At 46.7% G+C, this 56,514-nt stretch carries 59 protein-coding genes (1 of these 59 only partly in view); 37 read left to right on the plus strand and 22 right to left on the minus strand.

Going from position 1 to position 56,514, the window contains the following annotated elements:
* Positions 1-169: 169 nt before the first annotated feature.
* A complete protein-coding gene (locus tag ICN21_RS08850; protein WP_215296378.1) occupies positions 170-517 on the minus strand; it encodes an FKBP-type peptidyl-prolyl cis-trans isomerase in 348 nt (115 codons plus the stop codon).
* 85 nt (positions 518-602) lie between these two features.
* On the opposite strand from ICN21_RS08850, the gene ICN21_RS08855 reads away from it, so the two are divergent.
* On the plus strand, positions 603-1,619 hold the full coding sequence (locus tag ICN21_RS08855) for a DUF6352 family protein (protein WP_216178161.1): 1,017 nt from the start codon (positions 603-605) through the stop codon (positions 1,617-1,619).
* On the opposite strand, the gene ICN21_RS08860 is transcribed toward ICN21_RS08855, so the two are convergent.
* Complete coding sequence (locus tag ICN21_RS08860; RefSeq protein WP_216178277.1) at positions 1,616-2,788, minus strand: MFS transporter; 1,173 nt, start codon at positions 2,786-2,788, stop codon at positions 1,616-1,618. The genes ICN21_RS08855 and ICN21_RS08860 overlap by 4 nt on opposite strands.
* 256 nt (positions 2,789-3,044) lie before the next feature.
* Here ICN21_RS08860 and ICN21_RS08865 point away from each other — a divergent pair, with 256 nt between their 5' ends.
* Entirely contained in the window at positions 3,045-5,279 is a 2,235-nt protein-coding gene (locus ICN21_RS08865; RefSeq protein ID WP_216178162.1) for an NADP-dependent isocitrate dehydrogenase, read from the plus strand.
* A gap of 129 nt (positions 5,280-5,408) precedes the next feature.
* Positions 5,409-6,371: a protein-methionine-sulfoxide reductase catalytic subunit MsrP gene (gene msrP / locus ICN21_RS08870; RefSeq protein ID WP_216178163.1), complete on the plus strand. Its 963-nt coding sequence runs from the start codon at positions 5,409-5,411 to the stop codon at positions 6,369-6,371.
* Between the two features lie 28 nt (positions 6,372-6,399).
* Here the strand turns inward: msrP and ICN21_RS08875 are convergent, their stop codons facing one another.
* A complete protein-coding gene (locus ICN21_RS08875; RefSeq protein WP_216178164.1) occupies positions 6,400-7,989 on the minus strand; it encodes a 4-hydroxyphenylacetate 3-hydroxylase family protein in 1,590 nt (529 codons plus the stop codon).
* 91 nt (positions 7,990-8,080) lie between these two features.
* Here ICN21_RS08875 and ICN21_RS08880 point away from each other — a divergent pair, with 91 nt between their 5' ends.
* From ICN21_RS08880 to ICN21_RS08890, 3 genes are all read left to right on the plus strand, one after another.
* Positions 8,081-8,734, plus strand: coding sequence for a TetR/AcrR family transcriptional regulator (locus ICN21_RS08880; protein ID WP_216178165.1), 654 nt, complete (start codon positions 8,081-8,083; stop codon positions 8,732-8,734).
* Between the two features lie 13 nt (positions 8,735-8,747).
* Entirely contained in the window at positions 8,748-9,293 is a 546-nt protein-coding gene (locus ICN21_RS08885) for an isochorismatase family protein (protein WP_216178166.1), read from the plus strand.
* Between the two features lie 62 nt (positions 9,294-9,355).
* Positions 9,356-10,126, plus strand: a complete 771-nt coding sequence (locus ICN21_RS08890; protein ID WP_216178167.1) for an SDR family NAD(P)-dependent oxidoreductase — start codon at positions 9,356-9,358, stop codon at positions 10,124-10,126.
* Positions 10,127-10,129: 3 nt separating this feature from the next.
* Here ICN21_RS08890 and ICN21_RS08895 read toward each other — a convergent pair whose 3' ends face one another.
* On the minus strand, positions 10,130-10,678 hold the full coding sequence (locus tag ICN21_RS08895; RefSeq protein ID WP_216178168.1) for a DUF2889 domain-containing protein: 549 nt from the start codon (positions 10,676-10,678) through the stop codon (positions 10,130-10,132).
* A gap of 97 nt (positions 10,679-10,775) precedes the next feature.
* Between ICN21_RS08895 and ICN21_RS08900 the strand changes: the two genes are divergently transcribed.
* Positions 10,776-11,504 carry a pseudouridine synthase gene (locus tag ICN21_RS08900; RefSeq protein WP_215319715.1) on the plus strand — a complete coding sequence of 243 codons (729 nt, stop codon included), beginning with the start codon at positions 10,776-10,778 and terminating at the stop codon, positions 11,502-11,504.
* A complete protein-coding gene (locus ICN21_RS08905; protein WP_215296388.1) occupies positions 11,501-11,800 on the plus strand; it encodes a 4a-hydroxytetrahydrobiopterin dehydratase in 300 nt (99 codons plus the stop codon). The genes ICN21_RS08900 and ICN21_RS08905 overlap by 4 nt, the downstream gene beginning before the upstream one ends.
* Before the next feature lie 3 nt (positions 11,801-11,803).
* Here ICN21_RS08905 and ICN21_RS08910 read toward each other — a convergent pair whose 3' ends face one another.
* On the minus strand, positions 11,804-12,019 hold the full coding sequence (locus tag ICN21_RS08910; protein ID WP_215296389.1) for a hypothetical protein: 216 nt from the start codon (positions 12,017-12,019) through the stop codon (positions 11,804-11,806).
* 122 nt (positions 12,020-12,141) lie between these two features.
* On the opposite strand from ICN21_RS08910, the gene ICN21_RS08915 reads away from it, so the two are divergent.
* The 4 genes from ICN21_RS08915 to ICN21_RS08930 all read left to right on the plus strand — a co-directional run bounded on the left by ICN21_RS08915 (position 12,142) and on the right by ICN21_RS08930 (position 15,863).
* Positions 12,142-12,639, plus strand: coding sequence for a (2Fe-2S)-binding protein (locus ICN21_RS08915; RefSeq protein ID WP_215296390.1), 498 nt, complete (start codon positions 12,142-12,144; stop codon positions 12,637-12,639).
* A gap of 10 nt (positions 12,640-12,649) precedes the next feature.
* Positions 12,650-14,857, plus strand: coding sequence for a xanthine dehydrogenase family protein molybdopterin-binding subunit (locus tag ICN21_RS08920; protein ID WP_216178169.1), 2,208 nt, complete (start codon positions 12,650-12,652; stop codon positions 14,855-14,857).
* Positions 14,858-14,941: 84 nt separating this feature from the next.
* Positions 14,942-15,538 carry a sulfite oxidase heme-binding subunit YedZ gene (locus tag ICN21_RS08925; protein WP_216178170.1) on the plus strand — a complete coding sequence of 199 codons (597 nt, stop codon included), beginning with the start codon at positions 14,942-14,944 and terminating at the stop codon, positions 15,536-15,538.
* A 1-nt stretch (position 15,539) separates the two neighbouring features.
* On the plus strand, positions 15,540-15,863 hold the full coding sequence (locus ICN21_RS08930) for a hypothetical protein (protein WP_255534281.1): 324 nt from the start codon (positions 15,540-15,542) through the stop codon (positions 15,861-15,863).
* A 17-nt stretch (positions 15,864-15,880) separates the two neighbouring features.
* Here the strand turns inward: ICN21_RS08930 and ICN21_RS08935 are convergent, their stop codons facing one another.
* Positions 15,881-16,504, minus strand: a complete 624-nt coding sequence (locus tag ICN21_RS08935; protein ID WP_216178171.1) for an SOS response-associated peptidase — start codon at positions 16,502-16,504, stop codon at positions 15,881-15,883.
* An 85-nt stretch (positions 16,505-16,589) separates the two neighbouring features.
* Here ICN21_RS08935 and ICN21_RS08940 point away from each other — a divergent pair, with 85 nt between their 5' ends.
* Positions 16,590-17,417 carry a peptidyl-prolyl cis-trans isomerase gene (locus ICN21_RS08940; protein WP_255534282.1) on the plus strand — a complete coding sequence of 276 codons (828 nt, stop codon included), beginning with the start codon at positions 16,590-16,592 and terminating at the stop codon, positions 17,415-17,417.
* A 54-nt stretch (positions 17,418-17,471) separates the two neighbouring features.
* Here ICN21_RS08940 and ICN21_RS08945 read toward each other — a convergent pair whose 3' ends face one another.
* From ICN21_RS08945 to fdxA, 4 genes are read right to left on the minus strand one after another with little or no spacing between them, the layout of a single operon-like run.
* Positions 17,472-17,960: a dihydrofolate reductase gene (locus ICN21_RS08945; RefSeq protein WP_216124485.1), complete on the minus strand. Its 489-nt coding sequence runs from the start codon at positions 17,958-17,960 to the stop codon at positions 17,472-17,474.
* Positions 17,961-17,974: 14 nt separating this feature from the next.
* Positions 17,975-18,769, minus strand: coding sequence for a thymidylate synthase (locus tag ICN21_RS08950; protein ID WP_216124484.1), 795 nt, complete (start codon positions 18,767-18,769; stop codon positions 17,975-17,977).
* A gap of 44 nt (positions 18,770-18,813) precedes the next feature.
* Positions 18,814-19,857: an NAD(P)/FAD-dependent oxidoreductase gene (locus tag ICN21_RS08955; protein ID WP_216861682.1), complete on the minus strand. Its 1,044-nt coding sequence runs from the start codon at positions 19,855-19,857 to the stop codon at positions 18,814-18,816.
* 23 nt (positions 19,858-19,880) lie between these two features.
* A complete protein-coding gene (gene fdxA, locus ICN21_RS08960) occupies positions 19,881-20,204 on the minus strand; it encodes a ferredoxin FdxA (RefSeq protein ID WP_215296397.1) in 324 nt (107 codons plus the stop codon).
* A 157-nt stretch (positions 20,205-20,361) separates the two neighbouring features.
* On the opposite strand from fdxA, the gene ICN21_RS08965 reads away from it, so the two are divergent.
* Together ICN21_RS08965 and ICN21_RS08970 are read left to right on the plus strand one after the other, a co-directional pair.
* The gene (locus tag ICN21_RS08965; protein WP_216178173.1) at positions 20,362-21,276 is read left to right on the plus strand and encodes a 2-dehydropantoate 2-reductase; all 915 of its coding nucleotides are present in this window, start codon (positions 20,362-20,364) and stop codon (positions 21,274-21,276) included.
* Between the two features lie 100 nt (positions 21,277-21,376).
* Positions 21,377-21,916, plus strand: a complete 540-nt coding sequence (locus ICN21_RS08970) for a hypothetical protein (protein WP_215296399.1) — start codon at positions 21,377-21,379, stop codon at positions 21,914-21,916.
* Positions 21,917-21,983: 67 nt separating this feature from the next.
* On the opposite strand, the gene ICN21_RS08975 is transcribed toward ICN21_RS08970, so the two are convergent.
* The 3 genes from ICN21_RS08975 to ICN21_RS08985 form a co-directional block, all read right to left on the minus strand.
* Entirely contained in the window at positions 21,984-23,864 is a 1,881-nt protein-coding gene (locus ICN21_RS08975; RefSeq protein ID WP_216178174.1) for a TRAP transporter large permease subunit, read from the minus strand.
* On the minus strand, positions 23,857-24,525 hold the full coding sequence (locus ICN21_RS08980; protein WP_215296401.1) for a TRAP transporter small permease subunit: 669 nt from the start codon (positions 24,523-24,525) through the stop codon (positions 23,857-23,859). Before ICN21_RS08980 ends, ICN21_RS08975 begins: the two co-directional genes overlap by 8 nt.
* 105 nt (positions 24,526-24,630) lie before the next feature.
* Positions 24,631-25,746, minus strand: a complete 1,116-nt coding sequence (locus ICN21_RS08985; RefSeq protein ID WP_216124479.1) for a TRAP transporter substrate-binding protein — start codon at positions 25,744-25,746, stop codon at positions 24,631-24,633.
* A 234-nt stretch (positions 25,747-25,980) separates the two neighbouring features.
* Between ICN21_RS08985 and ICN21_RS08990 the strand changes: the two genes are divergently transcribed.
* Entirely contained in the window at positions 25,981-26,967 is a 987-nt protein-coding gene (locus ICN21_RS08990; protein WP_216178175.1) for a D-glycerate dehydrogenase, read from the plus strand.
* A gap of 87 nt (positions 26,968-27,054) precedes the next feature.
* On the opposite strand, the gene ICN21_RS08995 is transcribed toward ICN21_RS08990, so the two are convergent.
* From ICN21_RS08995 to ICN21_RS09015, 5 genes are all read right to left on the minus strand, one after another.
* Positions 27,055-27,348 carry a hypothetical protein gene (locus ICN21_RS08995; protein ID WP_215296404.1) on the minus strand — a complete coding sequence of 98 codons (294 nt, stop codon included), beginning with the start codon at positions 27,346-27,348 and terminating at the stop codon, positions 27,055-27,057.
* A gap of 12 nt (positions 27,349-27,360) precedes the next feature.
* On the minus strand, positions 27,361-28,674 hold the full coding sequence (glp, locus tag ICN21_RS09000) for a gephyrin-like molybdotransferase Glp (RefSeq protein ID WP_216178176.1): 1,314 nt from the start codon (positions 28,672-28,674) through the stop codon (positions 27,361-27,363).
* Positions 28,671-29,276: a molybdenum cofactor guanylyltransferase MobA gene (gene mobA / locus ICN21_RS09005; RefSeq protein WP_216178177.1), complete on the minus strand. Its 606-nt coding sequence runs from the start codon at positions 29,274-29,276 to the stop codon at positions 28,671-28,673. The genes glp and mobA overlap by 4 nt, the downstream gene beginning before the upstream one ends.
* Positions 29,276-30,412 (minus strand): GTP 3',8-cyclase MoaA, encoded by a 1,137-nt coding sequence (gene moaA / locus ICN21_RS09010; protein ID WP_216178178.1) that lies wholly within the window; start codon positions 30,410-30,412, stop codon positions 29,276-29,278. Before moaA ends, mobA begins: the two co-directional genes overlap by 1 nt.
* Before the next feature lie 94 nt (positions 30,413-30,506).
* Entirely contained in the window at positions 30,507-33,152 is a 2,646-nt protein-coding gene (locus ICN21_RS09015) for an Rne/Rng family ribonuclease (protein ID WP_216178179.1), read from the minus strand.
* Between the two features lie 465 nt (positions 33,153-33,617).
* Between ICN21_RS09015 and ICN21_RS09020 the strand changes: the two genes are divergently transcribed.
* Genes ICN21_RS09020 through sppA form a run of 3 tightly spaced genes read left to right on the plus strand, consistent with a single transcriptional unit; the run spans position 33,618 to position 36,302 of the window.
* Positions 33,618-34,625, plus strand: coding sequence for an RluA family pseudouridine synthase (locus ICN21_RS09020; RefSeq protein ID WP_216178180.1), 1,008 nt, complete (start codon positions 33,618-33,620; stop codon positions 34,623-34,625).
* 27 nt (positions 34,626-34,652) lie between these two features.
* Positions 34,653-35,327, plus strand: a complete 675-nt coding sequence (locus ICN21_RS09025) for an HAD-IA family hydrolase (RefSeq protein ID WP_216178181.1) — start codon at positions 34,653-34,655, stop codon at positions 35,325-35,327.
* A gap of 27 nt (positions 35,328-35,354) precedes the next feature.
* Positions 35,355-36,302, plus strand: coding sequence for a signal peptide peptidase SppA (gene sppA / locus ICN21_RS09030; RefSeq protein WP_215296411.1), 948 nt, complete (start codon positions 35,355-35,357; stop codon positions 36,300-36,302).
* Positions 36,303-36,340: 38 nt separating this feature from the next.
* Here the strand turns inward: sppA and ICN21_RS09035 are convergent, their stop codons facing one another.
* The gene (locus tag ICN21_RS09035) at positions 36,341-37,111 is read right to left on the minus strand and encodes an SAM-dependent methyltransferase (protein ID WP_216178182.1); all 771 of its coding nucleotides are present in this window, start codon (positions 37,109-37,111) and stop codon (positions 36,341-36,343) included.
* 7 nt (positions 37,112-37,118) lie between these two features.
* Positions 37,119-37,727: a Maf family nucleotide pyrophosphatase gene (locus ICN21_RS09040; RefSeq protein WP_216178183.1), complete on the minus strand. Its 609-nt coding sequence runs from the start codon at positions 37,725-37,727 to the stop codon at positions 37,119-37,121.
* A gap of 41 nt (positions 37,728-37,768) precedes the next feature.
* On the opposite strand from ICN21_RS09040, the gene ICN21_RS09045 reads away from it, so the two are divergent.
* The 17 genes from ICN21_RS09045 to nagZ all read left to right on the plus strand — a co-directional run bounded on the left by ICN21_RS09045 (position 37,769) and on the right by nagZ (position 53,128).
* Positions 37,769-38,344, plus strand: a complete 576-nt coding sequence (locus tag ICN21_RS09045; RefSeq protein ID WP_216178184.1) for a DUF177 domain-containing protein — start codon at positions 37,769-37,771, stop codon at positions 38,342-38,344.
* Positions 38,345-38,449: 105 nt separating this feature from the next.
* A complete protein-coding gene (gene rpmF, locus ICN21_RS09050) occupies positions 38,450-38,629 on the plus strand; it encodes a 50S ribosomal protein L32 (RefSeq protein ID WP_011902241.1) in 180 nt (59 codons plus the stop codon).
* A gap of 81 nt (positions 38,630-38,710) precedes the next feature.
* Positions 38,711-39,724 (plus strand): phosphate acyltransferase PlsX, encoded by a 1,014-nt coding sequence (gene plsX, locus ICN21_RS09055; RefSeq protein ID WP_215319737.1) that lies wholly within the window; start codon positions 38,711-38,713, stop codon positions 39,722-39,724.
* Positions 39,721-40,707, plus strand: coding sequence for a beta-ketoacyl-ACP synthase III (locus ICN21_RS09060; protein WP_215296416.1), 987 nt, complete (start codon positions 39,721-39,723; stop codon positions 40,705-40,707). The genes plsX and ICN21_RS09060 overlap by 4 nt, the downstream gene beginning before the upstream one ends.
* A 62-nt stretch (positions 40,708-40,769) precedes the next feature.
* Positions 40,770-41,705, plus strand: a complete 936-nt coding sequence (gene fabD / locus ICN21_RS09065) for an ACP S-malonyltransferase (protein ID WP_216178185.1) — start codon at positions 40,770-40,772, stop codon at positions 41,703-41,705.
* Between the two features lie 39 nt (positions 41,706-41,744).
* On the plus strand, positions 41,745-42,488 hold the full coding sequence (gene fabG, locus ICN21_RS09070; protein ID WP_216178186.1) for a 3-oxoacyl-ACP reductase FabG: 744 nt from the start codon (positions 41,745-41,747) through the stop codon (positions 42,486-42,488).
* 102 nt (positions 42,489-42,590) lie between these two features.
* Positions 42,591-42,830: an acyl carrier protein gene (gene acpP, locus ICN21_RS09075; protein ID WP_028819177.1), complete on the plus strand. Its 240-nt coding sequence runs from the start codon at positions 42,591-42,593 to the stop codon at positions 42,828-42,830.
* A 21-nt stretch (positions 42,831-42,851) separates the two neighbouring features.
* Positions 42,852-44,099: a beta-ketoacyl-ACP synthase II gene (gene fabF / locus ICN21_RS09080; RefSeq protein ID WP_215319741.1), complete on the plus strand. Its 1,248-nt coding sequence runs from the start codon at positions 42,852-42,854 to the stop codon at positions 44,097-44,099.
* 50 nt (positions 44,100-44,149) lie between these two features.
* Entirely contained in the window at positions 44,150-45,598 is a 1,449-nt protein-coding gene (locus ICN21_RS09085) for a DegQ family serine endoprotease (protein ID WP_216178187.1), read from the plus strand.
* A gap of 137 nt (positions 45,599-45,735) precedes the next feature.
* Positions 45,736-47,541 carry a translation elongation factor 4 gene (gene lepA / locus ICN21_RS09090; RefSeq protein WP_216178188.1) on the plus strand — a complete coding sequence of 602 codons (1,806 nt, stop codon included), beginning with the start codon at positions 45,736-45,738 and terminating at the stop codon, positions 47,539-47,541.
* The gene (lepB, locus tag ICN21_RS09095; RefSeq protein ID WP_216178189.1) at positions 47,541-48,347 is read left to right on the plus strand and encodes a signal peptidase I; all 807 of its coding nucleotides are present in this window, start codon (positions 47,541-47,543) and stop codon (positions 48,345-48,347) included. Before lepA ends, lepB begins: the two co-directional genes overlap by 1 nt.
* A gap of 6 nt (positions 48,348-48,353) precedes the next feature.
* The gene (gene rnc / locus ICN21_RS09100; protein ID WP_215296423.1) at positions 48,354-49,145 is read left to right on the plus strand and encodes a ribonuclease III; all 792 of its coding nucleotides are present in this window, start codon (positions 48,354-48,356) and stop codon (positions 49,143-49,145) included.
* A gap of 44 nt (positions 49,146-49,189) precedes the next feature.
* Positions 49,190-50,083, plus strand: coding sequence for a GTPase Era (era, locus tag ICN21_RS09105; RefSeq protein ID WP_216861685.1), 894 nt, complete (start codon positions 49,190-49,192; stop codon positions 50,081-50,083).
* Positions 50,084-50,089: 6 nt separating this feature from the next.
* The gene (gene recO, locus ICN21_RS09110; RefSeq protein WP_215296425.1) at positions 50,090-50,824 is read left to right on the plus strand and encodes a DNA repair protein RecO; all 735 of its coding nucleotides are present in this window, start codon (positions 50,090-50,092) and stop codon (positions 50,822-50,824) included.
* A gap of 12 nt (positions 50,825-50,836) precedes the next feature.
* Positions 50,837-51,595 (plus strand): pyridoxine 5'-phosphate synthase, encoded by a 759-nt coding sequence (gene pdxJ, locus ICN21_RS09115; protein ID WP_215296426.1) that lies wholly within the window; start codon positions 50,837-50,839, stop codon positions 51,593-51,595.
* A 14-nt stretch (positions 51,596-51,609) separates the two neighbouring features.
* Positions 51,610-52,002, plus strand: a complete 393-nt coding sequence (gene acpS, locus ICN21_RS09120; protein WP_215296427.1) for a holo-ACP synthase — start codon at positions 51,610-51,612, stop codon at positions 52,000-52,002.
* A gap of 49 nt (positions 52,003-52,051) precedes the next feature.
* Entirely contained in the window at positions 52,052-53,128 is a 1,077-nt protein-coding gene (gene nagZ / locus ICN21_RS09125) for a beta-N-acetylhexosaminidase (protein ID WP_216178191.1), read from the plus strand.
* A 71-nt stretch (positions 53,129-53,199) separates the two neighbouring features.
* Here the strand turns inward: nagZ and efp are convergent, their stop codons facing one another.
* Positions 53,200-53,760, minus strand: coding sequence for an elongation factor P (gene efp, locus ICN21_RS09130; protein ID WP_215296429.1), 561 nt, complete (start codon positions 53,758-53,760; stop codon positions 53,200-53,202).
* Positions 53,761-53,847: 87 nt separating this feature from the next.
* Positions 53,848-54,918 (minus strand): elongation factor P maturation arginine rhamnosyltransferase EarP, encoded by a 1,071-nt coding sequence (gene earP / locus ICN21_RS09135; RefSeq protein WP_216178192.1) that lies wholly within the window; start codon positions 54,916-54,918, stop codon positions 53,848-53,850.
* Here earP and uvrC point away from each other — a divergent pair.
* On the plus strand, positions 54,917-56,514 hold the 5' portion of the coding sequence (gene uvrC / locus ICN21_RS09140; RefSeq protein WP_216178193.1) for an excinuclease ABC subunit UvrC. It continues 325 nt past the right edge of the window; the window shows 1,598 of its 1,923 coding nt (coding positions 1-1,598); it begins with the start codon at positions 54,917-54,919; its stop codon lies beyond the right edge, outside the window. The two genes, earP and uvrC, sit on opposite strands and share 2 nt — an antisense overlap.

Below are 56,514 nucleotides of genomic sequence, written 5' to 3' on the forward strand. Positions count from 1 at the left end.
ACCCGCTTAAGACCACCTGACTTTAGAAACTCTTTAACTACCTTTAGCTTGAACTGCTTGCTGTACTTGCTCATAAAACAAAACCCCCTTGGTTGGACATAGCGTCCAACTTTTGGGGGTCAGTTCACTCGGGTGGCTTTTATTTTGGCTAAGCAGCAAAGAGCAGTGCTTAGTTCACACCGTGTAATTCCACATCAAAGACCAGGGTCGCATTAGGAGGGATGACGCCACCAGCACCCCTGGCACCATAACCCATTTCAGAAGGGATAATTAAGGTGCGCTTGCCGCCAATCTTCATACCCGCAACGCCTTGGTCCCAACCCTTAATGACATGGCCTGCACCCAAGGGAAAACTAAAGAGCTGACCGCGATCCAGTGAGCTGTCAAATTTCTGGCCTTTATGGTCAGGGGCATTCTCGTCATAGAGCCAGCCGGTGTAATGCACATCAACGTCATTGCCAGTAGCAGCCTCTTTGCCGTCACCAACAACGGTATCGATTTTTTTGAGTTCGGTCATGATTTTTCCTATTGGGTACAAAATGACTGGCTAGTATATTCTGAGCTCTAGATTCTTACTGTAAGTGCAATGAAAACGGAATGACATGAGTAACTACTGGCCCAATTCTGCATATCAAACCCTGCTAACCAGCCCTGATGGGCAGTTATTGGTAACAGACGATTTTTTACGCACCTATTTGCAAAGACCTGAACTCAGCCTAGTTCCAGAATCTTGTGCTGCCGAGCAAGCGCTAAATCAGCGCCTTACTGAAAATCCTCGCATAGAAATTACCGAGCAAGAGATTGGGGCGATGGCTGATGAGGATATTCAGGAAAACTATCGAGTTTGGCTCCGCTACCGAACACGTCTATTAGCAGCAAGCTCCTTAGAAGGTTTTTATATGAGTTTATTTAAGGGAGATGGGGTTGATGTGCCTCCCTTATTTGTGATGCAACTAACCCAAATTTTTGTGCGCCATATCTTGGGAGATGATACGCATCCGCTGGAAGTACGCATGGGCGAGATCTTCTTTAGAACTCAAAAAATCACTGTTTTGGAGGACAGCATTGTCATGGCCGCCGACGAAGAGGTGGTTGCTCGTAATGCGCAAGCGGGCGAGTCCGGCAACATCATGGACTTACTGAAAGGTAAATCCATGCTCACGAAGTCTGCTGATCTTGATGTTTTGTATGAAGACAATGCTGCCGAATATTGGACGCGTAATGAGGACTTTGATTTTGCCGTTCAACTCAATTTTGGGCATGAGCCAATTAATCATTTTTGTCGCGTACTAGAAAAGTGGATTAAACATTTTCTGGGGGTGGCAGTACGCATTACCCCAATGCAGCAAATTAGTGATCCTAAGTGGTCCTGGCATGTCGGTTTAGATGCGGCAGCAACTGAGATTTTAAATAAGCTTTACAACAAAGAATTGTTAGAGGCAGATGAGCTCGAGAAAGTGATTTGTCTATTTCGTCTTGACTTTATTGACGAGACTGCGGTGACTAAGGCGCAGCAAGGGAAGCCCGTCTATCTTGCTATTGCCATGAATGATCAGCAGCAATTAAAGCTAAAGCCACAAAACTTATTATTTAATTTGCCGCTAGCGAGAGCGTCTTAAGCGATTTGCTGCTTCTTATTCTGGGCTGATAGCCAAAGCAGTGCCAGCGCAGTAATGATCACAGGAATCAGAGAGCCGAGGTTCAAAATACTCCACCCTTGTGAGGTAATTAAGGCACCAGAACCAAAGGAAGTGAAGGCCATCGTGCCAAATACAAAGAAGTTAATCGCTGCTTGTGCTTTATCACGCTCATCGGGTTTGTAGGCAGTCATCGCCAAAGAGGTTGAGCCTGTGAATAAAAAGTTCCAGCCAACGCCTAATAAAAAGAGGGCAATCAAAAATTGACGAAGGTCTGTACCGGTGAGTGCAATCAGAATGCAGATGAAGTTGAGTACTACTCCGATACTCATAATCTTGAGGGCACCAAAACGTTGTATTAAGGTGCCAGTAAAAAATCCTGGAGCAAACATACCAATGACATGCCACTCCAATACTAGGGCTGTATCGGAAAAAGGCAGGCCACAAATTTGCATCGCCAAGGGTGTGGCCGCCATCAGCAGATTCATTACCCCGTAACCAAGTGCTGCCCCAATTACAGCAACCATAAACACGGGTTGCTTGAGGATGGCCTTTAGGGGGCGTCCATCTGCCAGAGAGTGCTCGGTTTTGAATTCGGTAGGGAAGTGGATGAATCGCATTACGACGATCCCCATTAAGCCGGCAATCGAAAGCGTGAGGTAGGCGCCCAAGAATGCAGTGTCAAAAAGATTGCGGGTCCAGGAGGCTAGGTTCGGCCCAATGACGGCTCCTAAGATTCCGCCTGCCAATACCCAAGATACGGCTTTGTCACGTTGACTCGCTACGGTGAGTTCTGCTGCAGCAAAACGGTAGAGTTGGCCATTGGCGCTGTAATAGCCGGCAATAAAGGTGCCTGTTACCAAAAGCCAAAAGTTTCGGCTCAGAGCTGCATAGGCGCATAACAGGGCGGATAGCACTGCTACAAGCAGTCCCAACTGAAAAGAGATCTTTCTGCCAAAGTGGTTTTGAGATTTGGCCACGATAGAAGTGGAAAAGGCAGCCCCAACAACATAGCCCATGACTGGCAGCGTAGCCATCCAACTCACTGGGGCAAGGCTGAGACCAACCAAGCCATTGATGGCGATGAAGGTGACGTTATTGGTCAGAAATAGACCCTGGCAAACAATCAGAAGCACCAAGTTTTTATTCAGTAAAGGGTGCTTGCTCATCATGGCTTGCAGTTTACGAGGAATTTTCCGCTTTAGTTATTTTGGTGGATTTCCTTAAATTAGCGATGATTTGCGACTTTGGGGTGCAAAACCCCCATTTTTGCCAATCCTAATGATTTAAAATAGAAGGCTCGGCATATCAGTAAGCCTGCTAAAAGCGGGCGGACAGAATGCGGACTCTAGGAGTGGTGGGGTCAAAACCTGACCCTGTCTATTGATCAATAGTAAGGAAACATCCATGGCATCAGGCACATCAAAGATTATTTACACGCTGACAGACGAGGCACCATTTTTGGCGACCTGCGCATTTCTGCCGATCATCCGTACCTTTACAGCGCCAGCTGGAGTGGAGGTAGTAGAAAGCGATATTTCAGTGGCTGGACGTATCTTGGCTGAATTTTCTGATTGTTTGGCTCCTGAGCAACGGGTTCCTGATAATTTGGCTGAGCTGGGCAAGATGACCTTAATGCCTGACGCCAACATTATTAAGCTACCCAATATCAGCGCTTCTGTTCCTCAGCTGCTCGCTGCCATTAAAGAATTACAAGATAAGGGATACAAGATCCCTCATTTTCCTGAAGATCCTAAGACCGATGAAGAGAAGGCTATCCGCGCTCGTTACTCAAAGTGTCTAGGGAGCTCGGTCAATCCAGTCTTGCGCGAAGGAAACTCAGATCGTCGCGCACCGAATGCAGTCAAACGGTATGCCCGTAAAAATCCTCACTCGATGGGTGAGTGGAGCCAAGCTTCCCGTACGCACGTGTCACACATGCATGGCGGCGATTTCTATGCTGGTGAAAAGTCGATGACGATGACTAAGGCCTGCGATGTAAAAATGGACTTGGTGACGAAGAGCGGCAAAACGATTGTGCTCAAACCAAAAGTCTCCTTATTGGCTGGCGAAATTATCGACAGCATGTATATGAGCAAAAAAGCCTTGTGCGATTTCTATGAAAAAGAAATCGAAGATGCGTATAAGACAGGCATGATGCTGTCCTTGCACGTCAAGGCTACCATGATGAAAGTTTCTCATCCGATCGTCTTTGGTCACGCCGTCAAAATTTTCTATAAAGATGCGTTTGCTAAACATGGCAAGCTATTTGATGAGCTAGGCGTCAACGTCAATAACGGCATGAGCAGCTTGTACGAGAAGATCAAAACCTTGCCTGAATCTAAGCGTGAAGAAATTATTCAAGATATTCATGCGTGTCATGAGCATCGCCCAGCATTGGCGATGGTAGATTCTGCCAAAGGTATTACCAACTTACACTCTCCAAGCGACGTGATCGTGGATGCTTCTATGCCTGCCATGATTCGGGTGGGCGGCAAGATGTGGGGCGCGGATGGTCGCTTGCATGACACCAAAGCAGTGATTCCAGAAAGTACTTTTGCCCGCATCTATCAAGAGATCATCAATTTCTGTAAGACACATGGTAACTTTGATCCAACCACTATGGGCACTGTACCTAACGTTGGCTTGATGGCTCAGCAGGCTGAGGAATATGGTTCGCATGACAAGACTTTTGAGATCTTAGAAGCAGGCGTAGCTCGTATCGTTGCGGACGACGGCACTGTATTGCTTGAGCAACATGTAGAAGCTGGTGATATCTGGCGTATGTGCCAATGTAAAGATGCTCCGATTCGTGACTGGGTCAAATTGGCAGTCAATCGTGCACGCCTCTCTAATACTCCAGCGGTATTTTGGTTAGACGAGTACCGCCCCCACGAAGCAGAGCTGATTAAGAAGGTAAAGACTTATCTCAAAGATTACGATCTCGAAGGTATCGATATCCAGATCATGTCTCAGACTCGCGCAATGCGTTACACCTTAGAGCGTGTGATACGTGGTAAAGACACTATTTCTGTTACCGGTAACATCTTGCGTGACTACCTCACCGACTTGTTCCCCATTATGGAATTGGGCACTAGCGCAAAAATGCTATCCATTGTGCCTTTGATGGCTGGTGGCGGCTTATTTGAAACTGGTGCTGGTGGTTCTGCTCCTAAGCATGTGCAACAACTCGTAGAAGAAAACCACTTACGTTGGGATTCGTTAGGTGAATTTTTAGCCTTGGGTGTGTCACTCGAAGATATTGGTGATAAGACTGGTAACACTAAAGTGAAAATCTTAGCGCGCACTCTGGATGATGCGACTGGCAAATTATTGGATAACAATAAGTCACCTTCACCACGCACTGGTGAGTTAGATAACCGCGGTAGCCAGTTCTACTTGGCGTTGTATTGGGCTGAGGCTTTGGCTGCACAAACGGAAGATAAAGAGCTACAAGCTTACTTCGCGCCCTTAGCCAAATCTTTGGCTGAAAACGAGAAGAAAATTACTGACGAACTAAAGGCAGTTCAAGGTAAGCCTGCTGATATCGGTGGTTACTATGTAGTTGATTCTGAAAAATGCACGGCCGTGATGCGCCCCAGCGCAACATTCAACGCAGCCTTGCAGGCTATGAAAGCCTAATTTAATTCAGGTTTCAGCAGAAAAGGCAAACCTTCGGGTTTGCTTTTTTGTTTTGAGCAAGCATCGCTGCATCAAGCAATAAATTATTTTCAGGAGCAAAATAGACTCAATACTTTGATGGGGTTCGCCATGCGTTTTCTTGATAAAACCATTCTTTCTAGTGACATCACGCCTCAAGCGGTTTTTGAAAACCGTCGTGCCCTGATTAAAGCGGCAGCTGCAGGTAGTTTTGGCGCTGCTCTAGCCCCCTGGTTTTCAAGACAAGCACTAGCTGCCACTCCCGATAAATTAACTGCTACCCTCAATTCAGCCTACAGCGTTAAAGAGGAATCGACGCCTTATAAATACGTGACGAGCTACAACAATTTTTATGAGTTTGGTACCGATAAGGCTGATCCTGTTGCTTATGCCAGTAGCTTACAAACGCGGCCCTGGACGATCTCGATTGAAGGCTTAGTAAAAAAACCGCTCACGCTCGATATTGATGCCTTATTAAAGCTCGCTCCAATGGAAGAGCGGATTTATCGCATGCGTTGCGTTGAAGGTTGGTCTATGGTGATTCCTTGGGATGGGTATTCGCTAGCCAAACTCATTAATAAAGTAGAGCCTCTGGGCTCTGCTAAGTATGTTGAATTTATTTCCTTAGCTGATCGCAAGCAAATGCCAGGACTGAGTAGCAATATTATTAGCTGGCCTTATCGTGAAGGCTTGCGGATGGATGAAGCTATGAATTCACTTACTCTCCTCACTTTCGGCCTGTATGGTGAGGTATTGCCAAAGCAAAACGGTGCGCCTGTCCGTATTGTGGTGCCTTGGAAATATGGTTTTAAGAGTGCCAAATCGATTGTTAAAATGCGGTTTACTGAAGAGATGCCAAAAACCAGTTGGAATCAATTTGATGCTCGTGAGTATGGCTTTTATTCCAACGTTAATCCACAAGTTGACCACCCACGCTGGAGTCAATCCACAGAGCGTCGTATTGGCGATGCTAAGGGGATGTTTGCCCCTAAGATCAAGACCCAGATGTTTAATGGGTATGCTGATGAGGTCGCCAGCATGTACACTGGCATGGATTTAAAGAAGTACTATTAACTGATAAATCAGCTTTACTCAGAAAAAATTAAGTTCTTCTGCCAGGCTCTGGCAATGGCACCATCACTGCTTGACCTGGAGCACTACAACCTTGATCACAACAGCGTCCAGGCTGTTTGTTTTTAGTAATCGCCCGCTCATCATTACTCGTCAGTGCTCCGCGGTCTAACAAACGTTCGACTAATTCCACTTTATTGCCAATAGGATATTGGCGATAGATTTCTTTCTTCATTGCAGCAGGTGATCCACCACCATGCAAGCTGATAACGGAGTACCAGCCACCTTGATAGGATGCCGTTAAATCTTCAATAAAGCGTGCCACTTCAATGCGTTTATCGTAAGGAACTGCTGGGTTAGCACGCAAGACTTCTGCTAAGGTGGCAGCAGTTGCTGGATTGTGATCTTCATCGGGTCCGGGTAGTGCTACGATTAATCCACCCGACACCTCATGAGCTAAGCGATGCATATCGTAAATTTGCGTAGCCAATAGCAGTTTGCCGATGTTGGAGAACACGGGCTCAGGCATAAAGGATTTGCTATGTGGATCTTGAGTACCGTATACACTGGCAGCAACTCCACAAGCATAAAACCCTTCGGTAATTTTGATGAGCTCAACCATTGGGTTACGCAAATTGGATTTTGTTTCTGGATCAAAACCATTGGCTTCGCACATCAAGGCACCAGCACCAATTAAAAGATCTCCAAAGCCTGCTCTCGCAGCAATACAGCTGTGACGATGATGGGTGGCATAGCTATAAGTTAAGACGCTAGAGTGCTCCCATTCACCTGCATAAAATACTCGCTCCCACGGGACAAATACTTTATCGAAAATCACGACACCAGTAGATTGCCCATATTTACTTGAGAACAATGGTTTGCCATGCTCCACTTTATCGCCTGGGCGACCTGCAGGGCGGGCAACGATGGTAATACCTTTCGCGTCCACTGGCACTGCGCAGCAGATGGCAAAAGCCGCATCCTCTTTGCTCATATTGCGACCTGGCATGACTAAAAACTCATGCATATAAGGCGCACCAGTCACAATGGCTTTCGTTCCAGAAATCACTACACCTTTGGCATCTTGAGAAACGACGTGAACATAAGTATCTGGGTTTGCTTGTTCGTGAGGTCTGCGGGATCTGTCGCCTTTGGCATCGGTCATCGCAATGCCAAGAGATAAATCGTTTTGCTGAACATATGAAAGGTATTCTGCAAATTTTGCGCGATGCTCATTACTTCCGCGAGCATCATCGATATGCGCTGACACTTGGCCAATTGCATTTAATGCATCATGCGCTAAATAGCGTTGAGCACAACCAGTTTCTTGGCACAGTACGCGTATCGCTTCTAATTTGTTCAGCAGATCACCAGAGGATTGATTGATATGCAACATTCGTGGTACTTGCACGCCATTTTGATCTGCCAGCATTAAGGGTGCTAAAGCAGGATCATGCACCATATCGTAGGTCACCCCCAAAGCTTGTACGCCTGGTCTTAAAGAGGGCTCATCAGCCACTGACTCAATCAGGCGACCGTCTACATATACCGTGGGCTTTAAGCTGCGCAAAGACTCTTGATAGTCTGTGCTGGTCATGAATTTGGTAGTGCTTTGGCTCATTGGGGTCCTGGTGCTAGATATTGGCAACAGCTCAAATCATACACAATAATTGAACACTGTTCAATTATTAATACAGTCGTATAATTAATTTATGAACCAAACGATTTCTTCCCCGCGAGATCTTCGTCAGCAGGCGCTGGCGGATGCCAAGCGTAAGCATATTCTGAGTGCTGCTACAGCAGTGTTTATTGAGTTTGGTTTAGAAGCAGTCAGCATGCGCGAGATTGCTAAACGTGCTGGTTATACAGCGGGAGCTATTTACAGCTACTTTGCCAACAAAGAAGAGATTTATGGCGCTTTACTTGCTGAATCACTCGAGCGCCTAAATGCGTTTGTCGGTGAAGCGGCGCAGAGAGTATTAAGTGAACCGGGTACTGCCTTTGATGAGCTGCGTCATAGCGCTTTAGCGTTCTACCAGTTCTATCGAGATAACCCACGTGACTTGGATTTAGGTTTTTATCTCTTCCAAGGCCTAAGGCCCCGTGGTTTAGGTAATGAGTGGGATCAAGCACTCAATATGCGCCTCAGAGATGCCATGCGTCCCCAAGAGATTGCTCTGAATAAATTGGGTTGTAATGCAAAAGAGACCGATACTGAATTGACTGCGGTGTTTGCGCACATTGTTGGCGTGCTATTACTCAACCATACAGGTCGCATTCGGATGTTTGGAAAGGGTGCTGATGAATTAATGGCACACTATTTAGATCATTTAGCACTGCGCTTGCCCAAGAAAAAATTACTCTAAATTCATTCAAATCATGATTCATCAAGCCACGAGTATTCTCATTTTAGTTGACTATCAAACACGCTTAATGCCCAGTATTCATGATGGAGAAAAGGCTATTGCTTCAGCAATATTTTTAGCAAACGTAGCACAAGCTTTAGATATCCCAATTTTAGGAACCGAGCAAAATCCAGAGGGATTGGGACCTAATGATGAGTGTATTAAACAGTTCTGCAGCCAGACTCTAGTCAAACATTCTTTCAATGCTGCAGCAGATGGTTTGGTGGATTACATGAAGTCGGTAAGTCCACAAATTACTCAGGTTGTATTGGCTGGATGTGAAGCCCACGTTTGCTTGATGCAAACTGCTTTAGGTCTGCTCGAGGCGGGGTATGAGGTGGCGGTAGTGGCTGAGGCCTGTGGCAGCAGATTGGCGCAAGATAAATTGCTCGCACTCGATCGTTTAGTCCAGCAGGGAGTGATCTTGCTGGGGGCTGAAATGCTGACATTCGAATGGCTGAAGACTTCTGACCATCCTCAATTTAAAAATATTTTGCAGTTGATAAAAAAGAGATCTTAAATAGGTGAATAATTCATTTATTTATCATTTAAGAGAAATATGATTTAAATAAAAGAGGAAATATGGAACATACCGTTTTAGTAACCGGCGCAACCGCTGGATTTGGAGAAGCAACTGCTCGACGTTTTTTGGCTCACGGCCATAAAGTCATTGCAGTCGGTAGAAGAGCGGAGCGTCTAGAGGCGCTCAAAGCATCTTTGCCAGCAGAGCAGCAGAAAAAATTATTGACTCTTGTGGTTGATATCTGTGATAGCGCTAAAGTAGACGCATTACCAAAAACTTTGCCTGCTGACTTTGCGAATGTCACTGTACTGGTTAATAATGCCGGTCTTGCTTTAGGCTTAGAGCCTGCTTATAAAACCAGCATTTCTGATTGGGATCAAATGATTGATACCAATGTCAAAGGTTTAGTTCATATGACCCATGCGTTTTTGACAGGTATGGTTGAGCGTAAATGTGGCCACATCATTAATGTTGGCTCGGTTGCAGGTCTTTATCCTTATCCTGGAAGCAATGTGTATGGAGCTACCAAAGCATTTGTAAAGCAATTTAGTTTGAACTTACGTGCAGACTTACTTGGTACGCGCTTAAGAGTCACTTGTGTTGAGCCAGGCCTTAGCTCTGGAACTGAATACTCTAATGTTCGTTTTAAAGGCGATGATGCTAAGGCAGCAAAAGTCTATGAGAACGTGCAAGCGTTGAGCTCAGACGATATTGCTGAAGCGATTTATTGGGCTGCTTTATTGCCTCCCCATATGAACATCAATGCAGTAGAAATTATGCCAATTCAGCAGTCTTTTGGAGGGACCACGATTCACCGCGGAGAGCTCTAAGCTCTAAGACTTTTTATCTTGGTCTTGCCAGCGGTAAAACTGGGGATAAATACGCATCACAACGGGGCCATTGAAATCCCAGGACTTGCAGGTGCCTAGATAGAGGGGCGGCTTATTTTCATCGGGATCAAATAGGGCCCTTGGGATCGATTGAAAAGCGGCAGTCGCCAAACTATTGAGTAGTTCGCGTAAATGGGTGCAACCTGCAATGCCACCCAAATGTGTTTGGATCGTTTTGCGCCAACCCTTACCTAAGCGCTCGCCAATCAGTCCTGTCATTGGAGGCATAGCTTGAGGGCATTCAGGATGTGGATGACCATTCATCGCCACCTCAATATCTTGGATAACCAGTTCATCATTGAGCGTGAGACGGACCCACATGTCATGAAAAGCTTCGCCAGGTTGCCAAGTAGTTTCGCCAGTGACAAAAGGTGTTGGTTTGTAATCTTTGAGGTGACCTTCAATATCCCATAGACCATCTTCCCTTGCAAAACCATGAAAAGTAATTTCTCGAGTATGGAGTGGTGTGCGAGGTTTTGGGTTGGAGAGCATGTCGTCAATTCAATTCATATGGATAAGTCTAATGATAATGAATTCCCCGTTGTGGCAGCGGCTAGGCGGAAGTGCTCTGTAGTATGCTCTGCAGCATATGGCAAAACCGATTTCCCTTGAAAAAATTCTCTTTAGCCAAGGCTTTGGTACACGACGCTATTGCAGCGATTTGGTCTATGCGGACCTCGTGAAGGTCAACGGTGTATTAGCAGAGGATCCAGAGGAGCGCATTGCGACTGAAGGACTTGTTCTCAACGTCGAGGGTGCAGATTGGGAGTATCACGAAAAAGCGTATATCGCTTTTAACAAGCCCCCCAACTACGAGTGCTCTCATAAGACTGCGCATCACCCTAGTGTGTACAGTCTATTGCCAGCTCCTTTCGTTGAGCGGGGCTTGCAATGTGTTGGGCGTTTAGACTATGACACTACAGGGCTACTCTTGATTTCTGATGATGGTCAGTTCATTCATAAAATGACAACGCCAAAAAAGAATATCGGCAAAGTCTATGAAATCACAACACCAGAACCAATTACACAATCTCAAATCGATCACCTGATGAATGGCGTCGTTCTGGATGATGATCCAAAGCCATGTTATGCCACCGCTTGTAAGCAGCTTTCCGAGCATGTCTTAGCAATGACAATTGTGGAGGGTCGCTATCATCAGGTAAAGCGTATGATGGCTGCAGTGGGTAATCATGTGGCCAAGTTACATCGCGCTGAAATCGGCGCTTATGTCATGCCAGCAGATCTCGCTGAGGGTCAATGGCGTTGGCTTGATGCAGAGGATTTGAAATGCTTATCGCAAAGTGTGGAGCTTAAATGAGTCAGCAGGCTTTAACAATCGACTTTGACTTTAAAGGAGTGATTCCTCTTTGGGTGCTCGAACCCTCCGGTATTCAATTGACCCGGGAGTTTATTTTTCAGGACTTTAAGCAGGCATTCGCCTTTATGACTTTATGTGCCCAATATGCTGAGGAGATTGATCATCATCCAGATTGGACCAATTCTTGGAATAAGGTGGTGGTGCACCTCAGCACTCACTCAGCAAAAGCGTTGACTGCATTGGATATTCAGATGGCAAAAGCCATGGACGCTTTTGCCTTACAGGTCCAGACTTAGATGTTAATGTTCTTCACCTTCGTGATCTTCTTCATTTAGGCTCATCAAAATCGTCGCTAGTAAGCCGTAGACCACTTCGGTGGCGATCATGCCGTCTTCGTCTAACTCGTCAATTAAGTCATTGAGGCAATCTTCGGTTGGCTCATTGAGTAGGGTCATGGCACATTCGCACCCATAGTCAAAATCTTCGTCGTTTTGGGTTTGATTTTCGTTTGTCATAAATATCCTTAATTGATGGCTCAGAATAGCAAATTACGCCTGGCGGCGGGAGAAATTGATGTGCGCCCACAAAAAACCAATAATGATTTATAGTCATTTGAAAATAATAAATAGGAGGCAGTATGCAGCTCAATATTAATGGTCAGACACATAATATCGACGTAGAACCCAATATGCCCTTATTGTGGGCTATCCGCGAAGTGGTCGGATTGACAGGTACAAAGTACGGCTGCGGAGTGGCTCAGTGCGGCGCCTGCACCGTCTACATGAATGGTGAGCCGGTACGTTCATGCTCTGTTCCAGTATCTGTGGTTGGTGCCGCTAAGATCACCACGATCGAATCACTTTCTAAAGACAATAGTCATCCTGTGCAAAAAGCCTGGATCGCACTCGATGTTCCGCAATGTGGCTATTGCCAGTCTGGTCAGGTCATGGCAGCAGCAGCCTTATTAAAAAGAATTCCAAAGCCTACTGATGCCGATATTGATAATGCGATGTCGAATATCTGTCGTTGCGGCACCTATCAAAAAATTCGGGATGGCATTCATGTCGCCTCTGGTCAGAAAAAATTAGCGGAAGTATTGGCGCAATACCAAGCTTCTCCAGCGACTCGTGGTTAAGGGGAAGAAGATGACATTAGAAAATTATTCACGTCGCGACTTTATTATCAAAGGCACCCTAGTTGGTGGTGGCCTCATGTTGGGTGTAGGTGTTTTGCCAGAGTTTGCTTTTGCGCAAGCTGGTCAATATGATCCGAATACACCGACCAAGGCTGGTGAGGCTGAGGTCAATGCTTGGGTTAGCATCAAGCCCGATGACACGGTATACATCAGAATTGCGCGTTCAGAGATGGGCCAAGGTACCCGTACGGGCTTAGCGCAACTCGTTACAGAAGAGTTAGAGTGCAACTGGAAAAATGTTAAAACCCAATCTGCAACCCCTGGACAAAGCTTAGCTCGTAAGCGGGTATGGGGTGAGCACGGAACTGGTGGCAGCCGTGGTATTCGTATCTCTGAGGATTATGTGCGCCGCGGCGCAGCTGCTGCTCGCATCATGTTAGTTCAAGCCGCTGCAAACCAGTGGAATGTTCCAGTCAGTGAACTCAAGGTGGATAAGGGTGTAATTACCCATGTACCAACAGGTCGTAAAACTACCTATGGAAAAGTAGCTGAACTAGCATCGACTTTAACCCCGCCTGATCCAAAATCAATTACCTTAAGAGATCCTCGCAACTGGAAAGTGGCCGGTCAGCCTTATGCGCGTTTAGATACAGCAAACAAAGTGAACGGTACTAAAGTGTATGGCGCAGATTTGCAGATGCCTGGGATGTTGAGTGCATCGGTGAAGTCGTGCCCAGTATTTGGTGGCAAGCTGGTGAGTTATGACGAATCAAAGATCAAAAATATGCGCGGTGTTAAAGGCGTGGTACAGATTAATGACAGCACACTCGCGGTAGTTGCAGACACTTGGTGGCGTGCCAATACTGCTTTGAATACTTTGCCAATTGTTTGGGATGAGGGTAAGAGCGCTAATGTTTCTCAGGGTGACATTAACAAAATGCTCCGCGCTGGCTTGGATGAGCAGGGTGACTTCTGGCAACGCAAGGTAGGTGATGCGCCCGAAGTAATCAATAGTTCTGCCAAAAAAGTAGAAGCCATTTATTTCACGCCCTTTCAAGCTCACGTGACTATGGAGCCGATGAATGCGACCGTCAAAATTAGTGGCGATCGTGCTGAGGCTTGGGTACCCACCCAAAATGGTGAGGGATCTTTAGCGGCATTATCAGAGGCAACGGGAATTCCGCTGGCTAATTGTGAAATATATAAATTGGATTCTGGTTGTGGTCTCGGTCGTCGTGGTTCCACACAAGACTTCACCACTTTTGCTGCCAAGGTCGCGATGAAATATCCTGGCGTGCCGGTGAAAGTGCTCTGGAGCCGCGAAGAAGATATGACGCATGACTTCTACCATCCCATTGCGATGGCAAAAATGACTGCGGGTATCGATGCTGGTGGCAATGTCACTGGTATGCATATCAAAGTCGCAGGCCAATCGATTAATGCCACGCTTGCTCCTCAGAATATCAAAAATGGCAAGGATGAGCGCCAACTTCAAGGTCTTTATGAGAATGGCCCTGATGCGCAGCTAGGTTACACATTCCCAGCCTTGTTGACTGAATATGTCATGAAGAATACCCATGTGCCCGTGGGTCCGTGGCGTGGTGTGAATACCAATCAGAACGGTATTTTCATGGAATGCTTTATGGATGAGTGCGCCAAAGCAGCCGGGAAGGATCCTGTCAAATTTAGGCAGGCTCTGATGCAAAGTCATCCGAAACATTTAGGCGTACTCAATGCGGCGGCCCAAAAAGCAAATTGGGATAAGCCACTGCCAGCAGGAACTTTCCGGGGAGTAGCACAGTTCATGGGATATGCCAGTTACTCGGCTTGCGTTGCTGAGGTCTCAGTCGATGGCAATATGGTGCACGTTAAGCGCCTGGTATTTGCTTTGAACTCTGGTCATGTGGTGAATCCCTATTTAACGCGTGAGCAAATTGAAGGTTCTGTGGCTATGGCTTTGGGTGCCATCTTTAATCCAGAGATCTCGGTTGAAAATGGACGCATCAAGCAACAGAATTTAGATTCTTACCCAATGCTCAAACTAGCCTCTACACCTCGAATTGAAACGGTTCTTGTACCAACTTATGATTTCTGGGGTGGAGTAGGTGAGCCAACGATTTGTGTGGTTGGGCCAGCAGTTGCTAATGCCGTCTCTGCAGCCATTGGTAGACCAGTTCGCAACTTCCCGCTGTACAAAGAAGGATTGAGCTTGGCATAAGATCCATTTGTTTTATTCGGTCCAAGCTTAGGAAAAATAGCGACCCCATCAGAGAATATTGATGGGGTCGTTTAACATCTACTCATGAAGTATCTCAAAAGCATCTTGTTTCTGATCTCCCTTATTCCCTTGGGGCGTTTGGTATGGCTGGGATATATGGATGACTTAGGCGCTAATCCCATCGAGTTTATGACGCGCTCTACTGGAACTTGGGCTTTAGTATTTTTATGTATCACCCTCGCAATGACACCCTTACGTGTCTTGACAGGATCTAGTCTGGGAATCAAATATCGTCGTATGTTTGGACTGTTTTGTTTTTTCTATGCCTGCGTTCATTTCGCCATTTGGTTTTTCTTGGATCAGAGTCTCGATGTTCAGGCGATGATCCATGATGTTCTCAAAAGACCATTTATCACCATGGGATTCTTGAGTTTCGTTTTATTAATACCTTTGGCCATCACATCAAACCACTGGGCAGTCCGCCAGTTGGGACGTCGTTGGAGCTTATTACATCGATTAATCTATGTCATTGCTTGTACGGTGATTGCGCACTACTGGTGGCATAAGGCTGGTAAAAATGACTTGCAGACTGTATCGATTTATGCCGGAGTGATACTGTTACTGCTATCGATTAGACTTCCCGTAGTGCGAGACAGAATTACCTTATTGGTCGGGAAGTAGGATGAATACTATTCGTATTCAGTTAGCAGTATGCCTACTGTTATTGGGATGTTCAGCCAGCGCGCAAACCCCATCAAACCAAGGAATGCAGACCTTTTCTCCCTATACCCCTGAACAGTTAAAAGCTTTTAATGAGCAAAAAATTTCTCCAGCAGAAGGGCCTTTTGGGCCGGTTGGATCAAATCAACAGCAAATGAATTTGCAGCAACCACCACAGTTAAATTCTAAGTTTTTCAATGTGCCAGTTGGCGAACAAGAGGCTGAAGCTTTGGAAACAGAGTCGGCAGCACCCTACCAGCCCATGACCCCGGCGATTTCTTTTTAGTGCTTTTGGATTTGAAATCAATCAGAGAAAATGAATTCGGGGATTGCATCAAGACTGAGGAGTGATTTTGCTGTATCAGGGGTAGCGTTAAGCCAATCATTAAATAGTTCAGGTCGCAATGGGACGACTGTGCGCTTTTCATCTTCAGGATGATGGCATCGATTCATTAATGGATGATGATTTGCATTGATCGTCAGCATTGAGAATGACACAATCAGTTCGCCAGTTTCTGGTTCAGTCCAGGTATCCCAAATAGAGGCAATTGCCATGGGCTCACGATTAGCCTGTTGAATTTTGGTGCGCACTGCCCTGCCAGATTCATAGCAGGGTTCATAAAAAGTATCTGCCAGAGCGAGTGCGAAGTGCCGCTGAGACCATGCCTGTTTATATGAGGGTTTTTGGCTGACAGTTTCAGATCTGGCGTTATAGGTTTTCCTGCCAAAGTCTTCATCTTTTGCCCAAGACGGTATCAAGCCAAAACGCGCAGGACCAATGGCCGTGCGTTGGGTATTATGACTTTTTAGAATGATTGTTCCAGGATAGGTTGGAAACACATCATGCGTGCTGGATGTTGGTAGATCGAGATCAAAGTGGGCTTTGACCCAATCGATATTGACGGTGGTGAGGTATTGAACGCACATCAGTTTATTTTACTGTTGAGGCTGCTGTTACTATTAGGGCTACTTTTAAGAAAGCCTAGAAAGATCAAACCTGATGAAACCATTTATGTCTCCATTAAAAACAAGGTCAGCGCACCTGATTTTTGCCGGCCTTTTGAGTTTTGCATTGTGTAGTGCTGCATATGCACAGCAAAGCGGTTTACCTATTAATGCCGCAGCCTCGGTGAACGGCGCCATCATTACAAACGATATGGTTGAGCAAGGCATCAAAGTTGCAATTTTACAAGGTCAAAAGGATTCTCCCGAGCTCCGTAAAATGGTGATAGAGAAGTTCATCGAGGTATTGTTGTTATCACAGCAAGCTGAAAAAGATGGTTTGGCCAATTCTGAAAAAGCCAATGCTCAGCTGACGATGATTCGCCAAAATTATTTGGCAGACCTAGAGCTGTCTACTTTCATGGCGCAAAATCCGATTTCCGATGCCGATATTCAGGCAGAGTACAACAAGCAGGTAGCATCCCTTGGCCCTCAAGGCATGATCATAGAATACAAGATTAGTGATATTGCGCTAGCCACAGAGGCAGATGCTCAGGCTGCTTTAAATCGCATTAAGAAGGGCGAAGCCTTTGATAAGGTGGCTAAAAGCGTTTCATTGGCGCCGAATAAAGCGCAAGGTGGTGCTGCAGGTTGGGTTCAGCCTGGCCAAGTACCACCGCAAATATCTGCTGTATTAGTCAATCTTGGAAAAGGGCAAACATCTGCTCCGATTCAATTGCAACAGGGCTGGTATTTAGTAAAACTGGAAGATAAAAAGTCCAGTAAGCCGCCTACTTTTGAGCAGGCCAAACCAGCGATTCGTGCTGGCCTAGCGCAGAGAAAGCAATTTGAATTTGTTTCTGGGATTGCAAAGAATTCAAAAATCGTTGTTCAGTAATCGCGATGTATTGAGTTTGATGCTCAGAATAAAAAGGACTCCTCGGAGTCCTTTTTATTTGCGCTCAAGCGTCACAAAATTAAAATGAATATTATTTTCTGAGCCTGGGGTGCGTTCCACTTCTTTCCAGGCGGATTCGTTAGGGATTTCAAAGAAAGTGTCGCCACCTTGAACATCCATCTCGATCTCGGTAATGTATAAGCGATCTGCTTTATCAAAGGCTTGGGTAAATAATTGTTCGCCACCAATTACAAATACTCTTGGGGCTTCATTTAATTGATTGAGCGCCGCATCTAGAGAGCTAGCAAGTTCTCCACCAGCAGTCTCATAGTTGGCATTACGGCTGACAACGATATTCCGTCGTCCTGGCAGCGGGCGACCAATCGATTCCCAAGTCTTGCGACCCATAATGACCGGGTAGCCCATAGTGACGCGCTTAAAGAATTGCAAGTCTGCCGAAATTTTCCAGGGCATTTGATTGTCGCGACCGATCACGTGGTTTCGTGAGCGCGCAACAATCATCGAGATAGCAGGTTGTGTCATGTCTGAGGGATTTCTTAAACAGCTACTGGAGCTTTGATATGGGGATGCGATTCGTAACCAACAATTTCAAAATCTTCGAATTCATAATCAAAGATCGAAGCAGGTTTACGCAAGATATTGAGCTTTGGCAGAGGGAAGAAATCTCGAGAGAGCTGAAGATCCACTTGTTCTAGGTGATTGCTATACAAGTGGCAATCACCACCTGTCCAAATAAAGTCACCTACCTCTAAGTTACATTGTTGGGCCATCATGTGGGTCAACAAAGCATAGCTAGCGATATTAAAGGGCACGCCGAGGAAGATATCAGCGCTGCGTTGGTAGAGTTGGCAAGATAATTTGCCATCAGCCACATAGAACTGAAAGAAGGCGTGGCATGGCGCTAAAGCCATCCTTGGAATATCCGCTACGTTCCATGCTGAAACAATGATGCGACGGGAGTCTGGATTCTTTTTAATCGTCTCAAGGACTTCAGTGATTTGATCAATGTGCTGACCATTTGGTGCGGGCCATGACCGCCATTGATAGCCATAAATCGGACCTAGATCACCATCAGGTGCAGCCCATTCATTCCAGATAGAGACACCACGTTCTTTAAGCCAATTGTTGTCAGTGCTACCTTTGAGAAACCACAGTAACTCGTAAATGATAGATTTGAGGTGGAGCTTCTTAGTGGTAACCATGGGGAAGCCTTCAGCCAGATTAAAGCGCATCTGGTGCCCAAAAACTGAGATCGTGCCAGTACCCGTTCTATCTGACTTATTGACGCCCTTGGCAAGGACTTCTTTCATGAGATCGTGATATTGGCGCATAAAAATTGGCTAAAAGGGGTTTAGTAAATAAATGAAAGGATAGCTTACTCGAATGTGGGCGACTTCACCCCAAGTGCCTTATGGAGCTTAGGGGAGGTGGTGGTGTACTGCAACTGGATTTGTTTTTCAGGGTTCAGGTATGCGGCTGCCGCAAAAGCAGCTAAGGCCGCCTCATGAAAGCCTGACAAAATGAGTTTCTTTTTCCCGGGGTAAACATTGATGTCACCGACTGCATAAATTCCTGAAATACTGGTCTGAAACTTTTCGGTATCAACAGTAATTTGTTTGCGATCAATATCGATCCCCCACTCTGCAATCGGGCCTAATTTGGGAGAGAGGCCAAAGAAGATCAAGAGATCATCCAAAGGAAGCAATGTGATATTGCTATCAATGTCGGTGATCGCAATATCAGTTAATTGACCCTCTTTAGTCTCGTATCCAGTAATTTGACCAATGAGTAATTGCATTTTTCCAGCGGCACACAGTGCGCGCATTTTGGCAATAGATTGTGGAGCCGCTTTAAAGTCATCGCGACGATGAATCAAGGTGACGCTCGCTGCTTTGTCTGCAAAGTACAAGACCCAATCGAGCGCGGAATCTCCACCGCCGCAAATAACAATACGCTTGCCGATAAATCGTTCTGGATCTTTGATGTGATAGAAAACTTGTTTACCCACCAAAGTAGCCATGCCCTCTAGGTTGAGCAGCCTAGGTTGAAAGGCACCAACACCGGCAGCAATAAAGACGGTCTTAGCCAGGAAGTGGTGATTCTGTGATGTGCCAATCAAAAAACGGCCATCGGCTTGTTTCTCGAGTTGAGTGACTTCTTGTCCTAAATGAAACTGTGGACTAAAAGGTTCAATTTGTTTGAGAAGGTTGTGCGTGAGTTCACGCCCAGTACACACCGGTATCGCAGGAATATCGTAAATAGGTTTATCAGGATAGAGCTCTATACATTGACCACCAGCTTCTGGTAGTGAGTCAATGACGTGGGTTTTGATATCGAGCAGTCCAAGTTCAAAGACTTGGAAGAGGCCCACAGGACCGGCGCCAATGATGACTGCGTCAGCTTCTGTGGGTGAGTACAAATCAATGCTCGTGTAGTTGTGGATTACTTTGCTAACTGATCGAGTTTGTTTTTGACATCTTTCCACTCATCAGCGTCTGGAAGGGCGGACTTAGATTTAGTGATGGATGTCCATGATGAAGAAAGCTCAGCATTGAGTTTGATGAAGTCTTGTTGATCTCCAGGGACGTCGTCTTCCGCATAAATCGCATTGACAGGGCACTCAGGAACGCACACTGCGCAGTCAATGCACTCGTCTGGATCAATGACTAAGAAGTTGGGGCCTTCGCGAAAGCAGTCAACTGGACAAACATCGACGCAGTCGGTGTATTTGCAACGGATGCAGGATTCGGTAACAACGTATGTCATAGCGTTTAATCTAAAGAGCCCAAATTAAGAATTGGGAAATTATAAAAGGTCAATTTTAGCCGAAATGAGCCATTTTTAGCGCTTATGACCCTTTTGGTGGCTTTGCAAAATGAGGACTATCCTAGGGGCTGAAAATTGAGTAAAAAGAGCATCTATTATGAAAATACTGATTGTTGGGGCAGGTGGTATCGGGGGCTTTTTTGGGGCCAAATTGCAGCAGTCAGGCGCAAATATCACTTATTTATTACGTGAGCAGCGCCAGCAACTGATTCAAGCCCAGGGGCTGACTATCGAGACTCCGAAGGGCAGCTTTACGGTCCACCCTAAAACGGTCTTAGCCGCCCAGTTGGAGCCTATTTACGACCTCATCATTTTGGCCTGCAAAGCCTTTGATTTGGATGATTCGTTAAAGTCGATTGCCAAAGCAAGCTCTCAAGGAGTGATCCTACCTTTTTTAAACGGGTTCACGCACCTCGAGGTTTTGGACCGTCAGTTCGGCAAAGAGCGGGTGATGGGTGGGGTAGCCCATATCGCTGCAACCATTTCTGAATCAGGCTCAGTAAAACAGCTAACCGAATTGGGTTCATTCACAATAGGCCCCAGAACACCACAACAAGTCGCACTGAGTCAGGAACTCTTTTCGCTGTGCAAAAAAACCGATTTCGATGCTTTCTATCATGAGAATATTGAGCAAACTTTGTGGGATAAATGGGTATTCTTGGCAACCTTAGCAGGCATGACAACTATCTGTCGCGGCTCTATTGGCGAGATTGCTGCAACCCCTTATGGCAAAGATCTCAGTAAGCGAATGTTCGCAGAATGCTGTGCTATCGCTAGCAGTGAAAGTCACCACATTGCCGAGAAGACTCAATTGAGCTCTCAAGAAATTCTGACAAAAGAAGGCTCACCTTTTACAGCTTCAATGCTGAGAGACTTGCTGGCAAGCAAGAAAAATGAACATCAACATATCTTGGGTGATTTGATTGGCTTTGCTAATCAGGGATCTATAGACTGCCCGCTATTAAAAATTGCCTTTACCCATATGGCGGTCGAGAGTAAGAGTGAAGTCTAGGCAAGGGCTTTCCCTAGGGCTTTGGTTTTCAGAAGATAAACCTCAATTGATTACACTTTAGGCATTCACATGAATAAACCCTGTCAAGAAAGAATGGACTATGGAAGAGTATCGGCTACAGATCGATAAAACAGCAAAACCGTTATTGATTATCGATTACACCTTCGGGAGTGATCGTAGTCTGGAGCTAATGAAATCTACCAACTTACCAACTGCTCTGCAAAATGCTAAGGTAAAAACGGAGTTTGATTTGGCGCATGCCTGGAGCGACTTTGCCCGTAAGTATTTACAGAAAACAAAAGAGATCGCGGCAACCCCTATTTGCTGGCAAGGTCATTACGATCAGTTGGGTCGAGTGATGCTTGAAATGATGCGCTTAAGCAGAGATAAGCAAGAGATGGACGATAAAGAGGGTGTTTATGAAATGATCCCCAATCTTGAAGAGATTCCCTTTGTGAGTAAACCCTCTCGTCTTGAGGATAAGATGTTTTGCCGTATTTGGCTTTCCTTAATTCGCCATCCAGCCTTTATTGAGATGGAGTTAGATGAGGATGAGCTGGCAGCATTCAATTACTGGCAAGGTTTATTTACGCTGGCTTTGGGTAAGACGAATAGTGAGCTGCTAAAACAGGCTGCTTAATTCATTACAGTGGACATAAAAAAGCGCTCCCAAGGGAGCGCTTTTCTTTTACTGAAACTACCTAACATCAACCTCCGTAGAGGAACTTCGGTAGCCACAATGTCATACCTGGCCAGATGTACATGAAGACCATACAGGCAATCACAATGAACATGTAAGGCATCATGCCTGCAAAAATCTGATTGAGTGTGACGCCCGGCGGCGAGACACCCTTGAGATAGAAGGCAGACATCGCAACCGGTGGTGACAAGAATGCTGCTTGCAAGTTCACAAATACCAAGGTTCCCCACAAGAGCGGATCGATGTTGAAGTGAGCTAACAAAGGCAAGAAGATCGGCACGAAAATAACAATAATTTCAGTCCACTCTAAAGGCCATCCTAGGAAGAAGATGATCGCTTGAGAGAGCAGCATGAACTGAATAGGTGTCAGATCTAACATGAGCACCCATTTTTCAATGATCGATTGACCGCCCAAAATCGTAAACACAGCCGAGAAGAGTGCTGAACCTACGAACAACCAGCACACCATCGATGTTGTTTTAGCTGTCAAGAAAACGGCTTGCTTAGTGCGCTCAAAGTCTAGGGTGCCCGCTTGTAGTGCCAGAATGAAAGCACCCAATGCGCCCACTGCAGCAGACTCAGTTGCGGTAGTAATGCCGAGCAGGATGACAGCCAAGACTAAGAGAGTCAGCACGCCTAGAGGCATGACAGACTCAATCAATAGTTTGAGGATTTCAAACTGCTCTTCATCTAACTTAATGTAGTAGTAAATGAGTAGCAAACCGAACAGGATGCAGGTCAGGCCAAAATATAGCTCGAAGTTTTCTGGTGGTCCAGTATCAGCTTCTGCCACGGCGCCAGCTTCAGTAGGATCATCTCCAGAGGCAGCATCGAGAGCAACCAAAGGTGCATCTTCTTCAACCTCTTTGGATTTACTATTGTTGTTGGAGGTAGCATCAATAGCTACTAGAGTCTCCTCAACCGGCTCTGCAGCGCTTGTAGAAGCTTTGGCAACTTGTGTTGCTACTGGCACGTTCAAGGCATCTTTTGCAGATTGCTGATGAATCATGACGTACCACCACACTCCCCACATAGTCACTGCAACCAAGATTAATGGGGTTAATGCAGCCAATACATTTTTGAAAATTTTCCCAAAAGATAACTTTGCGTCAACCGGCGCATTCAATAGTTTTGCTGGCGAGAACAAAGCTTTAAATGTGGCAAGCAGCATATTGCTTGCATAGTTCTCACGCAGGAAACGAATCGTCGGTGGAATTGGAACGATGAGTTGCTCTGGGGGTAGCTTCGGTGCGACTTTGGGGTTAATTAAAGCCCAGCCAATGATATAAACCAAATATAAGAATGCCAGGAAGAAACCTGGCACCATCGCCGCAGCATAGAGCTTAACGACAGATTGGCCTGCAACAGCCGCATACACAATGATCATTACTGAAGGCGGGATCAAAATGCCTAAGGTGCCTCCAGCGGTAATAACACCAGCAGCAAGCCGTGTATCGTAGCCTGCATTGAGCATAGGCTTCATGGCAATCACACCCATGAGAACAACTACGGCGCCAACAAGACCGCTTGCGATACCCCAGAAAGTACAAACAATCAGAGTAGCAACAGCCAATGAGGCCGGTACACGACGAAATGCGAGCTGAATACTGTAGAACATCTTATCTACCAGCGCCCCTCGTTCCATCACATAGCCCATTAATACAAAGAGCGGAATGGATAGCAGGACATCATTCGTCATACCCCCAAAAGTTCTTTGCACCATGAGAGTAAACACTTTGTTTGCAGCCCAGCTTTGTGAGGGATCATAAAACGCTGCAAAACCAAACATCATTCCTAAGCCCATCAGGGTAAAGGCGGTTGGGAAGCCCAGCATGATTACAACAATAATCAAGCCGAGCATGGCTAAGCCAAGAATTGGATCACTCATGATTTATCTCTTTAGTTTGACCAATGCGATGGTGTGCTGCTTCATCGATATTTTTGGCATTTTTGATTGCGAGTTGACGGGCTTCTTCATCAACGTGAGTGGAAGAAGCTAACTGCTGTTCAATCACATCGATTTCTTCTGCATCCTTTAAGCGGGCTGGCCATTCGCCTGTCTTGAGGCAAAGAATGCAACGCATAATTTCAACCACACCTTGCAAGAGCACAAATGCGCCTGCAATCGGAATGATGGTTTTAAATGGATAGAGGGGCGGACCATTAGCAATTTGAGTCGTGTGTTCGCCGATGCGCCAAGATTCTGCTGCATAGGTATAGCCTGCATAAACCAAAGCGGCAATACCAGGCAGGAAAAAAGTAATGTACAAAATTAAATCTAGAGTTGCTTGTGTGCGGGGTTTCATGGAGCCGTAAAGGAAGTCGCCACGAACGTGTCCGTTTTGTGCCAAGGTATAGGCGCCACACAGCATAAACAGAGTGCCGTATGCCATGACAGATAGCTCACCAATCCATGCCGATGGGGAATTGAATGCATAGCGCCGAACGACGTCTGTAAAGACCATCAGCATCAGTAGAACCACAAGCCAAGCAGCAGCTTTGCCTACAAAAGTGCTGATTTCATCTACTCTCAGCATGAATTTATCCATGAAATACTCTCCTAAAACAACTATTTATTTCTCTGGGGAAATATAAAAAACCGGACGGGGGTACCGTCCGGTCAGATACTCTTAAAACGCTATTATAAAGGCAAATTAAGCCTTGAAGTAATGGTCGTAGGCGATCTTCATATCAACGTTTACAAGCAAATCCCAGCGAACTGCGCGTTGGGCAAAGGCTTTTTGTGAATCCAGCACCTTCTTGAACATTGGGAGTTCAGCAGCCTTTTTCGCAATAATCTTGTCCCAAGCATTCAACTGGGCCACCAAAATAGACTTCGGCGTAGCGTAGAACTTCACCTTATCTTTGGTTTGTAGCTCAGCGAAGTCTTTGGAATAGCGATCGATTGCTTTCCAGGACATATCAGCAGAAGCTGCTTGAGTACCATAGCTCAGGATGGCTTGAAGATCAGCAGGCAAGGAGTTGAATTTCTTCTTATTGAAGATAATTTCAAATTGCTCTGAAGACTGGTGGAAGCTTTGGAGCATGTTGATCTTAGATACGTCTGGGAAGCCGAGGATACGGTCTGAAGACGCGTTATTAAACTCAGCTGCATCGAGAACGCCGCGATCCATCGCTGGAATAATCTCGCCGCCAGGCAAGGCCTGAACTGATGCACCCATATCGGTGAAGATCTCAATGGACAAGCCAACAGTACGGTATTTCAAGCCCTTCAAGTCATCTGTTTTGGCGATTGGCTTTTTAAACCAGCCTAATGGCTGAGTTGGCATTGGACCATAAGGGAAGGAAACGACGTCGAGCTTAAGGTCGCTGTAGATCTCATTGAGCAATTGCTGACCACCACCATATTGGTTCCAAGATAGCAATGTATTGGCATCCATACCAAAAGCAGGACCAGATCCCCAAAGAGCTAGTGCTGGGCTTTTACCGTACCAGTAAGCCAAAACGCCATGGCCGCCATCCAGTGTTCCACTAGATACAGCGTCCAACATATCGAAGGCCTTTACTACTGAACCAGCTGGTAGCACTTCAATTTTGAGGCGACCACCTGACATTGCATTCACTTTAGTAGCGTAGTCATTGGCGTACTCATGGAAAATATCTTTTGCTGGCCAGGTAGATTGAAAGCGCAAGTTCACAGTTTGCGCAGAAGAAATCATTGGGAAGGCCATTGCAGCTGCGCCGGCACTGCCAACGGCTGCGTTCTTTAAGAACTTACGACGTGGGCTGTTGTTGGTTGTTTCAGACATCTGTATCTCCTATGGTTGTTGCTTTTAATAAATTACGGCTTAGTAAAACAAAATCTTACTAAGATTAATCGAATTCGCTAGCTAGGGGGTTGAGGGTTTCCCCTTGTTGGTCAGGGTTTTTATTGTGCATTGCAATAATAAAACCCTGAGCTGAGATTGCGAGGGTCATGGCACTACCCTAGGTAAACTACCGCTGATGCAAAAAGCAATTGATCGATTAATAAAAGGGTATTCATGAGCAATAAACCAAAAGTTTTGGTAGCGAGAGCAATATTTCCGGATTTACTGGCAAAGTTAGAGGAATCCTTTGAGGTTCGCTCCAACCAGGCAGATCAAGTACTCACGCCAGAAGAGCTCCAGAAAGAACTCGAGAGTGTTGCTGGTGCATTAGTGACTGGAAGTGAGCGTATTGATGCTGCGGCTTTGGCTCACGCTAAAAATTTGAAGATCGTTGCCAATATCTCCGTTGGCTATAACAATTTTGATGTGCCGGCAATTACTGCGGCTGGTGTAATGGCTACTAATACGCCCGATGTGTTGACCGATACCACTGCTGATTTTGGTTTTGCCTTATTGATGGCAACCGCCAGACGGATTACTGAATCTGAACATTGGGTGCGCGGAGGCCATTGGGATAAATGGTCGATTGTGCATAACCCTTTGGGTATGGATTTGCATCACAGCACGATCGGCATTATTGGAATGGGCCGAATTGGTCAGGGGATTGCCAAGCGCGCACTCGGTTTTGGGATGAAGGTCATCTATCACAATCGCAATCGTTTATCTGAGGTTGACGAAAAAGCCTGCGGCGCGAGCTATGTGTCTAAAGAGGAATTACTGCGTACTGCCGATCACGTTGTTTTGGTTTTACCTTACACGCCAGAGAACCATCACACTATCGGCGCGAAAGAAATTGCACTCATGAAACCTACTGCAACCCTTGTCAATATTGCTCGGGGTGGAATTGTGGATGATATGGCTTTAGCTCAAGCACTCAAAGACAAAAAGATTTTTGCTGCTGGCTTAGATGTATTCGAAGGTGAGCCGAAGGTCAATCCTGAGTTATTGAAATTAAGCAACGTAGTGTTAGCTCCACACATTGCGAGTGCAACTGAAAAAACCCGTAGAGCAATGATCGATTTGGCGGTTGAGAATTTGCGTGCAGCACTCGCTGGTAAGAAACCACCTAGCCTAATTAATACCGAGGTATTTAAGGGGTAGTTAAGAAAGATGTTCTTAAAGAGTAATAAGTAGAAAGTAAAAAAGCCGAGAAATTCTCGGCTTTTTATTTAAGTATGCTGACCTCAATTACTCTGCGTCAACCTCTTCTGGAAGATCGCGCAAAGCTAGTTCAATACCACCAAATTTTCCAGCCACCCAATTGTAGACTTTGCAGGCAATCCACAGTAAACCAAATCCAAGAAGTGCATTGAGAATCAAAGCAGATAGCACGGTAAATCCAGGAATCGCGCCATCACGAATAAAGGCTACAAATAAAGCTAATAAGACGATAGGCACAGAGAAGCATAAGTAAACTAAGACCAAAGTTTTAGCGGTATGAGTTGGATCTAGGAAGACAAGTTCTTTTTTGGTTAGTTTCATGATGACGCAATCTTAAAGCAGTCCATCGAAAAGCGCTATATCAACCCAGTCACCTGCAGCAATATTTCCTTGGTCGTGACCAAGGATGACAAAGCAGTTTGCCTCACTCATGGAGCGCAAAATTCCTGCCCCTTGGCTGCCCGTCAGCCTCACACTGGGTTTGCCTTCAGCATTGCGCCCCAAGATGGCGCGTTGAAATTCTGTGCGACCGGGTTTCTTACGAATGGCTGTTTCAGTCACGGCTTGCACTAGTGGCGGTTCAGTTTGACTGGCGCCATTGAGTTGCAAGAGGGCGCTTCGGACAAATTGATAGAAGGTCACCATTACCGCAACCGGGTTGCCTGGAAGACCAAAGAAGAGAGTCTTGCGGGCGCTAGATGTTCCAGGGACGGGCTTGAGGATTCCGAAAGCCATGGGGCGACCAGGGCGCATCGCAATTTTCCAGAAACCAACGTCTCCCAACTCTTGCATAATTTGTTTAGTAAAGTCTGCCTCACCAACGGATACGCCACCAGAAGAAATCAATACATCCGCCTTGGCAGCTGCCTCAATGAAAGCTTGCTTGAGCGATGCTGGATCATCTCGCACAATGCCATAGTCGATGATGTCTAGATCTAGGCGATTAAGTAAACCGGTCAGACTGTAGCGATTGCTGTCATAAATGCTGCCGGCAGTGAGAGACTCCCCTAAGGAACGTAGCTCGTCACCTGAAGACAAAATAGCCACCTTTAATTTGCGTCGTACTTTAAGGGTGGCAATACCCAGCGATGCTGCTAAACCTAAATCGGAGGGGCGCAATAATCGACCAGCAGCAATAGCTGCTTTACCTTTTTGTAAATCTTCTCCACGTAAGCGACGGTTCTCGCCTGCCTTGAGTTGATCTGATTTGAAACTGATAGATTCATGATTACTGGTGGTGAACTCTTGGGGTATCACGGTGTCACAAGCAGCAGGCATCACTGCGCCAGTCATGATCTTGAGACATTCACCAGCTTGAATCTCACCCTCATAGGGCTTGCCTGCTAAGGCTGTTCCTGCAACACGCAAGCTAATTTCATCAGCGCTTGTTTTCAAACATTGGCCATTAAATGCATAACCATCCATTGCAGAGTTATCTGCGGCGGGTACATCGATTGGCGATAGTAAATCTTCTCCAAGAATCCGATTAATCGCGTGGTCTAGTGAAACCGTTTCGATGTCAGCAGGATGATGCATGGTTTGAGATTCTTGAAGCAACTCACTGACTAAATCAGCGATAGCCTTACGTGCCTCATCAACGTGCAGTGATGAAGTCAGTAAAATAGGGCTATTGGGCGAGTGCTTCATGCAGATGCTGCTTCTAAGGATTGCAATTCTTCCGGTGTGTTGATATTGGCAAATGCTCGGGCATCGTCAAAAATCACAGTGCTACTTTTTAATTCTTTAAACCAGCGATCAATCTTGAGATCACCTTTCTGTAGAAAAGAATCTAATGAATCTTGTAAGTCAGTACGCATCAGACAGAAAACAGGCTGCGCCCAAACTTTGCCATCTGCCTCTTGACTAGAGGCATAGACCAATTGATAGTCGCCCCACTCTAATTCAGTAGCAAGTTTTGCAGCGAGATCAGTTGGCAGTAGCGGTGAATCACATGGGCTAGTCATGAGATAAGGCGTTGTGCAAGCCTTCAATCCAACCGAGAAACCTGCCAAAGGCCCTGAGAAATCAGGCGTTTCATCCATGATGACGGGGTAGCCATAGCCAGCGTATTTGGTGATATTTCGATTGGCATTAATCAGCATTGAGCCCACTTGTGGCTTGAGTCTGGTGAGTGTCGCTTCGATCAAGGGCTTTTGATGAAAAGGAATTAGGCCTTTATCGATACCCCCCATGCGCTGAGCACGGCCACCCGCCAAAATCAGTCCAGTAATGTGTTCTGTCAGAATCATTAGCCACCGATATAAGACATTTCGACCTTGCGATTGCCAGTCGATGGGTTGGCGGCATGCGAGCCTCGAATTTCAGAGTAATGATCATCACGCGCAGACCAGGTATTCATAATGGCATTGGCGATTTCTAAATCACTTTTTCCAGAACGTAATAAAGTTTTGAAATCAAATCCTTCATTGGCAAAAAGACAAAGATACATTTGGCCATCGGTAGAGATACGGGCACGAGTGCATTCATGACAGAAGGTTTGCGTCACACTAGAGATGACACCGATCTCACCAGAGCCATCGGCATAACGCCAGCGCTGCGCAACTTCTCCGGTGTAATTCGCCTCAATAGCTTCCAGAGGAAATACTGCATGAATACGAGCGATCACTTCTTTAGAGGGAAGCACTTCGGCCATATTCCATCCATTAGAGCTGCCCACATCCATAAATTCAATAAAGCGCAGAATGATGCCGCTGCCTTTGAAGTGTTTGGCCATGGCAACGATCTCATGATCATTCGTTCCCTTTTTCACAACCATATTGACTTTAATGTTCTCAAAGCCAGCTTCTCGGGCGGCGTTAATACCATCCAACACATCAGCCACTGGAAAATCAACATCGTTCATCTTTTTAAAGATCACGTCATCCAAGCCATCAAGGCTTACCGTGAGTCTTTGTAGTCCAGCGACTTTGAGAACCGCAGCCTTCTTACGCAGGATGCTGCCGTTTGTTGTGAGAGTGAGATCTAAAGGCTTGCCCGCAGGAGTGCGCACGGCTGCCAACATCTCAATGAGTACTTCTAAATTCTTGCGCAACAATGGCTCACCGCCAGTCAAGCGAATTTTCTCAACTCCAAGAGTAGAAAAAATAGTAGTGAGGCGCGTAATTTCTTCAAAGCTTAATAACTCTTGATGCGCTAAGTAAGGATAGTGTTGATCGAACACTTCCTTTGGCATGCAATACGTGCAGCGGAAGTTACAGCGATCAGTGACAGAGATGCGTAGATCACGCAAAGTACGGCCACGAGTATCTTGAGTACGATCATGGGGCGCTAGTAATTCTCCGCCAATAGAGGGCGTCAGGCCTTTGCCTTCATCAATGCGAATAGGAATGACTTTGGACGTTGCGGGGATTACTTTTTCAACCATATGCTGAATTATGGCTGTGAAACGGGGTTTCTGCCAAACCGCCCAATATCCTTTTGGGATACGAGGCAGTCTGGAGAAAAAGTTTTAGTAAGTCTTAAACCGTTTTTTCTTGGCCACCGGTTTCAACTAAGACCATGGGGCCATCGGGCAGGGTTGCGGCTGGTTTAGGTGTTCTGCCTAAGTTATCCGCAACGGGTTCTGCCTGAATCTGGTTTTGTGCTTCAGCATGCTTAGAGGAATCAGTACCCACCCAAATCATGCCGGCAGATTCCACCACGCTATGCAAAGGAGTTTCTTCAAGTGCCTGGAAAGCAACTTTAGGAAGCTCTGGTACAGGTTTAGCAATCACCTCAACAGTAGAAACTGCCGCCACCATTGCAACCGGTGCTGCAGCTGGAGTAGTAGCTGTGTTTTGAGCTGGACGATTTGATTGACGTGGAGGGCGTGGCGCTCTCTCAGCTCTTTCTTGTTTTTCCGCAGCGGGCTTTGCATTACCGAAACTATTGGCAAGATTCTGAATCGGCATAGATGCGGATGCACCAGCCATGCCTACAGGAGGCCCGCTGAATGGACTTGCTGATGGTGCTACAGAAACTGCATCACTATTCTCAGTGCGCTCATCGCGTTCACCACGTTCATTCCTTCCGCGACCACGACCACGACGATTGCGACCACGACCACGACGCTCTTCACCCTCAGCGTTTGGCGCAGCTTCGCTACCAGGACTAGCTTCAGTGGCAGGAGTTACTGCAGCTGGGTTTGCTTGACGCTCAGGTTTTGGGCCGTTTTGATTACGGTTGCCATTACGATTATTGCGATTGCCGTTGCGGTTGTTATTGCCTTCAGTAGCTGCACCATCAGCAGCATTGGCTACTGGACGCTCAGCACGTTCACCGTTGCGATCATTGCGTTCGCCACGACGATTGCGGCCACGATTACGATCGCCACCATTACCGCCATTACCATTGCGACCTTGATTACGACCACGGTTGTTACTTGGCACTGATTTCTCTTCAGTTACTGGAGAAGAAGAGAAGAGTTTCTTGATAAAGCTAAAGAAGCCGTCAGAACTCTCAGCCGATGCTGTTTCAGTACGCGCTGGACGCGGCTGACTCATAGGCGCAGGTTGTGTTGGTGTAATGCCTTTGACTGCTGCTTCTGGGCGAACCTTGACTTCAGCATCCTTGCGGCTCACTGTCGTGTCAGTCTCTAATTCGCGAGCAGCCTCTTCAGCCATCACGTAGCTTGCTTTTTGATCATCTAAACGAGGATCGTCATGACGCAAACGCTCTAACTTGTAATGCGGTGTTTCTAAATGCTTGTTCGGAACCATCAAAACATTAACTTTGAAGCGAGTTTCAATCTTGATGACTTCAGCCCGTTTTTCATTCAAGAGGAAAGCAGCCACTTCGACTGGAACCTGTGTATGAATCGCTGCTGTGTTCTCTTTCATTGCCTCTTCTTGAATGATGCGCAGAACTTGCAATGCAGATGATTCGGTATCGCGGATGTGACCAGTGCCATTACAACGTGGGCAGGTGACATGGCTACCTTCAGAGAGAGCAGGGCGTAAACGTTGGCGTGACATTTCCATCAAACCAAACTTAGAGATCTTGCCCATTTGAACGCGTGCACGGTCATGACGCAAAGCATCGCGCAGGCGATTTTCAACATCTTTTTGAGCCTTGCTCGATTCCATATCAATGAAGTCGATCACGATCAAACCACCCAAGTCACGTAAACGGGCTTGACGAGCGATTTCATCGGCAGCTTCTAAGTTAGTGCGGGTTGCAGTCTCTTCAATGTCGGAGCCACGGGTAGCACGTGCTGAGTTGACGTCCACGGAAACTAAAGCTTCAGTGTGGTCAATCACGATCGCGCCGCCAGAGGGCAATGGCACAGTGCGTGAGTATGCAGTTTCAATTTGATGCTCAATTTGGAAGCGAGAGAACAAAGGCACATCGTCTTGATAGCGCTTTACTCGGGGCAAATTGTCTGGCATCACTACTGACATGAAAGCAGCAGCTTGTTCATAGATGTCATCGGTATCGATGAGGATCTCGCCGATATCTGGTTGGAAGTAATCGCGGATTGCGCGAATCACTAAGCTAGATTCGAGGTAAATCAATAATGGAGCTGAGTTGCCTTTGGCAGCCTCATCAATCGCTTTCCACAACTGCATGAGGTAGCTTAAGTCCCACTGCAATTCAGTAGCGTCGCGACCAATACCAGCCGTGCGGGCGATGATGCTCATGCCATCAGGTACCTCTAATTGAGACATCGCTTCACGGAGTTCTTGACGGTCTTCACCTTCAATGCGGCGGGATACGCCACCTCCACGTGGGTTATTTGGCATTAATACCAAATAACGACCAGCTAGGGAGATAAAGGAGGTGAGGGCTGCGCCTTTTTGGCCGCGCTCTTCTTTTTCTACCTGAACAATGATTTCTTGACCTTCGCGCAGGGCATCCTTAATGGAAGCATTGCGAACATCAACACCTTCTTTGAAATAGGCTCTGGCAACTTCTTTAAAAGGCAAGAAGCCATGACGCTCTTCACCGTAGTTCACAAAGCAAGCTTCTAGGGAAGGCTCAATACGGGTAATAACACCTTTGTAGATATTGCCTTTGCGTTGTTCGCGACCGGCAGCTTCGATATCAATATCAATGAGTTTTTGACCATCGACGATGGCAACTCGCAACTCTTCTTGTTGAGTTGCATTAAATAACATGCGTTTCATAACACTCTCCTATGGGGGAGGGTGAAGTAAGCGCGCTGCGTTAGGGGACAAGTTAGATGCCGCAAAGGACTGAGCCTAAGGCGGTATATAAGTGTGGTTCATGCAACTCTAGGCACTTTTTGCCTAGTTCACCCAGTTAACTGTTGGTTAATTTGGTGCCACACTTGACGATCGCCGCAGAGACCTCCTTTAGGTCATCAATGCAGGCGCGCGCCTGAAAACTGTCTTCTAATCGCGGGTCGCGGCATACGGCACACCAACCCTGCGCCTCATTACAACGGGGGAGGGGCAACCCCGGGAGTCTTTTAAAGGGCGACTCCAAGCTCCACGATTTAAACCTGACTTCAGGTTCTTATCGGGCCAATAAATTGGCTAGAGCGTTGATTATACGGCACAAGTTGAATGACAATGGGGTATTGTTGAGTCCCTTGTCGTCCTTGAGCGAGGCCGCAAGAGAGATAAATCATGAAATCCGACCCAGTATCCAAGCCTAAACCCGCCCCAACCCGCCCCGCGGCTGCAGTCCATTTGCAGACGATTGGTCCGGAAGAAGCAGGCCAGCGTTTGGACAACTATTTGCTACGCTGGGCCAAAGGGGTCCCCAAAAGCCACGTTTACCGCATTATTCGTTCGGGCGAAGTTCGGGTGAATAAAAAGCGGGCTGAACCAACCACTCGCCTGATTGAAGGTGATGTCGTTCGAGTTCCCCCCGTCAGAATTGCTGAGCCCTCCCAAATGGCAGCGGTCAATACCGCCCAGACCAAATCCCGTGCTCAGGGCTATTCCGACAAAATGCCGATTCTGTTTGAGGATGAAGCTCTATTAATAGTAGATAAGCCAGCTGGCTTAGCAGTTCATGGTGGATCTGGCATCGCCCTAGGTGTGATTGAGACCTTGCGCATCACCCGCCCTGAGTTGAAATTTCTAGAATTAGTGCATCGTCTCGATCGTGATACTTCCGGAGTGTTGCTCTTGGCAAAGAAACGCAGTGCTCTTGTAGAGTTGCATCGCCAAATTCGCGAAGGTCAAACGGATAAGCGTTATTACTTGCTCGCTCATGGTGAAATCCAGCAGGGTGCTCAAGTGATGCAGCTCAAATATTCGCTTCATAAATATTTATTAGCAAATGGCGAGCGGCGGGTGCGAGTTGATCCCGATGGTTTACCAAGTCATACTGCTTTACGTGTCAGCAAAACGATGAAGCGTGAGGATGCTGCGATTACTTTGGCTGAGGCTCAGTTAAAAACAGGGCGTACTCATCAGATCCGCGTGCATCTGCAGAAGTTGGGTCACGCTATTTTGGGTGACGATAAGTATGGCTTTGAAGATCAAGATAAGCTCATCAAATCCAAAAGACTCTATTTGCATGCCCACCTAGCTGGTTTTACCCATCCTCGCACGGGCGAGAAGATGCGTATCGAGTCGCCTCTACCGGCAGAGTTTGCAGCGATGATGAAGAATTTTGAACAGTAATGCGAACAGAAGTAATGAGTAAAAAAGATGCTTGAAGAAAATAAGTCGGAGCGCCGATATGACCTGATTGTGTGGGATTGGGATGGAACCATCATGGATTCCACGCCAACCATCGTGCACTGCATTCAGCAGGCTTGTCGTGATTTGGGTTTTAAGGAACCCGATGACACATTGGCAAGTTCAGTGATTGGTTTAGGTATTCATGATTCACTACGTCGCGCAGTTCCTTGGATCGAGCCGGTGCACTTTCCAAAATTGACTGATCGTTTTCGTTATCACTATTTAGCAAAAGATCATGAACTCGATTTATTCGTAGGGATTCGTGAGCTCTTAGAAGAATTACGAGCAGATAACTATCTACTGGGAGTTGCCACTGGTAAATCTCGTGTTGGATTAGATCGATCCCTTCAGCATCATCAGATTGGGCACCTCTTTCATGAAACACGCACAGCTGACGAGTCCTTCTCTAAGCCGCACCCAGGAATGTTGCTCGAGCTCTCTGATGTCACTCAAGTACCCACACGTCGCATGTTGATGATTGGCGACACCACACATGATTTAGATATGGCTACTAGCGCTGGAGTAGATGCTGTAGCAGTCACCTATGGTGCTCATCCTTTGGATACTTTAAAGACCTCACAGTCGTTAGCGCAGGTAGATGATGTTGCACAACTGTCACAATGGCTCAAGCAAAATCTGTAATTTAATAGGCAACACTGAGGAATCAAGATGGAAAATAATCCAAATCCAAACTGGGAACGTCAAGCGCTTGAGCACTTGCTCTTGGAGAATCTAAAAGAGACTCGTAAAGCGCGTCGCTGGAAGGCGGTACTTCGCATTCTGACTTTAGTGGCCATCATTGGCGTCGTCCTTTCAGTATTTGATTTTCATCTGCCTGGACGCGGCATGGGTACTGAAAAACATACTGCGATGGTGACGCTAGAAGGTGAGATCTCATCTAGTTCGCTGGCTAATGCGATGGATATCAATTCATCTTTGGTATCTGCGTTTGAGAATGAGCACAGTGCAGGCGTGGTACTGCGTATTAATAGTCCCGGCGGTTCACCTGTACAAGCAGGCATGATTAATGATGAGATTCATCGCCTACGTAAGCTATATCCAAACAAGCCCTTCTATGTAGTAGTTGAGGATATTTGTGCTTCAGGCGGCTACTATGTTGCGGTGGCTGCAGATCAAATCTTGGTAGATAAAGCCAGTTTGGTTGGCTCCATCGGCGTGATTATGGAAGGCTTTGGTTTCACAGGCTTGATGGATAAATTGGGTGTGACCCGCCGCATGATTACCTCCGGCTCTAATAAAGGCATGCTTGATCCTTTTAGTAAGGAAGATCCAAAGCAAGTGCAAATGGTTAGAACGATGATTGATGAGATTCATCAACAATTTATTGCGGTAGTGAAAGAAGGTCGTGGCGCACGTTTAAAAGACGCACCAGATCTATTCTCGGGCCGTATCTGGAATGGTGAGCAGGCGGTAAAGCTTGGTTTGGTAGATGGTTACGGTACTGTCGATTCAGTAGCGCGCGATATCTTTAAGGCGCCTGATGTGCTCGACTACACCATGAAAGAAAACTTTGCGGAGCGTGTGGCTAAACGCTTTGGTGCTGAAGCGGGTGCCGCTGCTGGTAAAGCTTTAGTAAAGGCGCCAGATCTTAAATAAAAATAGAAAACTTCAGAACTTATAAAAGCTGAATCAATCTAGGCCAATAGTAGAAATACCGTTGGCCTATTTTGTAATCCGGCGCAGGCTTCTTCATTAGGATAGCGTTTGCGCCAGTCTGCAATTGACAGTGTTGTGATCATTTCAGATTTGAGGCTGAGATCAACACCAAGGCAAAGTAATGTTTGTGGTGCTAGTGAATTGATGCAGGCCATCAGCATGGCAGTATTGCGATAAGGCGTCTCAATCCAAATTTGCGTTTCTTGTAATTTTCGAGATTCAACTTCTAGCTGTTTGAGCTTGGCGCTACGCTCATGAACGTCATGAGGCAAGTAACCCTGAAAAGTAAAGCGCTGACCATTCAGACCACTAGCCATAAGGCCCAGCAAGATAGAACTAGGTCCCACCAAGGGCTTTACTTGAGCACCCAATTTGTGGGCCGCAAGCACCAGTTCAGCGCCAGGATCAGCAACGCCCGGCACTCCAGCTTCGGACATCAGGCCCATATCATTGCCCGCAATCAAGGGTTTTAATAAGTCAGCAGGTTTTACTGACTCTCCATATTTTGCATTACGTGCAGCGCCACGCCACTCACTCATTTGCATCTCTTGAATGCTGCAGGCTAGCGGTGAGATGCTATCAACCGCTTTCAAAAATGCGCGCGCAGTTTTTGCATCTTCCACAATCCAATGCTTCAGCTTGGCTGTGCAAGCAATCGTTTCACTTGGCAATACCCAAGGTAATTGCTCCGTGCGAGCATCATCACCCAAGGTGTTGGGAACTAAATAGAGTGTGCCGAGCTTTGCCATGAACCGATTAACTCTTGCCTGGAATCACAAAACCTGCATCACGCAACAAGCCTGTCAAAGCGATGAGTGGCAGACCGATTAGGGCGGTAGGGTCATCGCTCTGAATCGCCTCTAGAAGGCTGATTCCTAAGCCTTCAGACTTAGCGCTACCAGCGCAGTCATAAGGTTCCTCTGCCAGCAAATAACTTTCTAATATTTCATCGGAGAGTTTGCGAAACCTCACCTCAGTTGGAACACTTAAGATCGTTTGTGAATCACCTTTCATTAAGCACAGCGCTGTATGAAAGGTCACTGTTTGACCGCGCATGAGTTGGAGTTGTGCCATCGCCCGTTCAAAATTACCTGGTTTACCAATCGCTGCGCCGCAGAGATCTGCCACTTGATCAGAGCCAATGACCCAAGCATGAGGATTTTGTTTGGCAACAGCTGCCGCTTTTGCCAGTGCAAGGCGCTGTGCTAAGTCGAGCGTGTTTTCACCGGTAAGGGGTGTTTCATCTACTTTAGGAGGGATCACCTCAAAGGGAATCCGCAGGCGCTTTAAAAGCTCGCGGCGATACACCGAGGTGGATGCCAAGATGAGGGGGGGATTTTCGGGTGAATTTCTTTGGTTACTCATTGCTGCTGACTTTCGAAGATGCCTTGATTTAGACTGATGTCATGAATCGTAATCAAGTTTTACCTCAAGTCCAGTTATCTGCAGAACCTAATACTTTGAAGCGGGTGGATTTTTGTGCCCCCCAATCCTACAAAGGTGCTGGTTTTTTAAGCATCTCTGAGCTTCCCAGAGTGGCTGAGGAGGCGTCTACCTTAGTTTTGGGGGATGGCTTCCATTGGGACTTGGAGACGCATTTTGAGGATTCGCCAGGCAGCGAGCCTAGCCAAGTAATGGAGTTGGGCTTAAAAGGGCGGCTTCACCTAGTTTGCCAACGTTGTTTACAGGATTGCGCGGTGGATCTGGCGGAAAAGCGGCGTTTTCTGCTGGTTGCTACTGAGGCTGAGGCTGACGATTACCCCCTCGAAGACGAGGAGCAGGAGCCCTTGGTGATTAGTCAGCAATTTAACGTCTTGGAAACTATCGAGGATGAGGTTTTACTCTCTATCCCCTTGATTCCAAAGCACCCTGAGGGCTTCTGTGAGCCTCATGTATCGGTTTTTGGAGATGAGGATGGCGATGAGGTCGCAGATAAACCAGAAAATCCCTTTAACATATTGAAAAATATGAAGAAAAACTGAAAATAGGGTTTTCAGTTGGCCTGTTGTTTTCGGTATGCTTCATTGAAAAATCAAGCATTTAGGCGCTTTTCCATGCTAGAATGTCGCCTTGCTTAGGAGTCCAATATGGCCGTTCAACAAAATAAAAAATCACCTTCCAAACGTGGCATGCACCGTGCGCACGACTTTTTGACCGCACCTGCTACGGCTGTTGAAGCCACAACTGGTGAGGCTCATTTGCGCCACCACATTTCACCTAACGGCTACTATCGTGGTCGTAAAGTTGTTAAAACTAAAAACGACTAATTTTTTAGTCTAAACAGATAGAAGCGGCTCATTTAAAGCCGCTTTTTTCTTAGAAACATTACTGCAGCAATCCATCAGCTTATGAGCGTTACTCTTGCTATCGATGCCATGGGCGGAGATCATGGAGTCGTCGTGACGGTTCCTGCCGCCTGCGATTTTCTAGAAAAACATGCTGATGCCAAGATTACCTTAGTGGGTGATCCAGAGTTGATCAAGCAAGTCTTGAGCAAATCTCCCAAAGCGCCAATGGAGCGCATTCAAATTGTTCCCGCGAGTGAAGTAGTGTTGATGGACGATCCCATCGAAGTTGCTTTGCGTCGCAAAAAAGATTCATCGATGCGAGTTGCGATTGAGCAAGTAAAAGAAGGTCTTGCTGACGCAGTCATCTCCTCTGGCAACACTGGTGCATTGATGGCAATCTCCCGCTATATTTTAAAAACCCTTGAGGGTGTTGATCGTCCAGCGATTGCCACTGCCATCCCTAATGAATTAGGGCGTGGTACGACGATGCTCGATTTAGGCGCCAACGCTGACTGTGAGCCGATGCACTTGGTGCAATTTGCACAGATGGCCAACGTCATGGTTCAGGTAGTTGATGGCAAACAAAATCCCTCCATTGGTCTCCTGAATATCGGTGAAGAGGTGATTAAGGGCAATGATGTTGTTAAGCAAACGAGTGAATTGCTGCGTCAGACGAATTTAAACTTTTACGGTAACGTAGAAGGGAATGATATTTTTAAAGGCACCACCGATATTGTGGTGTGCGATGGATTTGTAGGCAACGTAGTTCTGAAGGCTAGTGAAGGCTTGGCAAAAATGATGAGCGGCATGATTCGTGATGAATTCAACCGCTCTTTATTGACTAAGTTGATGGCCATTTGTGCCATGGTGCCACTGCTACGGGTGCGTAAGCGGGTTGATCATCGCCGCTATAACGGTGCTGTATTGTTGGGTCTTCGGGGTTGTGTGATTAAGAGCCATGGCTCTGCAGACCGTTTTGGATTTGGTTTTGCCTTAGATCGAGCATACGAAGCAGCTAAAAATCGCATGGTTGAACGTATTGCCGCAGCCTTTGTAGCGGAGACAAAAGCATGAGTATTTTTGCAAGAGTCGCTGGTACTGGAAGCTATCTTCCGGAGCAGCGTTTAACCAATCAAGATTTAGTGGAACGTTTGGCTAAATCTGGTTTAGAGACTAGCGATGAGTGGATTACCACTCGTAGCGGTATTTCTGCGCGTCACTTTGCTGCAGAAAATGAACTCACGAGCGATCTCGCAGTAAAAGCAGCGCAAGCGGCATTAAGCAGTGCTGGCATTACTTCAGCAGATTTAGACCTCATCATTTTGTCAACCTCAACCCCTGATCACTTGGGCGGCTTCCCCAGTACAGCTTGTGTAGTACAGGACAAATTGGGTGTCCACAGTAACTGCGCTGCATTTGATGTACAGGCAGTTTGCGCCGGTTTTACTTATGCCATCGCTACGGCAGATGCGTTTATTCGTTGTGGCTCCTATAAAAAAGTGTTGGTCATCGGTGCGGAAACTTTTTCACGCATTTTGGATTTTCAAGATCGCGGCACGTGTGTGTTGTTTGGTGATGGTGCTGGCGCAGTAGTGCTCGAAGCTTCAAGTGAGCCTGGCATTTTGTCGACTGCTTTGCATGCCGATGGCAGTCAGCGTGATATTTTGTGTGTGCCTGGGCGTGCTGGTAACGGTGCAGTGCATGGCTCACCATTTATGACCATGGATGGTCAAGCGGTATTTAAATTGGCAGTCAAAGTTCTAGAGCAAGTGGCTCATGAAGTTTTAGAAAAGGCGCATCTTAAGCCTGAGCAAATTGATTGGTTAGTTCCTCACCAAGCCAATATCCGCATCATGGAAGGTACTGCCAAAAAGATGGGTATGTCGATGGATAAGGTGATTGTGACTGTGCATGAGCACGGTAATACTTCGGCAGCCTCTATCCCATTGGCCTTGGATGCTGGTGTGCGTTCCGGTCAAATTCAGCGTGGTCAACATCTCTTATTAGAGGGTGTTGGCGGTGGTTTTGCTTGGGGCGCGGTGGCCTTGAAGTATTGATGCCGTACTCATGCGCGTTAATCCGTATTCAATCTCTTTTCATTGTTTTGTAAATTAATCTCATGAAATTTGCATTCGTATTCCCTGGACAGGGTTCTCAATCGGTAGGTATGCTCAATTCCATCGCTGAGCGTCCTGAAGTGCGTGCAACCTTGCAAGAGGCTTCTGAAGCTTTGGGTGAAGATGTTGCGAAGTTGATTGCTGAAGGTCCTGCAGAGGCGCTGTCATTAACTACCAATACCCAGCCTGTTATGTTGACTGCAGCGGTAGCCTTTTACCGTGCTTGGTTAGCGGCGGGAGGCCCTGCACCGAAGGTGATGGCAGGTCACAGCCTAGGCGAATACTCTGCATTAGTTGCTTCCGGCGTGATCTCATTTAAAGACGCAGTTCCCTTGGTACGTTTTCGTGCAGAAGCGATGCAATCTGCGGTCCCGGTTGGTACCGGCGGTATGGCAGCGATCCTTGGATTGGATGACGCAACAGTCATCCGTGTTTGCGCTGAAGCAAGCACTGCATCAGGTGGTGTAGTGGAGGCAGTCAATTTCAATGCACCCGGCCAAGTTGTGATTGCGGGTGCCAGCGCTGCCGTTACTAAAGCATGTGAATTACTTAAGGCTGCTGGTGCCAAGCGCGCCTTGCCACTCCCAGTGTCTGCACCATTTCATTCTTCTTTATTGCAACCAGCCTCTGAAAAGCTCAAAGGCTACTTGGCGAACATTGAATTTAAAGCACCAACAATTGCTGTCATTAACAACGTCGATGTCGAAATCTTGAATGACCCGGCGGCGATTAAAGATGCCTTGGTACGTCAAGCAGCTAAACCAGTCCGTTGGCAAGAAACTATTCAAGCAATGGCCGCACAAGGAATTACTCAGGTAGTGGAGTGTGGTCCAGGCAAGGTATTGGCAGGGCTTACTAAGCGAATTCATGATCAGGTGACTGGCGTGCCAGTATTTGATGAAGCTAGCTTGAACGAAGTTCTAGCAAGTTTCAAATAAAACCATCGACTCAGTATAAAAATCAAGCGAAAGACAAATATGAATCTCGACTTAAGCGGACAAATTGCCCTGGTGACTGGCGCCTCCCGCGGTATTGGTCAGGCGATTGCAGATGAGTTGATGAAGTGTGGCGCTAAGGTCATTGGAACTGCGACATCCACTGACGGGGCTAAAGCAATTGATGCACGTTTAAAGCCTTCCGGTGGTGCTGGTTTGGTGTTGAATGTAACTGCACCAAATGCTTGCGAAGAAATCATCGATCACATTGTGAAAGAGTATGGTGGCATCAATATTTTGGTGAACAACGCTGGCATTACTCGCGATAACTTAGCAATGCGGATGAAGCCTGAAGAGTGGGTTGATGTGATTGATACCAACTTAAGCTCAGTGTTCCGTTTATCTCAAGCTGTTTTACGTCCCATGATGAAGGCTCGTGGCGGCCGCATTATTAACATTACCTCGATCGTTGGTCACATGGGTAATGCTGGACAGGCTAATTACGCCGCAGCAAAATCCGGTGTTTCTGGCATGACTCGTGCCCTCGCTCGTGAAATCGGCAGTCGCAATATCACTGTGAACTGTGTGGCACCGGGATTTATTGATACCGATATGACGCGCGCTTTGAGCGAAGATCAGCAAAATGCCCTAAAAGTGAACATTCCTTTAGCTCGTTTGGGTAGCCCAGAAGATGTGGCCCAGGCAGTGGCATTTTTGGCCTCCCCAGCAGCTGGATACATTACTGGGAATACCCTACACGTCAATGGCGGACTCTATTTGGCCTAACGGCAAAGCAAGGATTTGGTCATTTTTGGGTGGTTTTGCTAATTAAGCCCGCCATGCTGATAAAATCCTTCCATCGTTTTTTTACAACCCTTGGGGGACTTAATGGATAACATCGAACAACGCGTTAAGAAAATCGTCGCTGAGCAATTGGGCGTCGCTGAAGGAGATATCAAGAATGAATCTTCTTTTGTGAATGACCTGGGCGCTGACTCTCTTGACACTGTTGAGCTGGTTATGGCTTTGGAAGATGAATTCGGCATCGAAATTCCTGATGAGGAAGCTGAAAAAATCACCACAGTGCAGCTCGCGATCGACTTCGCTAAATCAAAAGCTCAGGGTTAAATCCCTAGCTTAGGTATTACTGTGTCAGCATCAAATGGCCGACGCCGGGTTGTAGTTACCGGCCTTGGTCTTATTTCACCTGTTGGTAATTCAGTTGATGTAGCTTGGTCTAACTTGCTTGCCGGCAAATCAGGCATCGCCACGATCACTAAGTTTGACCACACTCCATTAAGCGTTCATTTCGCTGGAGAGGTGAAAGATTTCAATGTCGAAGAATACGTCTCTGCCAAAGAGGCGCGCCATATGGATACCTTTATCCATTACGGTATCGCCGCTGGTACGCAGGCGATTCGCGACAGCGGTCTAGAGATCAACGAGCAAAATGCCGAGCGCGTAGGCGTGATGGTGGGCTCTGGTATTGGCGGCTTGCCAATGATTGAAGAGACCGGCGCTGAGCTTTTAGCTCGTGGCCCCCGTCGCATCTCACCATTCTTTGTGCCAGGCTCAATCATTAATATGATTTCTGGACACCTCAGCATTTTGTTTGGTCTCAAAGGTCCAAACGTGGCTGCTGTTACTGCCTGTACAACTGGCTTGCACAGCATTGGCTTAGCTGCGCGTTTGATTCAGTATGGCGATGCGGATGTCATGGTTGCCGGTGGCGCTGAATCCACTATCTCTGCTTTAGGTGTTGGTGGTTTTGCATCTGCAAGAGCCCTCTCCACTCGTAATGATGATCCTGCAACTGCATCACGACCTTGGGATAAAGACCGCGATGGTTTTGTCCTTGGCGAAGGTGCTGGCGTAGTTGTGCTGGAAGAGTATGAGCATGCCAAGGCTCGTGGCGCAAAAATTTATTGTGAACTGCTTGGTTTTGGTATGAGCGGTGATGCGTATCACATGACCGCTCCCAATATGGATGGTCCACGTCGTTGCATGGTTAATGCCTTACGTGATGCCGGTTTAAATCCAGACCAAATTCAGTACTTAAATGCTCATGGTACTTCTACGCCTTTAGGTGACAAGAATGAAACCGAAGCCATCAAAGCGGCTTTGGGCGATCATGCTAAGAAGGCGCTGATCAATTCCACCAAGTCAATGACTGGTCACCTTTTGGGTGGTGCCGGTGGCTTAGAGTCAGTTTTCACCATCCTGGCCCTCCATAACCAGAAATCCCCACCCACTATTAATATCTTTAATCAAGATCCTGAGTGCGATTTGGACTACTGCGCCAATACCGCTAGGGATGTCAAGATTGATCATGCTGTTAAAAACAATTTTGGCTTTGGGGGTACTAACGGCACCTTGATTTTCGGCAAGTTGACCTAATATTCTCTTTATCTCCACTGTTGGTTTTCACCAAGTAGGTCTATAGCATTATGAAAAAGCACTTTATTGCGCTCCTGGCTATTTTGAGTCTGGGGCAGATGTCTTTTATGACACCATCAATGGCCCAGAATCCTCGAGTTGCGATCCCTGATTTCGCCGACTTAGTTGAGCGCGCCAGCCCAGCGGTTGTCAATATTCGTACAACTGAGAAAGTCATGGTTCAGCAAGCTCAAGGTGGGATCCCCGGAATGCCAGAAGAACAAGCGGAATTCTTCCGCCGCTTTTTTGGTGTACCGATGCCAGGAGTTCCTAACGGTCCTAAGCAGTCGCAGCCAAACTCCGGAAAGCCGCAAGAAGCAGATCGTGGCGTTGGTTCCGGTTTCATTATTGAATCCAATGGTTTGATTCTGACGAATGCGCACGTGGTTGAAGGTGCCACCACGATTTATGTCACCTTAACGGATAAGCGTGAGTTCAAGGCGAAATTATTGGGTATGGATAAACGTACCGATGTAGCGGTTGTCAAAATTGAAGCGCGTGATTTGCCAAGACTGCCTTTGGGTGATTCATCGAAGGTGCGAGTAGGCGAGTGGGTTCTTGCGATTGGCTCACCTTTCGGCTTGGAAAATACAGTAACTGCAGGCATTGTGTCTGCCAAGAGTCGTGATACGGGAGATTACTTACCTTTTATTCAAACTGACGTTGCCGTCAATCCCGGCAACTCTGGCGGCCCATTACTCAACACAGCCGGTCAAGTGATTGGTATTAACTCCCAGATCTTTAGTCGCTCTGGTGGTTATATGGGCATCTCTTTCGCCATTCCCATTGATGAAGCAATGCGAGTTGCAGATCAGTTACGGACTAACGGAAAAATGACTCGCGGTCGTATTGGTGTCGCCTTAAGTGAGATGACAAAAGAAATTGCAGAGAGTTTGGGTTTAGGCAAACCTCGAGGTGCATACGTTCGTAACGTCGAGCCAAGTGGCCCAGCAGCGGCTGGCGGCATTGAAGCTGGCGACGTGATTTTAAGTTTCAATGGACGTGAGATTGCTAAATCAACCGATTTGCCTCGAGTCGTGGGTGATACCAAACCTGGTAGCTCTGTTCCAGTACAAGTTTGGCGCAAGGGTGCAGCGCGCGAATTAACAGTGACAGTGGCTGACACTGAGTCTGCAAAAGCTGTTAACAAGAAATCTGATGCGCCAACTGCAGATAGCAACAGTACAAATGTCTTTGGGGTGGCTGTAATCGATTTATCGGATACCAAAAAGAAGGATCTGAATCTGAAGGGTGGGGTAGAGGTCACTAGTCTAGGTGATGGACCCCTAGCTAAGGCAGGGGTTCGACCAGGCGACGTCATTATTCGGGTGGCTGATACTGATATTACTGGGGTTAAGCAGTTTGAAGCCCTGGTTAAAGCCCTGGATGCCAATAAGGCTGTTCCAGTCTTTATTCGCCGTGCAGATAGCACTTTGGTGCTTCCGGTAAAGCCAAAATAAGCCGTTTTTAGGCTAAAAAATAGGGTTCGGCGTCTTAAGGGCGCCACCCATTACAATCCCTCTAAGACGACTTTTTGCAGCGCATCATTGTGGTGCGTTCTGACAAGGCGTTTTCTTGAATGACTTTTTAAGACGCTATGGATTTAATCCGCAATTTTTCTATCATCGCCCATATCGATCACGGCAAATCTACGCTTGCTGATCGTATTATCCAAATTTGTGGCGGTCTCTCTGATCGAGAAATGGAAGCCCAGGTTCTCGATTCAATGGACATTGAGCGTGAGCGAGGTATCACGATCAAGGCGCAAACGGCTGCTCTAAATTACAAAGCCAAAGACGGCAAGATATATAACCTCAACCTCATTGATACCCCAGGTCACGTTGACTTCTCATACGAGGTGAGTCGCTCTTTATCGGCTTGTGAAGGTGCTTTGCTGGTGGTAGATGCAAGTCAGGGTGTTGAGGCGCAAACAGTAGCAAACTGTTACACCGCAATTGAGTTTGGTGTTGAAGTGGTACCGGTGCTCAATAAGATTGATTTGCCGCAGGCAGACCCTGAACGCGCTATTCAAGAAATTGAAGATGTGATTGGTATTGATGCAACTGATGCGGTAACTTGTTCTGCCAAGACCGGGATGGGTGTGCATGAAGTCATTGAAGAAATGATTCGTCGCGTTCCGCCACCCAAGGGTGATGCGAGCGCACCATTGCAATGCTTGATCATTGACTCTTGGTTTGATAATTATGTTGGTGTGGTGACGTTGGTGCGTGTAGTTAATGGCACCTTAAAACCCAAAGACAAAATTACTTTAATGGCCAATGGCTCAACCCATTTAGTTGAACACGTGGGCGTCTTTAGTCCAAAGTCAGTAGATCGCCCTGAGCTGAGTGCTGGTCAAGTCGGTTTTATCATCGCTGGCATCAAAGAGCTTAAAGCTGCAAAAGTAGGTGATACAGTGACCCATGCTGTAGGCCAACAAGGTCGCACACCTGCTACCGAGCCATTACCTGGTTTCAAGGAAGTGAAGTCACAAGTATTTGCTGGCCTCTATCCAGTAGAGGCGAGTGAGTACGATCAATTGCGTGAGTCACTGGAGAAACTGAAATTAAACGATGCATCACTCCTGTATGAGCCAGAGGTTTCACAAGCTTTAGGTTTTGGATTCCGCTGCGGATTCTTAGGTTTGCTCCATATGGAAATCGTCCAAGAGCGCTTGGAGCGCCAGTACGGTATGAACTTGATTACGACTGCGCCAACCGTGGTGTATCAGGTGCAGCAATCTGACGGCACGATCTTGATGGTAGATAACCCATCTAAGATGCCCGAGACCAGCAAGGTCGATACGATCATGGAACCGATTGTGACTGTCAATCTGTATATGCCACAGGAGTATGTTGGCTCAGTGATCACTCTATGCGTTGGCAAGCGCGGGATTCAGACGGGGATGAACTACTTAGGTCGTCAAGTGCAGCTCACTTATGAGTTGCCGATGGCTGAGATTGTGCTCGACTTCTTTGATCGTCTCAAATCAATCTCACGTGGCTATGCCTCGATGGATTATGAGTTCAAAGAATATCGCCCAGCTGATGTGGTCAAAGTGGATATCTTGATTAACGGTGATCGCGTAGATGCTTTGTCAGTCATTGTGCATAGAAGCAATAGTCAACATCGTGGCCGTGAAGTGGTCTCCAAGATGCGCGGCATTATTCCGCGTCAGATGTTTGATGTAGCCATTCAGGCGGCGATTGGTAGCAATATCGTTGCGCGTGAAAACGTCAAGGCCTTACGGAAGAATGTGTTGGCGAAGTGCTACGGTGGTGACATTTCTCGTAAGCGCAAGTTATTAGAGAAACAAAAAGAAGGTAAGAAACGCATGAAGCAAGTGGGTAACGTTGAGATTCCGCAAGAAGCTTTCTTGGCTATTTTGCAGGTGGAGGATTAATGAACTTTGCCCTGATTCTTTTCATTTTGGTAATTGTTTCTGGCATTGCTTGGATTGCTGACAGGGTCTACTTTGCACCACAAAGAAAAGCAGCCGGTATTGATCGCATGCCATTATGGCTCGAGTACACCGCAGGCTTTTTCCCAGTCATTTGTGCAGTATTTGTATTGCGCTCTTTTATTGTTGAGCCATTTAAGATCCCTTCGGGCTCTATGATTCCGACATTGCAGATCGGCGATTTCATATTGGTGAATAAATTTACGTATGGCATTCGTTTGCCGGTGATCAATCAAAAAGTTGTGGAGCTGGGCTCCCCTAAACGTGGGGATGTGGTGGTGTTCCGTTACCCTCGCGATGAGTCAGTGGACTATATCAAGCGAGTCGTTGCCTTACCGGGTGATGTGATTGCTTATGAAGATAAGCGCTTAACAATTAATGGCCAGCCTTTGCAATACAGCGGCGGCGAAGCCTATCTAGATCCCGAAAATATGCGTTACGCCAAACGTTATACAGAAGCTTTCCCAGCAGATTTAGGTGGCAATCGTCATGAGATTTTGAATGACCCTGATCGTTCTGCAGGGTCATTCCCCGCAGAACGTTTTCCGGGTGCAGAGTTTTGCCAATACCAACCATCTGGCCTAACTTGCAAGGTGCCTGCAGGACATTACTTTGCGATGGGCGATAACCGCGATAACAGTGCTGACTCTCGTTATTGGGGTTTTGTGCCTGATAAGAACATTGTTGGCAGGGCATTTTTTGTCTGGCTTAACCTAGGTAATCTAGGTCGTATTGGTGGTTTTGAGTAGTCGATCATGAACGCGCGCGCCGTTATCGAAACCGCACCGCTTCAAGAGCGTCTGGGCTATACCTTTAAAAAGCCCGAACTCTTAAATCAAGCCTTGACTCACCGTAGTCATAGCAAAAAAAATAATGAGCGCTTAGAGTTTTTGGGTGACTCCATTCTGAATTGCGTGGTTGCTGATTTACTGTATGAGCGTTATTCCGATTTAGATGAGGGTGACCTCTCACGTGTGCGTGCAAATTTAGTCAAACAGCAAGCTTTGTATGAGATTGCCCAAACACTATCCCTATCAGATTACCTTCGCTTGGGCGAGGGTGAGCTCAAAAGTGGCGGCTTTCGCCGCCCATCCATTCTGGCAGATACCTTAGAGGCAGTGACGGGCGCGATCTTTTTGGATGGCGGTTTTGAAGCGGCAAAAGCGTGTTTGCGCAAACTCTATTCAATTATTCTGACGCAGGTTGATCCCAAAACTTTAGGTAAAGATGACAAAACACTGTTGCAAGAGTGTTTGCAAAGTTACCAGTTACCTTTGCCAACTTATAACGTGACAGGCACTAGTGGCGCTGCACACAATCAGCAATTTGAGGTGGAGTGTGTCATACCAAGCCTCAAGGTCTCAGTAAAAGGTGAGGGCGCATCCCGCCGCGCTGCTGAGCAGTCAGCTGCTAAGACTGCTTTGCTGGGGGTCTTAAAAGCCTTGCCACAAGAATCTCGCAAGCCCAAGAAAACTCGGTCGGCTAAGAAAAAAGCAGCCAAGAAAGAAGCGACTGAAGAGCAGTTAAATCTTAAGCTGAAGGGCTAATCGTGTTTAGATGCGGCACTATCGCCATTGTTGGGCGTCCCAATATGGGTAAGTCAACCTTGCTCAACGCATTAGTTGGACAAAAGATCAGTATTACTTCACGTAAGGCGCAGACAACCCGTCATCGGATATTAGGTATTCAGAATCGCGAGGAAGCACAGTTCATTTTTATTGATACGCCTGGTTTCCAGACGCGTTTAATGAACACCCTTAATAAAGCATTGAATCGTACTGTTACTACCGCCTTACAAGATGTCAATGTCGCTTGCTTTGTAGTAGAGGCTGGTTACTTTGGCGAGGATGATAAAAAAGTATTAAAGCTGCTGCCAGATGATCTTCCAGTACTGCTGGTCTTAAATAAATTGGACTTGTTCAATAGTCACTTTCAGACTCCATCTGAGCGGGATCAAGCCTTGCTCAACTTTATGAAAGAGATGTCTAAACCTTGGTGTGAATTAGGTGGGCACGAAGATCAAAAGTGTGAGTTTGCAGAAATCGTACCCATGAGCGCAAAGAGTCCGGGAGATATTGAAAGACTGTTAGATGTGCTTGAGGGTTATTTGCCTGAGGCTGAGGCTGTATACGATGGTGACACCATTACTGATCGCAGTGAGCGCTTCTTAGCGGCAGAAATTTTGCGTGAAAAGGTTTTCCGCTTTACTGGCGAAGAGTTACCTTACACCTCTACCGTAGTAATTGATCAATTCAAGATGGATGGCAAGATGCGCCGGATTGCTGCCACCATTTTGGTAGATCGCGATAGCCATAAAGCCATGATCATTGGGCAAAAGGGTGAGCGACTGAAGAAGATTTCTACCGATGCTCGCATTGATATGGAAAAGCTCTTTGATGGCAAAGTCTTTTTGGAGACTTGGGTCAAAGTGAAGCGTGGTTGGGCAGATGATCGCGCTGAATTGCGGGCACAGGGTCTGGAATAAGCTCTTATGGCCTCGATTCGTGTTGCTGACGAGCCTGCTTTTGTATTGCACAGCATTCCCTATAAAGAGACTAGCTTAATTCTGGATGTCTTCACGCGGCAACATGGCCGCATGGCGCTGATTGCTAAAGGCGCTAAACGTCCTCATTCAACACTACGTCCTGTGTTGCAACGCTTTCAGCCATTACTGGTTTCTTGGAGTGGTAAGTCTGAATTGCGCACGCTTACCAAGTCTGAGTGGGTGGGGGGCATGCCTTCTTTAGTTGGCGATGCACTCCTCTGCGGTTTTTACCTCAATGAACTACTCGTGAAGTTTTTAGCTCGTGAAGATGAATACGAAAAGCTTTACGATCGCTATGCTGAAACCATCAATGCTCTATCGAATCTTGAGTTTGAGTCGAAGGGCTTAGAAGAAATTCTGCGTCCTTTTGAGTTATCGCTGCTTCAAGAGACGGGCTACGCGGCTGCCTTAGATCGTTGCGTTGAAACCAATCAAATACCTGATGCCCAAACCCACTATGTTTACCAGCCAGAGCGAGGTGTGCGTCCTACCCAAGGTGACGATCCAGGCCACTGGCCAGTATTGAAGGGTCAATCTTTATTGGCAATTGCTGCTGGGGACTTTTCTGCTCCAGAGACGCTCTCTGAAAGTAAGCAGCTCATGCGTTTCCTTTTGGGCTTGCACTTGCAAGATCAAGTCTTGACGACCCGTCAAATTTTGATTGATTTGAAGAAAATCTAGTAATCTATTGACATGACTTCTCCGCACGCCTTAGAACTGGGCATCAATATTGACCACGTTGCCACCTTACGCAATGCGCGTGGCACGGTATATCCAGACCCCCTCAAGGCGGCGCAATTAGCCGAGGAGGCTGGCGCGGATTTAATCACTTTGCATTTGCGAGAGGATCGCCGCCATATTAAAGATGCTGATTTATTAGCAATACGCCCGCTTATTAAAACTCGGATGAACCTAGAGTGTGCAGTGACCCCTGAAATGCTCGATATTGCTTGTAAGGTAAAGCCACACGATGTTTGTTTGGTGCCCGAGAAGCGTGAGGAGGTCACTACTGAAGGTGGCTTAGATGTATTAGGGAAATTTGATGCAGTGAAGGCTGCTACCAAGCAGTTACAAGACGCCGGTATTCGGGTTTCTCTATTTATCGATCCTGAAGAAAAGCAAATACAGGCAGCAAAAGACGTTGGTGCTACTGTAGTGGAGTTGCACACAGGGCGTTATGCAGATTTATCTGGTTCTGAACAAGCAGTAGAATTAGAGCGCATTCGAAAGGCTGCGCAGTTCGGCAAGAGCATTGGGCTCAGAGTCAATGCTGGCCATGGCTTGCATGAAGGCAATGTGATGCCCATAGCCGCTATTGCAGAATTATCCGAACTTAATATTGGCCATGCCATTGTGGCTGAGGCTTTATTTAAAGGTTGGCAAAATGCTATTGAGGATATGAAAGCCTTGATGGTAAGAGGTCGACATCAAGACCGTATCAAACCTCTCTGACTAGTAAACATTTGATGATCATCGGCATTGGTACTGACATTCTGCAGATTGGGCGCTTACAAGCTGCTTACGATCGTACTAATGGCCGCTTGGCAGAAAAGATTTTGGGTCCAGATGAGATGGCGGTCTTCAAACATCGTCTTGCCAGAAATCACAAACGCGGCATTGCATTTTTGGCCACCCGCTTTGCTGCTAAAGAGGCGTTCTCAAAAGCAATTGGTTTGGGAATGAGAATGCCAATGACTTGGCGCTCTCTCCAAACTTTAAATGAAGCTAGTGGGAAGCCAGTAACTAGTTATCTCGGGGCTTTGGCTCAATTTATGCAAGAGAAAAATTGGGAAGCTCACGTGACTGTGAGTGATGAGCAAGACATGGCAATTGCCCATGTCATCGTTACTCAGAAATAACTGAAGAATTGAATTAAAGATAAAACTGAGAAATTCTTAAGAGGAATACATGAGTAAAGCCACCATGAACCCCGGCCCAATTACCTTAGATGTGGTGGGTCAGGTCTTAAATGCGGAAGATCGCCGTAGGATCTTGCATCCTCTGACGGGTGGTGTGATTTTGTTTGGCAGGAACTTTGCTAATCGTCAGCAATTGACTAAATTAACAGCTGATATCAAGAAATTACGCCCTGATGTCTTGATCTCGATTGACCATGAGGGTGGACGAGTACAGCGTTGCAAGACGGATGGGTTTACGCATCTTCCCGCAATGCGTAAGTTAGGCGAGCTTTGGGGTGCGAAAAGTAAATCAAGCCATGCCGCTGATTCTGCTGCGCTCGCCATGGCTGCCGCAACTGCCTGTGGATATGTATTGGCTGCAGAGCTTCGTGCGTGTGGTGTGGACTTTAGTTTTACCCCTGTCCTCGATTTAGATTTTGATCGCAGTGGTGTGATCGGTGATCGCTCATTCAGTCGTGATCCGCAAATCGTGTTTGCATTAGCCAAGAGTTTGAATGAAGGTTTACGGCTTGGCGGCATGGCCAACTGTGGCAAACACTTCCCAGGTCATGGCTGGGCAGAGGCAGACTCTCATGTGGCTATTCCAGTGGACGAGCGCTCACTTCAAGAAATTCTCAACGATGATGCTAAGCCTTATGAGTGGCTGGACTTGAGTTTGGCAGCGGTGATGCCAGCCCATGTGATTTATTCGCAGGTAGATCAAAATCCTGCGGGCTTCTCAAAGATTTGGCTACATTCTATTCTTCGGCAAGAACTAGGATTTCAGGGGGTAATCTTTAGTGATGACCTTTCGATGGAGGGGGCGAGCGTTGCTGGATCAGTGGTGAAGGGGGCCGAAATGGCGCTAGACGCCGGTTGTGATGCCGTCTTAATTTGTAATCGCCCGGACTTGGCTGATCAGTTATTGAGCAAGCTAAAAGTTTCAAAGCAAAAACAAGCGGAGTCCGCTACCCGTTTGAATCGCTTGATGCCAGACTCGCTAGCCCTATCGTGGGATGTGTTGCAAAAAGAAGCAGAGTATCAACATGCTAAGGGCTTGCTTAAGCAGTTCAAATTGATTGCTTAAACCAAGTAGTAGTTAAGCAAAAAGCCCGGCATGCCGGGCTTTTGTTTGAGCGTTTGCTACTCAGTTTTTGCTTAGTTAGCGCGGCTACGATATTCACCAGTACGAGTATCGATCTCGATCTTATCCCCAGTGTTGCAGAACAATGGAACTTGCAATTCATAGCCAGTAGCCAGTTTTGCGTTCTTCAATACTTTGCCGGAGCTGGTATCGCCTTTCACTGCAGGTTCTGTGTAAATGATTTCACGAACGAGCGAGTTAGGCATTGCTACTGAGAGTGCTTTACCTTCGTAGAAAACTACTTCACAGGGCATGCTTTCTTCAAGATAGTTCAATGCATCGCCCATGAACTCAGCTTCAACTTCATACTGGTTATAGTCGCCATCCATGAAGACATACATTGGATCTGCGAAATAAGAATATGTGCAATCTTTTTTCTCGAGGATGACAACATCGAATTTGTCATCGGCTTTATAAACGCCTTCATTTGGCGCACCGGTTAACAAGTTCTTAAATTTCATTTTTACAACTGAAGAGTTGCGGCCAGAGCGGCTGTATTCGGCCTTTAAAACGACCATGGCATCCGTGCCAATCATAACGACGTTACCAACGCGGAGTTCTTGTGCTGTTTTCATCTTGCTATTCCTGGGTGCAGAGTAATTATTCTGCGGTTTTTATCAAAAACAAGATTGTAACCGCCCGCAAGCCTTTATTGCTTGGTCTTAGGCTACGAACCTTAATAGACGGGCTGCTAAGCCTCCATCCCCTTGGTTTTTGAGTAATTGGGTGCGCCATGCTTGAGAATGGGTATTCCAAGTATCGAGCATATGGAACCATTCGCTCGGCATTGCCCAAGTCATGGCTGCAATGGTTGCAAGACGTAATTCTTGATTAGCCATTTCAAGGTAGAGATCTAAAAAGGCGGCTAATTTGACTTCATGGGCGCGATCCTCTTGTGGGTATATGTGCCATATAAATGGTTTGCCTGCTAATTGCGCGCGCACAAAAGAATCCTCACCACGAACGATATTGAAATCACATTGCGATAGTACCCAGTCAAATTCATCTTGCGATACAAAAGGCATGGAGATTAATTGCAGATTGGCAGGCAGTTGAATGGGCTGCTCTCCATAAAGATTTAGGAGCTCAGCATGACCATGCGTTAGTAAGACATCGATATTCTCACCCAGTGAGCCAAGATCTTCTAGCCACTTGCGTAAAGGCACTCCTGGGTAGCAAAAGATGCTAATGCGTTTTGTATCACTTCGCAGCTTAGACCAAGCCCCCTTTAAATCCTGCGGAATTTTGTTGGCAACAGACGTGCCTTCTGGTGGCAGAGGGTCAACCAATATTCCGCCGACTTCATCCTGAAATCCCGGGAAGAAAAAATACTTAGGTATGCCATGGGATTGTGGTGATGCTTTTGCATGAAAGTCCGTAATCCAGGGTTCAGCGCTGAGATATTCGAGATTGATGATGATGGGCTTGATGGGGGCAATAAACACACCAGTAAGGTAACGCTCAGGTAATTCACAGCCAAAGGCTTCGATGATGACATCGGGAGTTTGTACAGGATGCCTTGCATTACTAAAGCTGGCTTCCCAAGATTGAAGATCTATTTTTTGCTTAATTACAGGATCTACGCCAGAAGCGAGTAAATTGAGGGTTGGTAGGTCATCGCAAAAAATGCGTATCTCTTGGCCATGAAGGCTTGATAAGCTTCGGGCTAGACGCCAGCAAACACCGGCATCACCATAGTTGTCTACGATTTGGCAGAAAATATCCCAACGCATGAGTAATTCGCTTTTTGAAACCCTTCAGCAGGATGTTAAACGGCTACCCGGATTGCCGGGGGTATATCGCTTCTTTGATGAGGCGGGGAGCATCTTATATGTCGGCAAAGCTCGCAATCTTAAGAAGCGTGTAACTAGTTATTTTCAAAGCAAACAGCTGTCACCGCGAATAGCGTTGATGGTAGGGAAAATCGCTCGCTATGAAACAACAGTAACACGGACAGAAACTGAAGCCCTCATTTTAGAGAACAATCTCATCAAAGAGTTGGCTCCGCCATTCAATATCTTGTTTCGGGATGACAAGTCCTACCCGTATGTGATGTTAACGGGGCATCAATTCCCGCGCTTGGCTTCTTATCGTGGCAAGGTGGATAAACGCAATCATTACTTTGGACCTTTTCCCAATAGCTGGGCAGTGCGTAATAGTGTGCAAATTTTGCAGAAAGTCTTTCGCTTGAGGACTTGTGAAGATTCCGTTTTTAAGAATCGCAGCCGCCCCTGTCTCTTGCATCAGATTCATCGTTGTAGTGCTCCTTGTGTGGGTCGTCTTAGTGTCGAGCAATATGGTCAAGACGTGGCGCAAGCAACACGATTTTTAGAGGGCGACCATAGTCGGGTACTTGCGGAGCTGGAAAAGGAAATGCATGCGCATAGCGACGCCATGGAATTCGAAATGGCTGCAGTACTGCGTGATCGGATTGCAGATCTTTCTAGCGTGCTGCAACAACAGGCAATGGATACCGTTGCCGAAGGTGAGGGCGATGTTGACATCATTGCTGTCGCACAAATGGAAGGTATGATTTGTGTGAACCTCGCCATGGTGCGTGGTGGGCGTCATCTGGGCGATAGACCTTATTTCCCTAAAGGTTTGCGCACTGCTTCTGGAGAACTTCCGCCCCCTGCAGAAATATTAGAAGCCTTTATTGCTCAGCATTATTTAGAGGATGTCGCTAGCGAGAGTGCGGCCAGCGCAACAGTCAATTTAATGCCACCTGTTTTGGTCTTGAATCACCCTCTGCAATCATTAAGCGACGATGTCAGCCAATCTAATGAAGCACCTCCCGAAGATCTACACGATTTATTAAATGCACAAGCCGGTAAAAAAATTACCTTCTTACATCAACCCCAAGGTCAACGTCGTCATTGGTTAGCGATGGCCGAAGGTAACGCCAAGATCGCTTTAACGAAGCGCTTAGTTGAAACCGGTGGGCAGTTAGCTAGAGCAAGGGCTTTGGTTGATATTTTAGGTTTGGATCTCGAGGGTCTAGAGCATTTACGAATTGAATGTTTTGACATCAGCCATACCTCAGGTGAAGCAACTCAAGCTTCGTGCGTGGTGTATGCGAAGAATGCCATGCAATCAGGCGAGTATCGACGTTTCAATATCAATGGCATCACACCGGGTGATGACTATGCAGCGATGCGTCAAGTTTTGCAAAGGCGTTATGCTAACTTCCAAGAACTTCCTCCAGAAAAAATGCCTCAGGTCATTTTGATTGATGGTGGTAAAGGGCAAGTAGAGATGGCAAGGCAGGTGCTTTCAGAATTTGGTATGGATGTGGGCTTGATTGTGGGTGTTGCCAAAGGAGAGGGTCG

It is taken from the genome of Polynucleobacter sp. AP-Feld-500C-C5 (genome assembly GCF_018882265.1).
In the GTDB taxonomy this organism is placed as follows: domain Bacteria; phylum Pseudomonadota; class Gammaproteobacteria; order Burkholderiales; family Burkholderiaceae; genus Polynucleobacter.

Excerpts from the sequence above, each read along its gene's own strand:
- moaA (WP_216178178.1), bottom strand. The coding sequence starts at position 30,412 with ATGGTTGAAAAAGTAATCCCCGCAACGTCCAAAGTCATTCCTATTCGC.
- ICN21_RS08930 (WP_255534281.1), top strand. The coding sequence starts at position 15,540 with ATGAATACTATTCGTATTCAGTTAGCAGTATGCCTACTGTTATTGGGA.
- ICN21_RS08945 (WP_216124485.1), bottom strand. The coding sequence starts at position 17,960 with ATGACACAACCTGCTATCTCGATGATTGTTGCGCGCTCACGAAACCAC.
- fdxA (WP_215296397.1), bottom strand. The coding sequence starts at position 20,204 with ATGACATACGTTGTTACCGAATCCTGCATCCGTTGCAAATACACCGAC.
- ICN21_RS08875 (WP_216178164.1), bottom strand. The coding sequence starts at position 7,989 with ATGAGCCAAAGCACTACCAAATTCATGACCAGCACAGACTATCAAGAG.
- lepA (WP_216178188.1), top strand. The coding sequence starts at position 45,736 with ATGGATTTAATCCGCAATTTTTCTATCATCGCCCATATCGATCACGGC.
- ICN21_RS08995 (WP_215296404.1), bottom strand. The coding sequence starts at position 27,348 with ATGAAACTAACCAAAAAAGAACTTGTCTTCCTAGATCCAACTCATACC.
- plsX (WP_215319737.1), top strand. The coding sequence starts at position 38,711 with ATGAGCGTTACTCTTGCTATCGATGCCATGGGCGGAGATCATGGAGTC.
- acpP (WP_028819177.1), top strand. The coding sequence starts at position 42,591 with ATGGATAACATCGAACAACGCGTTAAGAAAATCGTCGCTGAGCAATTG.
- ICN21_RS09085 (WP_216178187.1), top strand. The coding sequence starts at position 44,150 with ATGAAAAAGCACTTTATTGCGCTCCTGGCTATTTTGAGTCTGGGGCAG.
- rpmF (WP_011902241.1), top strand. The coding sequence starts at position 38,450 with ATGGCCGTTCAACAAAATAAAAAATCACCTTCCAAACGTGGCATGCAC.
- ICN21_RS09020 (WP_216178180.1), top strand. The coding sequence starts at position 33,618 with ATGAAATCCGACCCAGTATCCAAGCCTAAACCCGCCCCAACCCGCCCC.
- ICN21_RS09040 (WP_216178183.1), bottom strand. The coding sequence starts at position 37,727 with ATGAGTAACCAAAGAAATTCACCCGAAAATCCCCCCCTCATCTTGGCA.
- ICN21_RS08925 (WP_216178170.1), top strand. The coding sequence starts at position 14,942 with ATGAAGTATCTCAAAAGCATCTTGTTTCTGATCTCCCTTATTCCCTTG.
- glp (WP_216178176.1), bottom strand. The coding sequence starts at position 28,674 with ATGAAGCACTCGCCCAATAGCCCTATTTTACTGACTTCATCACTGCAC.
- ICN21_RS09025 (WP_216178181.1), top strand. The coding sequence starts at position 34,653 with ATGCTTGAAGAAAATAAGTCGGAGCGCCGATATGACCTGATTGTGTGG.
- earP (WP_216178192.1), bottom strand. The coding sequence starts at position 54,918 with ATGCGTTGGGATATTTTCTGCCAAATCGTAGACAACTATGGTGATGCC.
- ICN21_RS08880 (WP_216178165.1), top strand. The coding sequence starts at position 8,081 with ATGAACCAAACGATTTCTTCCCCGCGAGATCTTCGTCAGCAGGCGCTG.
- msrP (WP_216178163.1), top strand. The coding sequence starts at position 5,409 with ATGCGTTTTCTTGATAAAACCATTCTTTCTAGTGACATCACGCCTCAA.
- ICN21_RS09015 (WP_216178179.1), bottom strand. The coding sequence starts at position 33,152 with ATGAAACGCATGTTATTTAATGCAACTCAACAAGAAGAGTTGCGAGTT.
- ICN21_RS08980 (WP_215296401.1), bottom strand. The coding sequence starts at position 24,525 with ATGGATAAATTCATGCTGAGAGTAGATGAAATCAGCACTTTTGTAGGC.
- ICN21_RS08900 (WP_215319715.1), top strand. The coding sequence starts at position 10,776 with ATGGCAAAACCGATTTCCCTTGAAAAAATTCTCTTTAGCCAAGGCTTT.
- lepB (WP_216178189.1), top strand. The coding sequence starts at position 47,541 with ATGAACTTTGCCCTGATTCTTTTCATTTTGGTAATTGTTTCTGGCATT.
- acpS (WP_215296427.1), top strand. The coding sequence starts at position 51,610 with ATGATCATCGGCATTGGTACTGACATTCTGCAGATTGGGCGCTTACAA.
- ICN21_RS08920 (WP_216178169.1), top strand. The coding sequence starts at position 12,650 with ATGACATTAGAAAATTATTCACGTCGCGACTTTATTATCAAAGGCACC.
- nagZ (WP_216178191.1), top strand. The coding sequence starts at position 52,052 with ATGAGTAAAGCCACCATGAACCCCGGCCCAATTACCTTAGATGTGGTG.
- ICN21_RS08950 (WP_216124484.1), bottom strand. The coding sequence starts at position 18,769 with ATGCGCCAATATCACGATCTCATGAAAGAAGTCCTTGCCAAGGGCGTC.
- sppA (WP_215296411.1), top strand. The coding sequence starts at position 35,355 with ATGGAAAATAATCCAAATCCAAACTGGGAACGTCAAGCGCTTGAGCAC.
- efp (WP_215296429.1), bottom strand. The coding sequence starts at position 53,760 with ATGAAAACAGCACAAGAACTCCGCGTTGGTAACGTCGTTATGATTGGC.
- rnc (WP_215296423.1), top strand. The coding sequence starts at position 48,354 with ATGAACGCGCGCGCCGTTATCGAAACCGCACCGCTTCAAGAGCGTCTG.
- ICN21_RS08905 (WP_215296388.1), top strand. The coding sequence starts at position 11,501 with ATGAGTCAGCAGGCTTTAACAATCGACTTTGACTTTAAAGGAGTGATT.
- ICN21_RS08975 (WP_216178174.1), bottom strand. The coding sequence starts at position 23,864 with ATGAGTGATCCAATTCTTGGCTTAGCCATGCTCGGCTTGATTATTGTT.
- era (WP_216861685.1), top strand. The coding sequence starts at position 49,190 with ATGGGTAAGTCAACCTTGCTCAACGCATTAGTTGGACAAAAGATCAGT.
- ICN21_RS08885 (WP_216178166.1), top strand. The coding sequence starts at position 8,748 with ATGATTCATCAAGCCACGAGTATTCTCATTTTAGTTGACTATCAAACA.
- ICN21_RS08990 (WP_216178175.1), top strand. The coding sequence starts at position 25,981 with ATGAGCAATAAACCAAAAGTTTTGGTAGCGAGAGCAATATTTCCGGAT.
- ICN21_RS08850 (WP_215296378.1), bottom strand. The coding sequence starts at position 517 with ATGACCGAACTCAAAAAAATCGATACCGTTGTTGGTGACGGCAAAGAG.
- ICN21_RS08865 (WP_216178162.1), top strand. The coding sequence starts at position 3,045 with ATGGCATCAGGCACATCAAAGATTATTTACACGCTGACAGACGAGGCA.
- ICN21_RS08890 (WP_216178167.1), top strand. The coding sequence starts at position 9,356 with ATGGAACATACCGTTTTAGTAACCGGCGCAACCGCTGGATTTGGAGAA.
- ICN21_RS09060 (WP_215296416.1), top strand. The coding sequence starts at position 39,721 with ATGAGTATTTTTGCAAGAGTCGCTGGTACTGGAAGCTATCTTCCGGAG.
- ICN21_RS08965 (WP_216178173.1), top strand. The coding sequence starts at position 20,362 with ATGAAAATACTGATTGTTGGGGCAGGTGGTATCGGGGGCTTTTTTGGG.
- ICN21_RS08915 (WP_215296390.1), top strand. The coding sequence starts at position 12,142 with ATGCAGCTCAATATTAATGGTCAGACACATAATATCGACGTAGAACCC.
- ICN21_RS08985 (WP_216124479.1), bottom strand. The coding sequence starts at position 25,746 with ATGTCTGAAACAACCAACAACAGCCCACGTCGTAAGTTCTTAAAGAAC.
- mobA (WP_216178177.1), bottom strand. The coding sequence starts at position 29,276 with ATGATTCTGACAGAACACATTACTGGACTGATTTTGGCGGGTGGCCGT.
- ICN21_RS09035 (WP_216178182.1), bottom strand. The coding sequence starts at position 37,111 with ATGGCAAAGCTCGGCACACTCTATTTAGTTCCCAACACCTTGGGTGAT.
- ICN21_RS09045 (WP_216178184.1), top strand. The coding sequence starts at position 37,769 with ATGAATCGTAATCAAGTTTTACCTCAAGTCCAGTTATCTGCAGAACCT.
- ICN21_RS08970 (WP_215296399.1), top strand. The coding sequence starts at position 21,377 with ATGGAAGAGTATCGGCTACAGATCGATAAAACAGCAAAACCGTTATTG.
- ICN21_RS08855 (WP_216178161.1), top strand. The coding sequence starts at position 603 with ATGAGTAACTACTGGCCCAATTCTGCATATCAAACCCTGCTAACCAGC.
- recO (WP_215296425.1), top strand. The coding sequence starts at position 50,090 with ATGGCCTCGATTCGTGTTGCTGACGAGCCTGCTTTTGTATTGCACAGC.
- pdxJ (WP_215296426.1), top strand. The coding sequence starts at position 50,837 with ATGACTTCTCCGCACGCCTTAGAACTGGGCATCAATATTGACCACGTT.
- fabG (WP_216178186.1), top strand. The coding sequence starts at position 41,745 with ATGAATCTCGACTTAAGCGGACAAATTGCCCTGGTGACTGGCGCCTCC.
- ICN21_RS08940 (WP_255534282.1), top strand. The coding sequence starts at position 16,590 with ATGTCTCCATTAAAAACAAGGTCAGCGCACCTGATTTTTGCCGGCCTT.
- ICN21_RS08935 (WP_216178171.1), bottom strand. The coding sequence starts at position 16,504 with ATGTGCGTTCAATACCTCACCACCGTCAATATCGATTGGGTCAAAGCC.
- ICN21_RS08910 (WP_215296389.1), bottom strand. The coding sequence starts at position 12,019 with ATGACAAACGAAAATCAAACCCAAAACGACGAAGATTTTGACTATGGG.
- ICN21_RS08895 (WP_216178168.1), bottom strand. The coding sequence starts at position 10,678 with ATGCTCTCCAACCCAAAACCTCGCACACCACTCCATACTCGAGAAATT.
- fabD (WP_216178185.1), top strand. The coding sequence starts at position 40,770 with ATGAAATTTGCATTCGTATTCCCTGGACAGGGTTCTCAATCGGTAGGT.